This is a genomic window from Stenotrophomonas sp. (assembly GCF_036662295.1).
Taxonomy (GTDB): Bacteria; Pseudomonadota; Gammaproteobacteria; order Xanthomonadales; family Xanthomonadaceae; genus Stenotrophomonas.
Map to the genome: position 1 here is coordinate 19,897 of NZ_JAVWXA010000007.1, position 46,229 is coordinate 66,125.

Below are 46,229 nucleotides of genomic sequence, written 5' to 3' on the forward strand. Positions count from 1 at the left end.
GCCCACCCACGGCCGGGACACCCCGCGTGCAGTCGTCTGGCGAGCGACCCTACCATTGGTCGGTTTCCAATCGGCTGCCGACAACACTGACCGGCACGGCAAAACACCGCTGCGGCAAAGGTCATGCCCACCCACGGCCGGCTCCCCCACGTGCACCCGTCTGGGAAACGACGCCGGTAGGGTCGGTTCCCAAACGACCGCAGATACCGCTCATCGGCACGACGAACGCATGACCTCGGCCGACGCAAGCCGCGGCCACACACAACGGCAACGCACCCCTTCGGCAAAGGTCATGCCCACCCACGGCCGGGACACCCCGCGTGCAGTCGTCTGGCGAGCGACCCTACCATTGGTCGGTTTCCAATCGGCTGCCGACAACACTGACCGGCACGGCAAAGCACCCCTGCGGCAAAGGTCATGCCCACCCACGGCCGGTACACCTCGCGTGCAGTCGTCTGGCGAGCGACCCTACCAATGGATCGGCTCCCAATCGGCTGCCAATCCCACTGACTGGCACGGCAAAACACCCCCGCGCCAAAGATCATGCCCACCCACGCCCGGGCCCCCTCGGCCACATCCACCCGATACGACCATCAGCCCCACTCGGCCAGCACGCTCACCGGTACGCCCATCCGCGTGCAGGCGCGCGTGGCCAGGCCGTCCTGCAGCGCGCGGCGGAACAACGGCGTCATCGCGTGCAGCACCCGGGCCGAGGTGCGCGCCTGCGTCCGCTGCAGCGCCGTGCGCGCCAGCATCGCCTCGGCCCACGCCGGCAGCAGCGCCGCGCCCGCGCCCAGGAACAGCTCGCGCGACAGCCCGGCCATCGGCACCGGCAGCTGGATCCCCGACAGCACCCCCAGCACCTCGCGCGAACGCGCGTCGAATGCCAACTGCGGTACCTGCCGGGCAAAGTACGCCGCGACCTCCGCCTCCGATGCCGGCACGGACGTCGCGCCCAGCGCCTCGGCCACCCGCTTGTACTCGCGGTAGTACTGGTCGGCCACCGCCGGCGGCACCGGGCGGCAGTAGCGCCGGCACCCCTGCAGGAAGCCGTAGGCCTCGGTCACGTGCACCCAGGTCAGCAGCGCCGGATCGTCGGCCGCATAGGGCCGGCCATCGGCGGCGTGGCCCCGCACCTGTGCATGAATGCGCGTCACCTTCGCCACCAGCGCCTCCACTTCCGCCTGCGGGGCGTAGGTGGTGCCAGCCACGAACGCGGTCGTCCGGCGCAACCGCCCCACCAGGTCCCCGCGGAAGTTGGAATGGTCGTAGACCCCGGCCAGCGCCAGCGGGTGCAGGGTCTGCAGCATCAGCGCGCACAGCCCCCCGGCCAGCATCCCGGGAAATTCCGAATGGACCCGCCAGGTCACGCTGTGCAGGCCGAACCAGCCCGGATCGCCCAACGGCTGGTCGTAATCGATCCCGCTCTGCCCACGCGGGAAGGCGCCCAGCACCCAGCGCCGGAGGGGCGCGGTCATCGGGCGGGAAAGACGGTGCAGCAACGGCGGCATCACAACAGTCCAATCGGGGGAGGAAACGACCGTCGGCTGCGCGGTCGGCCCCGATTCTGGCCGATCACGGCCCGTCCAGCGAGCGTGGCGTTTCAGCCCGGTTTCATGTGCGGCCGCAGCACGATTTTCCCTGCGACATCTTGTCGCAGGCCATCATCGCGATGACGCACCGCACCACGCTTCCCGCATTCAGAAAAAGACCCAGCCTGGCTTCGCACTGCCCCCATTGCACGGCTCGCTGGAAGTGCTAGAACTGAATCCGCCTCAAGTTCGTCCAAATGCGCTGCCGCACGTTCCAGAAGGAGCACGTCATGATCGCTTTGTTCAAGGGTTTGGGTTTGCTGTTGCAGGACAACGAGCTCTACGGGAGTCCGTTCGAAAAACAGGTCGCGCATTGGCGTAACAAGAGCGAGCAGCAGATCCGCGAGGAAGTGGAGGTGCTGGCCAAGGCCAAGGGCCAGTGGCTGATGGCCTCCATCGTCGGCTGGCAGGCCTCCTCGCTGCTCATCCTCGGGTTGATCAGCAACTACCTGTGGCGCGATGACTTCCATATCACCTTCACCCGCGTGGTGATCGTGTTCGGCTCGTGGATCTCGATCCTGTTCGTGATCTGGTTCATGGCCAACATGTTCGACCATACCGCCGGTTTCGAGCGCTGGATGAAGGCCTTCAACAGCCGCGCGCGCATCACCTCCGACGCCGACAGCGTGGAATGCGTGGCCGAAGCGCTGGACATGGCCCAGCATTACCCCGAAGTGCTCGACTACAAGCAGGCCGTCACCGCCCGCCGCGAACTGCGCCATGAGGACATCCGCATCATGCGCGAGATCGGCCGGATGAAGCAGCACTCCGAACTGGTCGGCCAGCTCAACCACGTCGGCGATCAGGACACCCCGGGCAACCTGCACCTGCAGCCGGCGTTCTGACCGGCCCGAAAAGCGGGGGGAGCCACAATGCCATCGTGATCACTCACGGTGGCATTGTTCTTTGGGCTGTTCGGCCACGCACTGGTCGAAGCCAGCCGGCAGCCCGGTCACCTGCTCGGTCTTGCCCACCGCCACCGACAGCCGGCGCAGGGGCGGCTGCACGCAGGCCTTGTCGGCCTTGCAGCCCCGCGCCAGCACCAGGTAGTGGCACTGCCCGCTGCTGCTGGCGATGCACTGGAAGTGCGCCACTCCGTCCACCACCGTGGACTTGCTGTACAGCGTATCCACGCCATTGGCGCGCGTGCGCGTGACCGAGGTATTGCTGGACCCGCTGCAGGCGGCCAGGCCGAGCACGGCGGCACACAGGATCAGGACATGGCGCATGGTGGCTCCCAAGGGGGGGTGAAAGGGGCGGCTTACATGCCGCGGAACAGGCTCATGAACGGCTGGCTGACGCTCAGCACCTCGGCGCGATGCTTCAGCCGCAGCTGGCCACGACCGCTGTCATCGCGGCTCACCGCCGCCACTGCCTTCATGTTGACGATGGTGGAGCGATGCACCTGGCGGAAGCGCTGCGGGTCCAGCACCTCCAACAGTTCGCGCAGCGGGGTGCGCAGCAGGCTTTCGCCCTGTTCGGTCACCACCGTGGTGTATTTGCTGTCCGCGCGGAAGTAAAGCACGTCCTCCAGCATGATCAGCTGCGTGTCGCGGCCATTGCTGGCGGTGATCCACGCCAACGGCGGCGTGTTGGCGCTTGTCGTGTTGCCCTGGCCGAGCCGCTGCAGCAGCTGTTCGAGCATGGCGCTGTCCGGCCGCCCCGCCTGCAGGCGCGCCAGGATCCGCTCGCGCGTGGCCAGCAGGCGCTCGTCGCTCACCGGCTTGAGCAGGTAGTCCATCGCGCCCTGTTCGAACGCATCGATGGCGTACTGGTCGTAGGCGGTCACGAACACCACGTGGGTGCGCGGGCTGATCTCCGGCAGCGCGCGGGCCACGTCGATGCCGGTGATGCCCGGCATGCGGATATCCAGGAAGGCCAGGTCCGGCTTGAGTTCGGCGATGCGCTCCAGCGCGCAGGCGCCGTCCTCGCACTCGCCCACCAGCCGCAGCTCCGGCCACAGCCGCTGCAACTGGTCCACCAGCGACTGGCGCAGCAGGTCTTCGTCTTCGGCAACAAGCGCATCAAGCTGCATGGATGGCCTCGCGCGCGTCACGCGGCAGGGTGATGGTGGCGGCCACGCCGCTGGGGAAGTTGGAGACGATGGCCACCCCGGCGCGTTCGCCGCAGGTCAGGCGCAGGCGTTCGCGCAGGTTCTTCAGGCCGATGCCGGTGCCGCTGCTGCCCTGGCCGAAGCCCAGGCCATCATCGGCCACGGTCAGGGTGACATGGTCCTCGAAGGCGCGGGCGATGATCCACACCGTGCCGCCACCGGGCTTGGGCTCCAGGCCGTGCTTGATCGCATTCTCCACCAGCGTCTGCAGCGCCATCGATGGCAGCGGCAAGGTCAGCAGCGCCGGCGGCACGTCCACCTGCAGCGCCAGCCGCGCGCCCATGCGGATCTTGAGGATTTCCAGGTAGGCCTGGGTGCGCTCCAGCTCCACGCCCAGGGTGGACATCGACTCGTCCACGCTCGGCAGCGAGCTGCGCAGGTACTGGATGAGATGCCCGAGCATCTGGTCGGCGCGCGGCGGATCGGTGCGGGTCAGCACCTGCGCGTTGGCCAGCGTGTTGTAGAGGAAGTGCGGCTCGACCTGGGCGTGCAGGAGGTTGAGCTTGGCCACCGACAGCTCCTTCTCCGTTGCGGTCTGCTCGGCGGCGGCCTGCTCGTCGCGGCGCTGCTCGGACACCCGGCGGGTGATGGCGCGGGTGACGGCCTCGGCGTTTTCGTAGTTGCTGCCTTCGTCCACGGCCAACAGGTCGGCCCAGACCCCGGCGTCCGGCTCGAACAGGAGCGTAACGCTGCTGGTGCCCTGCCCCGGGGTCACCGTGGCCAGCACGCCATTGCGGCGGATCGCCAGGCGCGCCGGCAGGTTCCAGCGCGAGGTCGGCCGGCCGTTGTAGGGGTCCACCCGGCGCACGTAGGCGCGCACCTGCAGGCTGCCGGCGGCGCTTTCGATGTCTTCCACGCGCGGCAGTTCGGCGATGGCTTTTTCCACCAGGGCGAAGGCCGGGCCGGCATCCATCGGCAGCTCGATCTGGCGCCGCTGGCGGCTGGACAGGGTGGTGCCGTCCAGGCGCCCGGCCACCAGCCACACCCGGCGGATGTGGGTGATGCAGCTGCCGATCGCGGTCACCACCAGGAACATCGCCAGCAGCCCGAAGACCCACCCGGGGCCGTCGTCCATGCCGCTGAAGATGCCACTCCAGACGAAGCCGGCCACGACGATGGCGGCGGCCCAGGCCAACAGGATGCGGAGAATCAGAGCGAGGCTGGCGAACACGGCGGCGTCTTCACATAGGGAGTGAGGCGAGCATAGCCCCGCCACCGGCGGGAACAAGCGGCATGCGACGAAGGCGGGGAAAGGGGGGATGAAGGTGGCCTGCGGCCGGCTGCGTGGTAATGGCGGCCGCTGGCCGGGTAGCTGGTAACGCCGGCCGCTCGCCGGGTACCTGGTAACGCCGGCTGCTCGCGGGGTACCTGGTACGCCGCCCGCTCGCCGCGTACCTGGTAGTGCCGGCCGCTGGCCGGCTGCCTTTGTGCCGTGGGGAGGCCGGCCTGCCTGCTTCGATCATTGAACCGAGGAGCCGGCCAGCGGCCGGCACTACCCACGTTCGGTTGGAGCCGGCCAGCGGCCGGCACTACCTACGGTCGGTGGAGCCGGCCAGCGGCCGGCGCTACCCACGTTCGGTGGAGCCGGCCAGCGGCCGGCACTACCTACGCTCGGTTGCCTGGTTACCGGCGCTCGGCGGCGCTGGCCTCGCGCGGGGCGCGGAACTGGGAGTCATCGCTCCAGTTCGGCCAGGCGCGCGAGTTGGCCAGCTGGTTGCCCAGCGTGTACAGCACTTCCAGGTCGCGCGAGGCGCCAGCGAAGGTCCAGTCCGGCTGCCACTGGTCGCCCTGCTGGTGGTAACGCTTGGCGGTGTAGTCATCCGAGGCCGCCTTGCCCGCGGCCACGCCGCCGTCCACCCAGTCCTGCCCGGCCGAATAGGACACCGCCGGCACGCCGCGCTTGGCGAACGGGAAGTGATCCGAGCGGAAGAACAGGCCCGCTTCGGGCTTGGGATCGGGGGTATAGCGGATATCCCAGCCCTTGGCCACGTCCTTGAGCTGGTCCAGCAGTTCCAGCTTGGCCGAGCCGTAGATGCCGAAATCACGCGACGGACCGAACGGCGCCATGCCGTCCATGTTGATCACCGCCACGGTCTTGGCCAGCGGGTACAGCGGGTGGCTGGCGTAGTACTCCGAGCCCAGCAGGCCCTTCTCCTCGGCGGTCACCGCCAGGAACAGCACCGACCGCGCCGGACGCTTGGCCTTGGCGAAACCGCGCGCCAGCTCCAGCAGCGAAGCGGTGCCGCTGGCGTTGTCCAGCGCGCCGTTGAAGATGGTGTCACCGTTGGCATCCGGCTTGCCCACGCCGATGTGGTCCCAGTGCGCGCTGTACACCACGGTCTCGTCCGGATGGGTGGCCCCTTCCAGGCGCGCGGCCACGTTGTGCGAGGTGATCACCTCGGTCTTGACCGCATACCTGGCCGAGAAGGTCTCGCCCTTGAGTTCCACCGGCTTGAAGTCGCGGCGCTGCGCCTGCTGCTTGAGCGCCTCGAAATCCAGCCCGGCGCGCTTGAACAGGTCCACGGCCAGATCGCGCTGGATCCAGCCTTCCAGCAGCGGGTGCGCCTCCGCCGGCTTGTCGCGCACCACGTCGAACATGGTGTTGGTGTTGGAGCCGGCCACCGTCGCCCAGCCGTAGGAGGCCGGCGCGGTTTCGTGCACGATCAGCACGCCGAGGGCGCCCTGGCGCGCGCCTTCCTCGTACTTGTAGGTCCAACGGCCGTAGTAGGTCATGCCCTTGCCGTCGAAATCGCCCTGCCCGCTTTCGAAGTCCGGGTCGTTGATCAGCACCACCGCGATCTTGCCCTTGAGGTCCACGCCCTTGAAGTCGTCCCAGTTGCGCTCGGCCGCCTTGACGCCGTAGCCGAGGAACACCAGCGGCGCATTGCGGATGTCCACCTCGCTGGCACCGTTCATGGCCGCGCGCACGGCGATTTCCTTGCCCTGGCTGAGCGTCTGCGGGGCGCCCTTGCTGCTCAGCGTCAGGCTCGGCGCGCCGACGATATCGCCCTTGAGCAGCGGCACGGCCTGGGTCCACAGGCGCTTGCCGTCCTTGAGGTCGCCACCGGGCTGCAGGCCGGCTGCGGCGAACTGGCGGCTCAGGTAGGCCACCGTTTTTTCTTCACCGGCGGTGGCCGGCGAGCGGCCCTCGTAGGCATCCGACGCCAGTTCCTCGACGTCGGCGGAGATCCGCGCCCCGTCGAACTTGGGGGTGGCGGCCATCAGGGCCGAGGACACCGACAACGCCAACAGGCTGATTACCACACGCTTCACGCTGCACCTCATCACGGACGACAATCGCCCGAGTGTAGGCCAGCCTCGGCGCCCGGTGCAGTGCCGGTTTACACAGCCGCCGCGCGTGCCAGCAGCAGCGCCTTCTCCGGCTCGTTGGCGGTCAGCGCCGCGGCGCGCTCGAACGCGGCCCGTGCCAGTGCGTGCTGCCCCAGCTGGGCCAGCAGGTCGCCCTGCACCGCCGCCAGCGGCGCGTAATCGCGCAGGCGGGCGTCATTGCCCAACTGCGCCACCAGCGGCCAGGCCGCCGCCGCGCCCTGCGCACGCGACACCGCCACGGCGCGGTTGAGCTCGACCACCGGCGAGGGCTGCAGGCGTGCCAGCTGCGCGTACAACGCGGCGATCCGCGCCCAGTCGGTGTCCTCGCTGCGGCGTGCCCGCGCGTGGCAGTCGGCAATCGCCGCCTGCAGCACGTAGGGGTGCGCGTCACCGCCCAGGCCGAGGGCCTGCTGCAACGCGGCCTGCCCCCGCCCGATCTGCAACCAGTCCCAGCGCGCGCGGTCCTGGTCGGGCAGCAGGATCGGCAGGCCCGCCGCATCGGTGCGCGCGGCCATGCGCGAGGCCTGCAGTTCCATCAACGCCAGCAGGCCCTGCACCTGCGGCCAGGTGGGCAGGCGATGGGCCAGCACGCGGCCAAGCCGCAGCGCTTCCTCGCACAGCGCCGGGCGCATCCAGTCAGTGCCGGCACTGGCGGCATAGCCTTCGTTGAAGACCAGGTAGACCACCTCCAGCACCGAGGCCAGGCGCTCGGGCAGCGCGGCCTGGCGCGGCACGTCGAACGGCACCTGCTTCTGTGCCAGCGTGCGCTTGGCGCGCACGATGCGCTGGGCGATGGTGGCCTCGGGCACCAGGAAGGCGCGCGCGATCTCCTCGGTGGTCAGCCCGCCCAGCAGGCGCAGGGTAAGTGCCACGCGCGCGTCCGGCGGCAGCACCGGGTGGCAGGCCACGAACATCAGCCGCAGCAGGTCATCGCCGATGTCGTCCTGCAGGCCATCGCTGTCGTCCGGCGCGCGCAGCGGCAGCGGCTCCAGCGCACTGGCGTGCAGCGCATGCTGCCCGGCCACGCGCTGGTGCTGGCGCAGCACGTCGATGGCACGATTGCGCGCGGTGGTCATCAGCCACGCTCCGGGGTTGTCCGGGACGCCCTGTTCGGGCCAGCGCTCCAGCGCCGCCAGCCAGGTGTCCTGGGCCAGTTCTTCGGCACGCCCCACATCGCCGCCCAGCATCCGCGCCAGGCGTGCGATCAGGCCAGGCGACTCCATCCGCCAGAGCGTGTCCATGCGTTGGGAAAGGGCGGTCTCCATGCGCGGATCAGAGCATCGGCGGCGGCCCGGCACAAGCCCGCCGCCGCGCCCGCTTACGCCTGCCCCGGCTCGCCGTCCATGTGCGCGATCTCCCACAGGTGGCCGTCCAGGTCCTGGAAGCCGCGCTGGTACATGAAGCCGTAATCGCGGGCCGGCATCGGCTCGCTCGCGCCGGCCCCCAGCGCCTTGTCCACCAGCGTGTCCACCGCCGCGCGGCTGGCGGCGGACAGGCAGGTGATCACCTCGGTGGCGGTGCGCGCGTCGCTGATCGGCCGGGGCGTGAAGCCGGCAAAGAACGGCTCCACCAGCAGCATCACGAAGATGCTGTCGCTGATGATCATGCACGCGGCATTCTCATCGGTGAAGGTGGGGTTGAAGGTGTAGCCCAGTGCGGCGAAGAAGGCCTTGGACGCGGCCAGGTCGCGCACGGGCAGGTTGACGAAGATCATCTGCGGAGGCGTGGTCATGGTCATTCCTTGGCCGGGATCAGGGTTGCTTCATGCAGTTGACCATCCACGGCTTGCCGTAGCGGTCGATCAGGAAGCCCCAACGATGGGCCCAGAAGGTTTCGCCGATCAGCATCTTCACCTCGCCACCCTCGGCCAGGGCCTTGAACACGCGCTCGGCCTCCTCCACGGTGTCCACGTCGATGTTGATGGTGGTGCTGTTCTCGCCACCGCTGGAGGGGCCGTCGGCCGCCATGAGGATCGCGCCGGCCACTTCCAGCTGGCTGTGGGCGACGTGGTCCAGGGTCTCCGGCGGCATCTCGCCACACCCTTCGGGGGCGCCCTCCATGGGCGGCATGTCGCGGTACCGCATCTCGGAGGTGACCTGGCCACCGAGCACCTGCGCGTAGAAGGCCATGGCCTCATGGGTCTTGCCGTTGAAGCCCAGGAAAGGAATCAGTTTCATGCACGTTCTCCTTGGTTGTCGTTGTCGAGGCGGTCGCGCAGACGCTGTTCCTGCGCGCGTAATTCGGGAGTGAAGGTATCGCCGAGGTCCTCTTCGCTGAAGACGGGGCGGATCTCCACCACGTCCTGCGGGCCGAACGGGGCGCGTTTGAGCCACTCGGTGGCCTCGTCCAGCGAACGTACCTGCCACAGCCAGAAGCCGGCCACCAGCTCGGTGGTTGCCGTGAACGGCCCCTCGATCACCTGCGGCCGTTCCCCGCCGAAGACCACCCGGCGCCCCCGCGAGGTGGGATGCAGGCCCTCGCCGGCCAGCATGATGCCGGCCTCCACGAGCTGGGCATTGAACGCGCCCATGGCCTGGAACTCCGCCTCGGTGGGCATCTGCCCGGCCTCGGTGGCCGCGGTGGCCTTGACCAGCACCATGACTTTCATCGGATCGCTCCTGGTAGACAGCCCGCGCATCGGGCCTTCACTACCTCCGACGCCGGCAGGCGGCGGGAATCGACAATCCGATCCACTTTTTTTGACCAGCGGCAACGGCCGATGCAAAAGCGGCCCAGGCGGCGTGCCGGCCGTTGCTGGTTTGGTCGGGCACCACCGGTAGTGCCGGCCGCTGGCCGGCATCCCACAGCCACCATTACTCCCAACGACCACCGACCAACCGCCAGTGCGGCGGCTGTTGCTCTCCTGCGGGCCACACCCCCACCCGCGCGACCAGGCCGGCACTCGCAAGCAGTTTTCTCCCCCATCCACCCAACCCAACTGAACAGGCAACACGTGCGGCGCTGCAACACGCCGGTCGCGCCGGCTGCGGCATCATGACCGCCCCGTCCCGGAGCGCCCGGACATGCAATTCCTGCTGCTCATCTACATCGACGAAGGCCTGATCCAGGCCCTGCCCGAGGCCGAGTACGACCGCCTGATGCGCGACTGCCTGCACCATGCCGACGCCCTCCAGGCCAGCGGCACCCTCGTGCTGGCCCAGCAGCTGCAACCGGTGGCGCAGGCGCGCACCCTGCGCACCCGCCAGGACCAGCCGCGCATCACCGACGGTCCCTTCGCCGAAACCCACGAACTGCTGGCCGGCTTCAACCTCATCAATGCCCGCGACGCGGCCGAGGCAATGACCATCGCCCAGCAGTTCCCCTGGTCCCGGTTTGGCAGTATCGAAGTACGACCGGTGGCCGACATGGACGCCGAGCGCGCACGCGTCGGCGCCTGAGCCGGCCGGTCAGGGCAGCAGCGTGATCTTCAGCTCGCGCGCGCCCACGCCGTCATTGCCGCTGTAGTCGCGCGCACTGGCGCGGATCACATAGTCGCCGGCCGGTAACGCGTCCGGCTGCCAGCGCCCCGTCTCCACCAGGCCATCGCGCACGGTGTTGGTCACCAGGTAGCGGAAACGGGTGACCGCGCTGCCATGCACCGTGATGCCGCTGTCCGGCGCATAGGCCACCACGGTCGCGCTGTTTTCCGGCGGCATGCGGTTGAACACGATGTTGAACCGCGGCTGCTCATAGCCGGGCAACGGCTGGCCCTGCGCATCCAGGATCTGGTAACCCACCTGGTAGGCGCCCAGGCGCCGCCGCGGCAGGTTGCGATCCACCTGGTCCCATGCTTCCACCACGATCTGCACGCCCGGGCCCTGCCGCGGCACAGGCACGCGGCCGTTGGCGGCGGCCTTGAGCGGCTGGTCCAGGTCATCCAGCAGCGCCACCTCGGTGATGCGCGGCGCAAAGGCGTCGGCGTACCCCACAAAGCCCAGCGCCACCGCATTGCGCTCGAAGCCGCTGGCGCCCACGCTCAGGTGCACGTGCGCCATGCGGTTGATGCTGCCCAGCGGCTCGCCCACGTGGAAGCGCGTACCACGGCGCACCCGGATGCGCTCCAGCGTGCCCTCCTCGTCGCGCACCTGCTGCCAGCGTGCATCGAACGCCTGCCCGCGCGGGTCACGGCCCACCTGCATGTGGATGTACTTCAGGCGGCCCAGCGCCAGGCCCTCGCCCTGCCCGCCTACCGACCAGGCGGCAAACGCGCTGTCCACCTTGCCATCGGCGATGGCCAGCACGCGCTGGCCGACATCGCCGCGGATGTCGAAGCCGCCGTGCAGGTGGTGGCGGCTCTCGCCGGTGAAGTTGCCGCGCACCTCGCCCAGCGTCCCCACCACCTCGTGCCAGCCGTCCTGCGGGGCCAGCGGCCAGCGCCCGGCGGTCGCCGGCAGCGGCGCGTCGGGTGCCGGCCCGGTCAGCGCCGGCAGCGGCGCGGCGCCGGCGGGGGCCGCGCGCAGGCGATGCACGCGGTACGCGGCGGCATCGGCCAGGTACAGGCCTCCGTCGGCGTCCAGCGCCAGGCCACTGGGCCGGGCGAAGCGCGGCTGCGGCGCCACGCCGGCCAAGGCCACCTGGTGGCCCTGCGCGGACACCTGCACCACCTTGCCGTTGATGTCGCCCACGTACAGCACGTCGTCGTGGGTGACGGCCACCGACAGCGGGCCACTGACCAGTCCACCGCCCACCACCTGGGTGCGCAGCATGCCGTCCGGCGACAACCGCCGGATCGCATCGTTGTACAGATCGGCGATCAACAGGTTGCCGTGCGAATCCAGCGCCAGCGCCACCGGCGTATCCAGGCGCGCCTGCTCGCCAAACCCGTCCACGTTGCCCGGCGCGGCGCCGCCGGCCAGCGTGCGTACGCGGCCATCGGGTTCGATCACGCGGATGCGGTCGTTGTAGGTATCGGCCACGAACACCCGGCCGCTGCCATCCACGGCCACGCCCATCGGCGCATCGAAACGCGCCTGCGCGGCCGGGCCATCCACAAAGCCGGCCTGGCCGTCGCCGGCCACCGTGCTGACCCTCCCATCCGGCCCGATCCGGCGGATGCGGTGGTTACCCGTATCGGCCACGTACACCGCACCGGCCGCGTCCACGGCCACGCCCGAGGGCGTGTGGAACTGCGCCTGCAACGCCGGCCCATCGCGCCAGCCCTCATCGCTGCCGGCCAGCGTGTCCACGCGCCCATCCGGATACACGCGGCGGATGCGGTTGCTGTCACCGCCGTCGGCGACATAGGCCACGCCCTGCGCATCGAGCGCCAGCGCATACGGATCGGCGAAACGCGCCTGCGCGCCGGCGCCCTCGCGCAGGCCGCCCACGCCATCACCGGCGAGGGTCTCGATGCGCGCCTGCCAGCCGAGCGCGGTCGGCGTCGGGCCCTGCTCGACCGGCACCTGCGCAATCGGGGAGCGGAACGTCCACGCCAGCCCTGCCGCGGTGATCGCCACCACCACCGCCACCATCCAGTGCCAACGTTTCATCGCCTTCCCTGCCTTCGTTTGGGCCCCGACCTTAAACGTTGCCCGCGCGCGTGCAAAGCCCGCGCGCTTGTGTCCCCGGCGCGTTCCGGGTTCAATCGATGTTCTCTCCACGGAAGGAAGGCCCATGTCGAGCGTGCGACACCGTCTCACCGGTTGCCTGCTGCTGGCGCTGTTCACCACGCCGGCCATGGCCGGGAACGACCGCGATACGCCCGCCACGATCACCGTGCCGGACCACGCGCTGGCCACCCGCCTGGCGGACAGCATCGCACTGGCCGAAAGCGGTGACAGCGTGGGCGCGCTGCTGGGCTTCGAACGCGTCTTCGCCGACCCGGCCTTTGCCAACCTTCCCGATGCGCAGCGCGTGGACGGCTGGGTCACTGCCGGCCGCACCGCCTTCAACGCCCGCCAGGGCGCGCAGGCGCGCACCTACCTGACCGCCGCGCTTGGGCTGGCCCCGGACGATCCACGCGCGCTCTACGTGATGGGCCGCCTGCTGCTGTGGCAGGACGATATCGGCCAGGGCGCCGATTACATCACCCGTTCGCTGCGCGCCTCCGACACGTTCCTGGCCGACCTTGACGTGCAGATGGCCTACTCGCTGATCGACCGGCTGCAGGACCAGCCAGCACGGCGGCGTGCGCTGCTGCAGGTGATGTTCGACCGCGACTGGACCGACGATGGCATCGAGCCGGCCGGGCTGTGGCTGCAGTTGGCCACGCTGCAGGCCGACGCGGGCGACACCGCGCGCGTGGCGGCCACCGTGGCCCGCATCGACAAGCCGATGGAAGTGGTCAACCTGCGCAGCGACAAGCGCTTCGATGCGCTGGTGGATCGCCGGGGGCCGCGCTTCGATGCGCTGCAGTCCGCGCAACGCCATGCCGATGCGCTGCGCGTGCAGGGCCTGCTGCGGCCCGAACGGAGCGATCGCCTGGTCGAATTCACCGATACGCTGCTGCTGCTCGGCGAACACGAACAGGTGCTGTCCACCACCGACCGGCTATATGAGCGCCTGTCGCCACCGGACGCACCGCGCGCCTTCGCCGGTGGCCACTACGCAGCGTGGCTGCTGGCCCACCGCGCCACCGCCGAGCACCGCCTCGGCCGCGACGCGCAGGCCGAGAAGACCCTGTTGCTGGCCGCCTCGATCCGCGAAGAGGCGGCCACCGACAACCCGGTCACCGCGTTGTACCTGGCCAGCTGGTACCTGGCCCGGCAGCAGCCCGCGCTGGCGCTGCAGGCCATTGCCGGCCTGGACCCGTCGCCAATGGACGAAGAGTTCCTGCGCCAGTGGGTGTATTTCAGTGCCTACCGCACGCTGGGCGATGCCGAGCGCAGCGGGCAGGCCCGGCAGTGGTTGCAGACCAACGAAGGCGTTGGTCGCATCGCCTTTGCCGAGGTGCTGCTCACCGAGGGCCGCCTGGACGAGGCGGCGCAGCGGCTGATCGCCGACCTGCAGGCACCGGCGCACCGCCAGGACGCCCTGCAGGTGCTGCAGGATTTCCGCATGGCCGCGCCGATGCGCGGCGACGAGGCCAATGACAAGGCGTGGCAGCAACTGCTGCAGCGCGCCGACCTCCAGGCCGCAGCGCGCGCGGTCGGCCGCATCGAACGCCAGCCCATCTACAGCCGCAGCGCCTGGCGCTGACGCAGGGGCGGCTGGCCCGCGCGCCGGCCTACTTTGCCGGCGTTTCCACCTTGAATCCCATCGCCTCGCGGTAGCGCACGTACAACGCGCTCACCTTCTCCACATAGGCCAGGGTCTCGGCGTAGGGCGGCACGCCCTTGTAGCGGGTCACCGCGCCGATGCCCGCGTTGTAGGCGGCCGCGGCCAGCGTGCGGTCGCCCTTGTAGCGCTTCAGCAACGCCTGCATGTAGCGCGCCCCGCCATTGATCGACTGCTCGGCCGACAGCGGATCGGCCACGCCGAGCTCGGTGGCCGTGTCCGGCATCAGCTGCATCACCCCCTGCGCGCCCTTGGGCGAAATCGCCCCGGCATCGAAGCCGCTCTCGGCATGGGCGATCGCGCGCAGCCACGCATCGTCCACCCCGGTGGCGCGCGCGGCCGCCTTGAACTGTTTGGCATGTCGATTCAGCTGTGGCGTGCCCACCTTGCCCAGCCCTTCGTGCGCCGGTTCGCCCGGCGGGGTGGCCACGGTGAACTTGAGGAACACCCGCGAGCCGGGCAGGTTGCGCGTGGAGTACACCGGCTTGCCGTCCTGCTCGCGCTCGTACAGCGTGCCGCTGAACACCCCCATGTTGCCCCACAGGTTGGGGGTCTGCACCGCGTTGTCCTCCACCTCGCGGGCGGTGCAGCGCGAGCCCGGCTCCGGCGCGGTGGCCAGGCTCACCGTGTTGTCCTGCACGCAGCGGTACACCGTGCGCGCCGACGCCGCCCACGGCAGCAGCAGCGACAGCAGGACCAACGCGGCGGGCAGGCTCGGTTTCATCGGCTCGGTTCAGGGCACGCGGCTCGTGCGGCGCGATCATCGGGCCGGCGCCGCGAACCGAAGGTGAATACCGGGCCTGCCCCCTGCCGGGGCCGGTCCCGTTTCAGCGGCCCCGGCTGGCCAGCCGCTTGCCGGCGTAGCCCAGGCCCAGCAGCAGGAACCACAGCGGGCTGATCGCCAGCGCGTACAGGGTGTCCGGCTGCAGGGTCAGCAGCACCAGCACGAACACGAAGAACAGCAGGCACACCACGCACATCGCCACGCCGCCGGGCATCTTGAACGCCGACGCCGCATGCAGGTGCGGGCGCCGGCGGCGGTACACGATGTAGGAGCACAGGATCAGCGACCACACGAACATGAACAGCACCGCCGCCAGCGTGGTGACCAGCGTGAAGGCGGTCACCAGGTTGGGGATCAGGTAGATCAGCATCGCGCCCAGCAGCAGGCAGATGCAGGAGAACAGCAGCCCGCGCGCGGGCACCGCCGCCCGCGACAGCCGCGCGAACATGCCCGGCGCGTGCCCTTCCTCGGCCAGGCCGTACATCATCCGGCTGGTGGAGAAGATGCCGCTGTTGGCCGAGGAGGTGGCCGAGGTGAGCACCACGAAGTTGATCAGGCTCGCCGCCGCCGGGATGCCGGCCAGCACGAACAGCTCCACGAACGGGCTCTTGCCCGGCACCACCTCGCGCCACGGCGTCACCGCCATGATCGCCACCAGCGCCAGCACGTAGAACACGATGATGCGGATCGGGATGGAGTTGATCGCCTTGGGCAGGTTGCGCTCGGGGTCGGCGGTTTCGGCGGCGGTGGTGCCCACCAGCTCGATGCCGACGAAGGCGAACACCGCGATCTGGAACCCGGCGAAGAACCCGGCCAGCCCCATCGGGAACATCCCGCCATCGTTGTAGAGGTTGGCGAAGGAGGCCACGTGGCCCGACGGCGAGGTGAAACCCCACGCCACCAGCCCGAAGCCGGTGATGATCAGCGCGCAGATGGCGATGATCTTGATGAGGGCGAACCAGAATTCCATTTCGCCGAACAGCTTCACCGTCACCAGGTTCAGGCTCAGCAGCAGGATCACGCACAGCAGCGCCGGTATCCACGGCGCCAGCTCGGGGAACCAGAACTGCGCGTAGGCCGCGATCGCGATCACATCGGCGATGGCGGTGATGATCCAGCAGAACCAGTAGGTCCAGCCACAGAAGAACCCGGCCCAGGGCCCGAGCAGGTCGGTGGAGAAATCGATGAAGGATTTGTAGGACAGGTTGGACAGCAGCAGCTCGCCCATGGCGCGCATGACGAAGAACAGCATCGCGCCGATGATCAGGTAGACCAGGATGATCGAGGGGCCGGCCAGGCTGATGGTCTTGCCCGAGCCCATGAACAGGCCGGTCCCGATGGCGCCGCCAATGGCAATCAGCTGCAGGTGCCGGTTGGAGAGGCTGCGCCGGAGGTGATCGGGCGCGACGGCGGGAGCGGTCATGGGCAGGGCCAGCGGGATGACGGCCTGATCATGGAAGACCGCCGCCGGTTTGCCTACTGCCGGGCGGCCGGCCGCGTCGGCGTCGGTGTCGGCTTCACCCTGCCCGGGCCACCGCGATTCGGGCCGCAGGGACTGTCCGTACGGCAGATCCGGGTCTTCCCGGTTCCAATCCACCCCGCCAGGTGGTGAGATAGCGCGCAGGGCAATGGATGGGCCAGCCCTGCGCTCGTCATTGGCCACTCCCCACGCCCCCCGGGCATCGAGGTCCGTTTGAACCGCGCCAGGATCATCGCCGCCACCGTGCTGTTTGCCCTGCTGGGGGCCTTCGTGCCGATCGCCGCCCTGGGCTACTTCACCTGGAGCCGGGCCACCGACACCGAACAGGAGCGCCTGCAGCTCACCGCCGAACGCACCCTGCTGCGCGCCCACCGCGCCTACGAGGCCGGGATGCTGGCGCTGCGCCGGCTCAACCAGAGTTCGCTGACGCCCTGCTCGCCCGAGCACCTGCAGTTGATGCGGGCGCTGGTGTTGAGCACCCATTCGGCCGAACAGGTGGGCTACTTCCAGGACGGGCGCCTGCGCTGCACCTCCTGGGGCATGATGGAGCATCTGGTGCCCACCCCCACCCCGGACCATGTCACCGCCGACGGCGCCGGCATCACCCTGGGGGTGCGCCCGATGGCCGGCAACGGCACCCCGCTGCTGTCCCTGCAGCTCGGCGACTACGACATCCTGATGGACCCGGAGCGGTTCGTGGACGTCATCGCCGACCCGCACGTGCGCCTGGCCGTGGCCACTCCCGACGGGCGCCTGCTGGCCCAGCAGGCCATGCCCGACCAGCAGCTGCTGCAGCGCCTGCTGCGCGACCCGCGCAGCGGCATGGACGACACCACCCTGTATGCCACCGCGCAGGACCAGGAGTGGCTGGCCATCGCCACCGCCCCGCGCACCGACCTGGTGGTCAGCTTCCGGCAGCAGTTCCGCCAGTTCATTCCGCTGGGCGTGCTGGGCGCGCTGGGCGCCATCGCGCTGGTGGTGTGGCTGTCGCGGCGCCGCCTGTCGCTGCGCGGCGAGCTGGCCACCGCGGTGCGCCGGCGCGAGTTCCACATGCACTACCAGCCCATCATCGAGCTGGACACCGGCATCTGCGTGGGCGCCGAATCGCTGGTGCGCTGGACCCGGCCCGACGGCAGCCACGTGCGCCCGGACCTGTTCATCCCGCTGGCCGAGGAACACGGCCTGATCGAGGCCATCACCGACCAGGTGATCGAGCGGGTGATCGAGGACATGCGCGAGCTGCTGGTGCAGGACCGCAGCGCCCACATCGCCATCAACCTGTCCGCCGGCGATGTCAGCAGCGGGCGCGCGCTCAAGGTGGTGACGGCCAAGCTGGCCGGCACCGGCATCCACCCGCAGCAGATCTGGCTGGAGGCCACCGAGCGCGGCTTCATCGACATCGAACGGGCGCGCGGTGCCGTGGCGATGGCGCGCCGCGCCGGGCACAGCGTGGCCATCGATGATTTCGGCGTGGGCTACTCCAGCCTGCAGTACCTGCAGCAGCTGCCGCTGGACGCGCTGAAGATCGACAAGTCCTTCATCGATGCCATTGGCACCGACAGCGCCATCAGCCCGGTCACCTCGCACATCATCGACATGGCCAAGACGCTGGGCCTGTTCACCGTGGCCGAGGGCATCGAGACCCCCGCCCAGCTGGCCTACCTGCAGGCACGCCAGGTGGAATTCGGTCAGGGCTGGCTGTTCTCGCGGGCGCTGCCGCCGGAGGCCTTCATCGCCTTCCACCACCAGCGCCTGCGCCAGTACGGCAAGGCGCAGGAGAACATGCAGAACCCCAACAGCGCGGTGGAAGACTGACCCGGCACGGCCGGCCTACTCGTCGGCGATGCCGGCCTCGTCCAGCACCCAGCGCGGCACCTTCGGCTCACCGGCATAGAAGCGGCGCGGCTTGCCCTCGGCCATCGCCCAGCGGTGGATCCAGCTGATGCCGCCGGCCCCGTTGTAACCGTCGGCATGGGCATACGCCGGGTCCTGCAGGGCCTGCTCCAGGGAGATGAAGGTGTAGCCGCGGCGCCGGGTGGCGGCGATCAGCTCGCCGAGGGTGTCCGCGTTCAAGGCATTGGCGTGCATCAGCCACACCTGCGCGGGCAGCCGCCCGAACAACTGCTGCGACTGGGCCTGGAAGTAATCCAGCTTGTTGAGCATGTACGGCACATAGCCACGGCGCAGCTGGCGCAGGCGCTGCTCGCGCCGGGCCGGGTCGGTGTCGGTATCGCGCACGTGGTCATAGGCGAATGCCCAGATCCACTCGCTGTTGTCCACGGTGACCGGCGCGATCCGGTAGCCGTGCGCGTCCAGGAACGCGGCCAGCGCGGCGCGTTCCTGCGGGGTCTGCCCGGCGCGCAGGTAAGGGTGGCGGAACCAGCGCAGCGGCTGGCCCGTTTCGGCCAGCAGCGGGCGCAGCGTCTGCTCGCCGCGCAGGATGTCCTGCTGGTACGCCGGCAGCCCCACCACATGCAGGTCCACGTGGCCCCAGGTGTGGTTGCCCAGCTCGAACCCGGCATCGCGCCAGTCGCGCAGCAGTTGCACCCGCGCCGGCTGCACCTGGCCGTCGCGCACCAGCTTGCCCGCGTTGACGAAGCCCACCACCGGCACCTGCGCAGCGGTCAGCGCGGCCAGCAGCTGCGCGTGACGCTGCGCCAGTTCCGGGTCGGCGCGCTCGTCCAGCCGCTGCCACGGCAGGTCGTCGATGGTCAGCGCGATGCGCTGGTCCGGTGCGGCCTGCACCGCCGCGGCCAGGCAAAGCAGGCCCAGTCCCATCCACCGCAACACGGTCGCACGCATGCCTTGAACCTCAAAAAAGCGGCCTCCAGCATACCCAAGCCACTGCGCGCGATGCCCCGCAACCGCGTCGGCTCACACCCGCGCCATCGCCCACGCCGCCGGTCGCCGCCACACCAGCACCAGCGCGGCCGCCAGCAGCGCCAGCAACACCGCCGGCAACCAGCGCTCGCCCAGCGTCTCCAGCATCACCCCGCCGGCCACCCCGCCCAGCGCGATGGCCAGGTTCCAGCCGGTCACCACGAACGACTGGGCGATGTCGCCAGCCGCTCCCGCGCGGCGCGCCACCGCCGTCTGGAACTGGGTGGGTGCCCCGCCAAAGGCCAGGCCCCACATCACCGTGGCGGCCACCAGCACCACCGGGCTGCCCGGCCACAGCGCGAAGGCCAGCGCCGCCAGCACGAAGGCCAGCGTGCTGGCCACCACCAGCTGCCACAGCCGCCGGTCCACCCACAGCCCGGTGATCCAGATGCCCAGCAGCGAGGCCAGCCCGAACACCAGCAGCAGCCGGTCCAGCCAGGCCACCGCGCCGGCCAGCGCCGCGAACGGTTCGATGTAGGTGTAGAGCACGTTGTGGGCCAGCACGAACAGGAACATCGTCAGCAACGCCACGCGCATGCCCGGCAGCCGCCACACCGTGGCCAGCCGCTGCCGCGCGCCGATGCCCGCCGCCGGCAGCGCGGGCAGCACCAGCCGCGCCCAGACCAGCAGCCCCACGCACAGCAGCGACATCGACCCGAACGCCCAGCGCCAGCCGATGCTCTGGCCCAGCAGCGTGCCGGCCGGAATGCCCAGCGACAGCGCCAGCGGCGTGCCCACCATCGCCACCGCGATCGCGCGGCCCTGCAGCGCCGGCGCCACCATGCGGCTGGCATACCCGGCCACCAGCGACCACAGCAGGCCGGCGCTGATGCCGGCAAAGAAGCGCGCCACCAACATCACCGGGTAGTGGTGGGTGATCGCCGTCGCCGTGTTGACCAGCATGAAGCCGGCGATGGCGGCCAGCAGCAGCGGGCGGCGCGGCAGGCGCTGGGTCAGTGCGGTCATCGGCAACGCCGCCACCAGCGAACCGATCGCATACACCGTGACCAGCTGCCCCACCATCGCCCGGCTCACGCCCAGGTCGGCGCTCATCGGCGACAACAAGCCGGCCGGCAATGCCTCGGTGAGGATGGTCACAAACCCGGCGCAGGCCAGCGCCAGCAGCCCGCCAAACGGCAGGCGCTGCGCGCCGGTCGGCGTGGCCGGGCTCGGTTCGGCAAGCGGTGGGGCGGCAAGCTCGGAGGACATGGGGGCACCAGCGGGAAAAGGGAGCGCCATGCTCGGCCTTCGTGGCCGCGACAAACACCCGGTGCGCGCTCCGCACATTGCGGACCGCCACGTCGGCAATCGGCGCACACCGCGTCCCGGCAAGGCCGGCCCCCACGCCCGGGGCCGGCGCACCACTGCATCCCATCCATGGCCGCGCGCGCCATCGGCGTGCCGGTAGAGTGGGCCTTCCCTCACCCCCGGTTCGGCCATGTCGGCACTGCACAACCTGGGCAACCTGCAGACCTTCGTGCACGTTGCCGACACCCGCAGCTTCGTGGAGACCGGGCGCCTGCTGGGCGTGTCGGCCTCGGCCACCGGCAAGACCATCACCCGCCTGGAGCAGGCGCTGGGCGTGCGCCTGTTCCATCGCAGCACCCGCAGCGTCACCCTCACCGCCGAGGGCGAACGCTTCCTGCTGCGCTGCCGCCGCATCCTCGACGAACTCGACGCCGGCCGCACCGAGCTGGCCCAGCAGTCCGCCGCGCCCTGCGGCGTGCTGCGCCTGAGCCTGCCGCTGGTGGGCGACCTGTCGCTGCCGATCCTGGCCGCGTTCATGGCCGCCTACCCGGGCATCCGGCTGGAGCTGGATTTCGATGACCGCCTGGTGGACGTGATCGAAGAAGGCTTCGATGCGGTGCTGCGCGTCGGTGAGCCCAGCGACTCGCGGCTCAGCGCGCGCCGCCTGGGCGTGTTCCCGCGCTACCTGGTGGCCGCGCCGGCCTACCTGGCCCGGCGCGGCACGCCGCAGTGCGCCGCCGACCTGCTCGATCACGACTGCCTGCATTACCGCTTCCCCAGCAGCGGCAAGCTGGAGCCCTGGCCGCTGCCGCGCGCGCCCGGCGAAGCACCGCTGGCGCTGCCGGTGGCGATGGTCTCCAACACCATCGAGGCGCGGCTGGCACTGGCCGTGGCCGCGCGCGGCATCGCCTACCTGCCCGAGCACTCGGTGCGCCAGGCGTTGGCCGAGGGCACCCTGGTGCGCGTGATGGCCGACCAGATCCATGCCTGCGGCACCTTCCACCTGCTGTGGCCGTCCGGCCGCCACGTACTGCCCAAGCTGCGGGTCTTCATCGATTTCGTCAGCGCCCGGCTCACCGGGGTGGCCGCCTGACACAGCGGCGGTTCACCGCCGCCCGGGCGCTTGAACCTATACTGCGCGGGCGACAGCCAGTCGCCTGTGTCATGAGGTAGGCCCACATGCGCCATTGATGCCCCGCCGTCACCCGACGGCCAGTGTTCTTCCCGCCTGCACGGTGGGGAGCTGCCACGGCATCCATGGAGGTCGCATGACCGCATTCGCTCTCACGCTCGACCGCGTGACCTGCACCCTGCCCGACGGGCGGGTGCTGTTTCCCGAAACCAGCATCGCCTTCGATGCCACCCCGACCGGCCTGGTGGGCCGCAACGGCGTGGGCAAGAGCGTGCTGGCCCACGTCCTGGCCGGCCAGCGCGCGCCCTCCGGCGGACAGGTGCTGCGCCAAGGCCAGGTGCACCTGCTGGCCCAGCACAGCCGCATCCCCCAGGGCAGCATCGCTGCGCTGGCCGGCGCGGCCCAGTGGCTGGATGCGCTGGCCCGCATCGAGGCCGGCAGCGTCGACCCGGCCGATTTCGCCACGCTCGGCGAGCGCTGGAACATCCGCGAACAACTGCAGGGGCAGTGGCGGCAACTGGGCCTGCCGGCGCTGGATCCGGCCGCACCGGCTGCCTCGCTCAGCGGCGGCCAGGCCATGCAGGTGGCGCTGGCAGGCGCGCTGCTGTCCGATGCCGACGCGCTGATCCTCGATGAGCCCAGCAACCATCTGGACAGCGGCCATCGCGCCCGCCTGCTGGATGCCTTGGCCGGCTGGCGTGGCGGGTTGATCGTGATCAGCCACGACCGCCACGTGCTGGGCGCGATGCAGCGCATCGTGGAGCTGTCACCGGCCGGGTTGCGCAGCTACGGCGGCAACTACGCCCATTACGCTGCCCGCCGGCAGGACGAGCGGGCCAACGCCGAAGCGGAGCTGGCCCTGCGCAGGCGCGAGCGTCGCCAGCACCAGGACGACCAGCGCGAACAACGCGAGCGCCTGGCGCACCGCCAGTCGCGGGCGCAGCGCGCGGCGCGCACCGCCAACCAGGCCCCGATCCTGCTGGGCGGCATGAAAAACCGCAGCGAGCACAGCGCCGGCCGTTGGCAGGCGCAGCAGCTCGAGCGCAGTGCCAACGTCGAGGCGCGCGTGCGCGAGGCCGCCGGGCAGGTGGAGGCGCAGGCCGCCATAACGCTGCTGCCGCCGCAGGTTGTGGCACCCGGCCCGGAGCGCGTGGCTGAGCTGCGGGGCGTGCAGCTGCCGTGGGTGGCCGCGCCGTGGCAACGCCTGGACCTGTGCGTGCAGCGCGGGCAGCGCATCGGCGTGCGTGGGCCCAATGGCAGTGGCAAGTCCACGCTGCTGCGGCTGCTGGCCGGCCAGGTGGCCGCGGTGGCCGGGCACTGCCAGGTGGCCGCGCAGGTGGCGTTGCTGGACCAGTCGCTGGCGTCGCTGCCGGGCCAGGCCACCGCGTTGTCGCTGCTGCAGGCCGCGCACCCGGGGGAAGTGGAAGGAGCATTGCGTACCCGCCTGGCCCTGCTTGGCCTGGATGCCGGGCGCAGCCTGCAGCCGCTGGACACGCTCAGCGGCGGGGAGCGGCTCAAGGCGGCGCTGGCCGCGGTACTTTATGCGCAGGCGCCCCCGCAGTGCCTGCTGCTGGACGAGCCGGGCAACCACCTCGACCTGCCGTCGCTGGCCGCGCTGGAGCAGATGCTCAACGCCTACACCGGCACGTTGCTGATCGTCTCCCACGACCCGGCCCTGCTGGCCGCCGTGCAGCTCACCCACCACCTCGATGCCAGCGCCGACGGCTGGCACCTCACGGCGGTGTAAACGCGCGGCTGCATCGCACCGCGGCCGCTCAACCGGCCGCGGTGCGCGACCAGGCCGGGAAGGGATCGGGTAGCACCTGCCACAGCATCGGCCCGGCCTGCATTTCCGCATCGCTGAGCAGGCAGGCATCGAAGGCGTCCCGTACCGCGCGCTCATCCATCGCCACGCCGATCACCGCCAGCTCCTGGCGGCGGTCGCCCCACCAGCGGTGCCACAGCCGGCGCATCGCCTGGTACTCGCCCGCATCGCCCACCTCGTCCGGGGCGGGCAGCGGCGCGGTCCAGCAGGCCGCGTGCTGGCGCACCCAGCCTACGTCGGTATAAGGCACCTGCGGCACCGGCAGCAGCGGCACGGTATCTTCCAGGCCCGCCTCCACCCGCGCGCGCGCCGCATACCAGAAGCCGGCCGCCTCGGTCCTGGTCGAGGCACCCACGCTGGACAGCTCACCCACCCAATCCATGCGGTTGGCCAGCCAGAAGAATCCCTTGCTGCGGATCACCGGCCCCAGCCCGTGCGCCAGCAGGTGCGCAAAGCGCTGCGGGTGGAACGGCCGCTGCGCGCGGTACACAAAGCTGCTGATGCCGTATTCCTCGGTTTCCGGCGTATGCACGCCGCGCAGCGCCTGCATCCAGCCCGGTGCCAGTTGCGCCTTCACGAAATCGAAGCGCCGCGTGTCCAGCACCTCGTGCAGTGGCACGTTGCCGTGCTCGGCCAGCACCAGCCGCGCATCGCGGTTCATCGCGCGCAGCACCGCCAGCGTGGACTGCAGCACCTCGTCGTCGATCTGGTCGCACTTGCTCACCACGATCACATCGGCAAACTCGACCTGCTCGGCCAGCAGGTCCACCACCCCGCGCACGTCCCCGGCGCCGGCCTGCAGGTGGCGGTCGGCCAGCCGGTCGGTGCTGCTGAAGTCGGCCAGGAAATGCTGGCCGTCCACCACCGTCACCAGCGTGTCCAGCCGCGCGATGTCGTTGAGGCAGAAGCCGTCCTCCCCGCGCACCGAGAAGGTGGCCGCCACCGGCATCGGCTCGGCGATGCCGGTCGATTCGATCAGCAGGTAGTCATAGCGCCCGCTTGCCGCCAGCCGCCGCACCTCCTGCAACAGGTCATCGCGCAGGGTGCAGCAGATGCAGCCGTTGCTGAATTCCACCAGCGTTTCCTCGGTGCGGCTCAGGGCCGCGCCGCCCTCGCGCACCAGCTGCGCATCGATGTTGATCTCGCTCATGTCGTTGACGATCACCGCCACGCGCCTGCCATTGCGGTTGCGCAGCAGCTGGTTGAGCAGGGTGGTCTTGCCTGCGCCCAGGAAACCGGACAACACGGTCACCGGCAGGCGGGCGTCGAGGGGAGCGGCAATGGCAGTCATGGCGGGGCAGGGTCGTGGCGGGGTTGAAATGTTACTATATAACATACACATCCCCGGGGACCCCCACCCATGAAACGTGCTTCCACCCTGCTCGATGCCGGTGCCATCGCCTTGTCCAGCCTGTGCCTGCTGCACTGCCTGGCCCTGCCGGTGCTTGCCGCGGCGCTGCCGCTGCTGGGCGTCTGGGCCGAGGCCGAGTGGGTCCACGCCCTGTTCGTGGCCATCGCCGCGCCGCTGACCGGCTTTGCGTTATGGCGGGCGCACCGCCAGCATCCCCTGCCGCCCGCCGCGATGATGAGCGCCGCGTTGGGGCTGCTCCTGCTGTTGGCCGGCGCCGCCGAGTGGCCCAGCCACGACACCGAAACGCCGATGACCGTGGCCGGCAGCCTGCTGCTGGCCGCCACCCACGTCTGGAACGCGTGGCGGCGGCACCGCGGCAGCGCTCACTTTCCGTAAGCGCGCAGCAGCTTGACCAGCACCTGGGCCTCGGCGGCGCGCTCGGCCGGATCGGTCGGGCCCACCACGTGTTCCTGCAGGTGCTCATCCAGCAGCGCCATCAGCAACGCGTGCGCGGCACCGCGCACGGCCGAGGCCTGCATCAGCACATCGGTGCAGTCTGCCTCGGTGGACTGGAGCGAGGTTTCCAGGGCAGCGACCTGGCCGGCCATGCGGCGGACCCGGGCCAGCAGCGCTTTTCGTTGGTGATGGACGTGCGACATGGGGCCAGAGCATATACCCTATGGGGGTATATTCCAATGACCGCCGCCCATGACCCTCGCCGCCGCCACCCGCGCCCGTACCCACACCCATCATTTCGATGATGGCAACCCGCTGGCCGAGCGCAACACCCGCCGCGCGCTGTGGCTGACCACGGCCATGATGGGCGTGGAGATCGTCGGCGGCTGGTGGTTCAACTCCATGGCCGTGCTCGCCGATGGCTGGCACATGAGTTCGCACGCCCTGGCGCTTGGCCTGGCCGCGTTCGCCTATGCCTGTGCCCGGCGCTACGCGCACGACGGTCGCTTCGCCTTCGGCACCTGGAAGATCGAGATCCTGGCCGGCTACACCAGCGCCATCGCCCTGCTCGGCGTGGCCCTGCTGATGGCCGTGCAATCGGCGCAGCGCCTGTTCGCGCCCAGCGCCATCCACTACGACCAGGCCATCGCGATCGCGGTGACCGGGCTGGCGGTGAACCTGCTGTGCGCCTGGTGGCTGCGCGATGGACATGGGCATGGGCATTCGCACCATGGGCACGGACACAGTCATGGTCATGGTCACGCCCATCACGACCACGCCCCTGCCGCCGGGCAGGCGCACGATCCCGCGCACCCGGCCCAGGATCTCAACCTGCGCTCGGCCTACCTGCACGTCCTGGCCGACGCAGCCACCTCGGTGCTGGCGATCGTGGCGTTGATGGCCGGCAAGCTGTGGGGCGCGGCCTGGCTGGACCCGGTGATGGGCCTGGTGGGCGCGGTGCTGGTCACCGCCTGGGCGGTCGGCCTGCTGCGCGATACCAGCCGCGTGCTGCTGGATGCGCAGATGGACGCGCCGGTGGTGGCCGAGGTGCGCGAGGTGATCGAGCAGGGCCCGTGGTCGGCGCAGCTGTCCGACCTGCACGTCTGGCAGGTGGGGCGTGGCAAGTACGCGGTGGTGGCCAGCGTGGTCACCGACGCGGCGGTGAGTGCCGACCAGTTGCGCCAGGCCCTGGCCATCCACGAGGAACTGGTCCACGTCACCGTGGAGGTGCACCGCGTGGCGCCGAACCTCAGCGGTGCAGCAGCATCGACACGATGAACAGGGCCAGCGGCGCGGCGCCGATCACCGTGCCCAGTACGCCCAGCCACGGCCAGCGTTCCTGGCGCACGCGTGAGCCCAGCGCCGCCAGCAGCCCCACCACGGCCGCCGCCAGCACGCCGATCGACACGCCGGTGGTGCTGGCGCCTGCCGCCACGCCGTGGTTGGCCCACTGCGCGGCATAGCCGGCCGCCGCCCCCAGCGGCAACGCGAACAGGCTCAGCATCCCCAGCAACGGCGCGCGCGCGCCGCCGCGCGTTGGCGCTGGCGTGGCCGCGGCTCCCTCGTGCTTGTCGGCGTGCATAGGCCTACCTCGGCGGGGACCATCCCCCACCCCCAAGCCTCCTGCACTTGGGCATCGAGTTCAAGGCCATCCCTGCACGCGCGCGTGCACGGCGCCGCCGTACACTGCGGCCAGCCCGCCAGGATGCCTGCCATGCGCCCGCGCCTCTGCCTGCTGTTGCTTGCCCCGTTGCTGTTCGGCGCCTGCCGCCAGGCCGATGACGGCGCCGGCGTGTTCTCCTCCGACCCCCTGCTGGGCTGCTACGCCACCCACCCGCGCAAACCGGCGGAGTTCCGCATCGAGCAGCAGCAGGGCCAGTACCACGTGGCCTTCAACCGCGATGAGCAATGGCAGCGCGACCCCACTGCACTGCAGGTGTCCACGCGCGCGGAGATCAGCCGGTACTTCAAGGACGATGCCGACCAGATCGACAAGGCCCTGGTCCGCCCCACTGGCGGCTTCGGTATCTTCCACTTCAACCCGGGCGCCACGCTCAAGGGCAAGGCCAACGACAGCGACTACATGGCGCTGGTGCTGATCGGTGCCGGGCCGGTGTTCAAGGTACGCTGCGGCTGATCACGCGGCCGCCCGCCACCCCACGTGCCACCCGCCCTGCGGGCCGCTCCCCAGCGCCCCGCCCTCTCCCCCTCCCGGCAATGCGGTGTGGTCCGGTGCCTGCCTGCGGGTACCCATAACCCACCCACCGGTGTCCGGCACCGGCGGTCAGTGCATCCCTGCTACCCGACCTGCCGTCGCACCACGCCGCATTGCCGGCCGCGTGAAACCCCAGCGCCGTTCCCACCCCAAGCCCCCATCCCCTGGACGTCCTCAACGCGCGTGCGTTCCCCGGCAGCGCGCGCCACTGCTCAACCTGCGCCGTCGTCCTCCGCGCCGATGCGATGGATCGAGCTGTACGGCCATTGCCTGGCCTCGCGCACGTGGCCGTGCCGGACCGGGTTGTGATGCACATACGCCACGTGCCGCTGGAAATCGTCGCCGTCCACGATGCGATGCTCGCGGAAACTGGCGTGCCACAGCGGGCGCGCCGTGCGATCGCGCCGCAGCACCGCACGTGGCGGCATGCCCGGCAGTTGCCGGTCGAAGATCGCCTGGATCTGCGTCCAGCGCCGGTGCCCGTCGTCGTCGTTTTCCGGCAGCGTCCACACCCCATGCAGGTGGTCGGGCAGCACCACGATGGCATCGATGCGGAACGGTCGCGCCTGCTGGGCCACCCGGAACGCCAGCCGCAAGCCCTGCGCCTGCTCCACCAGCAGCTGGCTGCGGGGATCGCGCAGGTGCGCACTGAAGAAGTACGCATTGCCGGGCTGCCAGGGGCGGTGGTCGCAGGACATGCCGCCAGTGTGTGTTCCACAGCCAACCGCTGCGATCAGTGGCCGCCTGACTGACGGCTCAGGCCAGGCCGCAGCCGCCTATCGGGAAGCGCCTCGTGCCGCCGCACGCCACGGCGCGTGTGCGCCCCTCAGCGCGTCTGCGCCGCGCACGCCTCACGCGCCCGGCGCACGATGCGCCCGGCCAGGTCACCGTCCTCGCGCGCTTCCAGTCGCGCTGCGGCCCTGGACGTGGGCGGCAGCAGCCGCCGCACGGCCTGGGTGACCGGCACCGCGTAGCTGGTGGTGGCCGGCGCCGGGGCAGGCCCACCCAGCGTCCACGGCAGCATCTGCAGCCGCTGCGATCGCGAGGCCAATCGCTGCGGCGGTGCATGGTCGTATTCGATGCGCACCTCCATGACCGGGTCGTCGTCCGTCCACGGCAGGCCCTGGTAGTACTGCAGCAGCTCACCGCGCAGCTCCGCCCCGCGCAGCAGCGGCTGCAGGTATCCCTGCAGGCGCGCGCCGCTGCAGGCCGAGGCATCGCTGCCGGCCTCCGGCAACGCCTGCTTCAGGAGCTGCGCCGGGCGCACCCGCCGCGCCACGTGGGCCACGGCGCGCTCGGGCGACCAGGCCGGGGCGGACATCGCCCACAGCAGCTCGCCGACGCGCTGTGCCGGCACGCTGCCGGTGTCCGCCGCGCTGTCAGCGTGCGCCTCGCCCTGCGAGCGCCGCACGAAGGTGCGCCGGCCAGGCCCGGGCTGCAGCCGGTGCACCTCATCCACGCGGTCCCAGCCGCTGTAGCGGTAATGGATCTCGATGGCGCGCACATCCTGCAGGGCCGTGCCGGGCGGGGGCGCATGGTTGCCCACGCAGGCCGCCGACAACGCGGCGACGAGAACGACCGGCACGATACGCAGGCCGCGCGCAAATCGCAGGGCGTGGCCCGGCAGGCGGGCAGCAGGACAGCAAGGGTTGGCGAGCGGCACGCAGGTATCCCGGGCAGACGGTTGGGGGCGCCAACAGCGCCGGCCCCACTATAGCGAGCGGCGGTGACAACCGGCCTGCCCTCAGGCGCCGTTGCCACCTTCTCGGGTACGATGCCCACCCCTTGGCCATGCCGCCGCCAGGCTGCCCGCCAGCCCCGGCGCCCCCTCCCGTGACCCACTACACCGGCCCCCTGCTCACCCGCCCGCTTGCCGAAGCCCTCGTCCGCGCCCGCGACAGTGGCGCCGACACCTGGACCGGCTCGCTCGACCTTGCCCGCTCCACCGGCACCGCCACCCTGGCGGCCGATCACTGGACGTGGAAAGGCCAGCCCTACGCCTACCCCGGCAAGACCAAGGACCGCACGCTGTACTACTGGGACGGCGAGGAGTTCCTGGCCGTGTCGCGGTTCGGCTCGGCGCTGATCAAGCTGGTGCCCACCGAGTGGGATGCGCCCACCTTCGAGATCGATGGCATCAAGATGCTGCCCAGCGCGCAGGTCTCGCCCTTCGAGGATGCGCGGCGCAAGGTGGCGCTGATCGCGCCGGCCGGCAAGACCGTGCTGGATACCTGCGGCGGCCTGGGCTACTTCGCCGCGTGCTGCCTGGAAGGCGGGGTCACCCGCATCCAGTCCTTCGAGAAGAACCCGGACGTCCTCTGGCTGCGCACCCTCAACCCGTGGTCGCCCGACCCCGACGCACCCGGCAGTGGCGGCCGGCTGTCGCTCACCCAGGGCGATGTGTCCCTCACCATCCAGGCGCTGGAAGACAGCTCGGTGGATGCGATCCTGCATGACCCGCCGCGCTTCGGCATCGCCGGCGAGCTGTATTCGCAGGTGTTCTACGACCAGCTGGCGCGGGTGATGCGCAAGGGCGGGCGCATGTTCCATTACACCGGCGCGCCCAACAAGCTCACCAGCGGCCGCGACGTGCCGCGCGAGGTAGCCAAGCGCCTGGAAAAGGCGGGTTTCAAGGCCGAGCTGGCGCTCGACGGCGTGCTCGCAGTCAAGCGCTGACCGCGCGGGCTCAGTCCCCGCGCGGCAGCTTCTTGGCCCACATGTTGTCCACCAGGTTGGGGTAGGCCCGGCCGTTTTCCTCGGCCCGCTGCCGCGCCGCCTCCTTCTGCGCCGGCGACAACGGGCGCGACGGGCCCTCGTTCGGCGAGGGTTTTTTCCAGGGAGGGGTGCGCGGCTGGGCCATGGTCGTTACTTCGCCAGGAACGCGACCAAGGCCGCGTTGAACTGTTCGGGATGGCTGGCATTGCAGCCATGCGGCGCGTCCTTGAGCACCACCGCTTCGCTGCCGGCGATGGCGGCATGCGTGCGCGCACCGGAGCCTTCATACGGCACCGTGCCATCGCTGTCGCCGTGCAGCACCAGCGTGGGCACGCGCACCTGCTTCAGATCCTGGCGGAAATCGGTGGTGGCGAAGGCCTTCATGCAGCCCAGCGCGGCGGTCTGGTCGGCCTGCTGGCACAGCGCGATCGCCGCCTGGCGCTCGTGTTCGCTCACCTTCAACGTGCCGTTGGCACTGAAGAAGCCCGTGGTGAAACTGTCGAAGAACGTGTCGCGGTCACGCGCCAGATCCTGGTGCATCTGCTCGGCCGCCGACGGGGTGAGCGGACCTTCGGGGTTGTCATCCGTCTTCAGCAGGTACGGCGGCACCGCCGCGGCGAACACCACGCTGCGCAGGCGCTGCTCGCCATGGCGGGCGATGTAGCGCGCCACTTCGCCACCGCCCATCGAGAAGCCCACCAGCGTGACATCCTGCAGGCCGAGCTCGTCGATCACCGCGGCCAGGTCATCGGCCAGCGTGTCGTACTCATAGCCGTCGGCCGGCTTTTCCGAGCGCCCGAAGCCGCGCCGGTCATAGGCCACCACGCGGTAGCCAGCATGCTTCAACGCCGGCACCTGCGCCTTCCACGACTCGGCCGACAGCGGCCAGCCATGGATCAGCACCACCGGCCGCCCGGTGCCACCGGTATCTTCCACATGCAGTTTCACGCGTGATGCCATGGGGTGCTCCTGATCATCGAGGGGGAGCTTGATGCTAGGCGGCGGTGGCGACAGGTGCCGTGAAAGAAATGGGCGGGGTGATGACGTGGTGTTTACGTCTGCAAAAAAGCGCCGCGCCATGGCGGGTCTCACGTTGTGAGACGGCATGCGCGCAGGATGCCAGTCGGCTCCACTCCCACCACGCCGGCTCAGATGGACCTACGCCCGCTCTACCCGCACGTCGTCTCCCCGGCCGTGCTCGCCCTGCCCCGCCTTGGCTGTTTCGGCCTGGCCCGCACCCTGCTGCTGCATGGGGTGGGCGCGCATCCGGCGTCGCGCGCGGCCCTGCGCGATGCGCTGCGCCATGCCGGGCGGATCAGCCCGTGCACGTGTTGCCGTGGTCAAGGCCGCCTGGACGCCTGCGCGGCCGGCCTGCCCGCAACGCCACCTCGCGCCCAGCGCACGGCTCAGCGCGACGTACCTGCCCGCCGCGCCGATGAAGGCGGCAACGCAAGCCGGTGGGTACCCAGCACCGCGTAAGCAAATTCCCTCGTCGCTGGCATGCCATCGGGCTCGATTCGATGCCAGCGCCCGCCCACCCGGACGAACGCCGCATGCTCGGCGCCCTGGCGGCTGGCGCGTTGCGTCGCCTGCATCGTTTCCTGCACCGGCCCCGTTATCGTCACCCGCCTCACCTGCCCGCGCCGCCCCCACATGCGCAGGTACGGCAGGCATTGCCACAGTGCCCACAGCGCCGTCACCCATACCGCCGTGCCCAGCCAGGAAGTGAAGCCACGGCTCACCGCCGGCAGGAACGCCAACACCGCCATGCCCAGCAGCAACCCCCCACATATCCACCCCGCTGCACGTATCACCGCACGGGGCCGTGCCATCAGGCGTACCCAGTCGCTGGACTGCATCGGTGCGTCGGCCGGTGGTGGCGCGAAAAGCGCGGGGTAGTCCACCTGCAACAGGTGCGCCGGCCGTACCGCGCTGAAGCACAACCGCACCCGCGTGCCCGCCGCCGGCCCCTGCACCTGGCGCGTCACGAAGCCCAGCCGCTCCTCACAGCAGGGCGATTCCTCCACCACCGGGTAGGCCGCGCCGCCCACGCGGTAGGTGGGCAACTGCGACCCCGGCGCGTCGACAGCCGGCAGGATCTCCGCCGTGTCCAGCACCCCCTCCACCACCACCATCTGCCCATCGGCCAGCACCGCGCGCACGGCGGCGGTGTGCCCCCTGCCCAACACAAGCGCCCAGAGCACCGCCACCGCACCCAACGCCGCGGCGATGCACATCGGCACCACCGTCGGTATCGCGTTCGCGGAATACAGGCCCAACCAGCCCATGTAGACCGTGGCGGCAAGGCCTATAGAGACGGCCAGGCCCAGCCATGCCCGGCCGGTCTCACGGCGGAAGGCCAGGTCGGATTCGAGGCAGGTACGAAGTTCAGGCGACAGCGGTTGCGGCTGGCGCGGGAGAGTGGTGGACATCCTTGATCTCATGCAGCGGTGTACGCATCAGTATGACCGGATTGCGCGCGTCGCTCGCGGTGGGCTGTGGTGCGATTGCTATAGTGGCACCCCACTTTCATGGACCGAAATGATGCAGACGCTACCCGGCCGTTCCTACGCCCGCCACGAAGTCACCTTGGACGAGCTGCGCACGCTCACCGCCGGCTTCGCGTACGCCGACACCCTACTTGACGAAGGCCTGATCAGCGCCGACTACGACGCGGTGGTGGTGGATGGCGACCTGCACCTGCCCTCGCTGCAGCTGGGCAATGGCACCGTGTTCCTGGTGGTCACCGGCAACCTGACCATCGACGGCAGCTGCGAGGACTGCGACGACCCGGCCACCGGGCTGTACGTGCTGGGCAACCTGCAGGCCGGCTCGGTGTTCACCGCGGGCATGCTCGGCGTGCAGGGCGACCTCACCGTCACGCGCACCCTGGCCGGGTACTACAACGATTACAGCGCCATCGTGAAAGGCCGCACGCAGGCAGCGGTGTTCTTCCCGGAGAACCATTTCTTCGAGTTCGGCGGCGAGCCCACGTTCGGCCACGTGCTGGGCGAGAGTGCCTCCCACCGCGTGCCCGGGCAGTGGGCCGGGTTGATGAAGGAAACCCTGCTCGGGCGCGCGCTGATGGATCGCTTTCCCGGCGAGGACAACGAGGAGGTGGCGGCCTTCACCGAGGAAGAGATCGCCACCTATGGCGCCAGCACGCTGCTGGACGCCCCGTCGCTCTATGCCCTGGTGATCGCGGACAAGCCGGTGTTGACCGACTGACCCCGGCAAACCACCGCGCGCCCCGCCACACAGGCGGCAGGGCGCGCGGCAGGTGCATCAATCCAGCGCGATGCGGGCCACGGACTCTTCGCTGCCCTTGGCATCCTTGTCGCCGTTCTTGACCGTCACGTACAGCACGTTGCGCGTGGTATCCAGCGCCAGGCTGTTGGGGTGGGTCGGCACGGCGTAGGTGGCCACCTGCTTGTAGGTGTCGCTGTTGTAGGCGGTCACGCTGCCGCCATCGCGGTTGGTCACGTACAGGCGCTTACGCGGTGCATCCAGCAGGATGCCCAGCGGACCGGCGTCGGTGGCGATGCTGGCCAGCTCCTTGCCGGTGCCACGGTCCAGCACCAGCACGCGCTGGCCCGGGTGGGAGGAGGTGAAGCCCGAGCTGCTGGCCTGGTACTTGCGGATCATCTCCGAGCCCTGGTCGGTCACGAACAGGCGCTTGCCGGCCGGGTCCAGCGCGATGTTCATCGGCTGCTCGGCACCCACCTTGAAGCGCTGCTCCACCTTGCCGCTGTCGGTGCCCACGGTGACCACTTCGGCCAGCAGGTTGGAGGTGTACACGCGCTTGCCCTTGGCATCCAGCGCCAGGCCCGGCGCCTTGGCATTGCCCAGGCCGGGAATGGTGTTGATGACCTTCAGCGTGCGGGTGTCCACCACGAACAGCACGCTGCCCTCGCCGGAGTGGCCGGTCACGTACAGGCGGTGGCTGGGCGCATCCACCACCAGCTCGCGCAGGTCGTGGGTGTAGGCGGCCTTGCCATCCTTGCCGACCACCTTCTCCATCAGCTGCACGGTGCCCACGGCCTTGTTGGCGGCGGTGTCCACCACGGTGACCGAGGTATCCACGGTGTTGCCGACGTACAGGCGGTCACCTTGGTCATCGAGCACCACGCCGAAGCCCTTGCGCTCGAGGGGAATGCGCGCTTCAACGGCCAGCGTATCCGGGTTCAGGCGCAGCACCTGGGCCGGGCCGGCAGCATCGCCGAAGCCACCGGAGGACGCCACGAACACGGCGTGCTGCTTGGGGCTATAGGCGAGCTCGTACAGGCCCTGGGCAACGGGGGCGCGCTGGATGGCGGCTTCGGTGGTGGCGGCGGGGGTGGTGTTGCCGAGCGCGAAGGCCGACGGGGCGCCGAGGGTGAGGCTGACGGCGAGGGCCAGGGTGGCCGAACGGAGGAGGGAACGTGGGTGCATGCGAGCGTCCTTAGGAGGGCACGGGGGTGTCCTGGCTCGCGGGGCCGTTAAAAAACGGCCAGCCCCTTGTTTCTGACGCAGGGCAGGCTGGCTGGTTCTGGTCTGGGCATGTTAACAGGCTGGGGACGACACGGTTGATTTCGGAGTGGTCGCACGAGGCATTGGGAGCACGCCCGCCCGCTCGATTGCACCTGTGAAGCGACAGTTGAAATGGGCCACACAGGAGTATCTACCGCAATCGGCTGGGGCGCCCGCGCATCACCGCCTATAGTGGCTGGCCCACCCGTATCGGAGCGACCCTTGAGCGTTACCTCACTTGGGCGGTATATCGTGCTTGCGGCCGCCGTTGCATTGAGCGCGACCGCCTGCGCACCTACGCCACCGCAGGACAACGGAAGGCGCTCGGACGTGACCGAACAAACGCGTCACGGGCGGGTTGTTGACGGGTATACGTACACGAGTACACCTGTAGAGGTCGCGCTGGGGCCAAGCCGCTTCAAGATTCCAGCCAACTACTTCGACAACCAGATCGGCCCCTTCGGCGAAGGCCTGAGCCTCAAACTCGAATGGCCCGGGATGGAACCGACCCAGCCAGGCGCACGCGCCGCACCGCGTACGAATGACTTCCGGCGCGAGATATCCGTCTCGGTCGACTTCATCGACAGGCTGCCCATTGCCGGCGCCATGGCCAGGCGGGTCACCAATGACGCGGTCACCCCGGAAGGCTCACTGGAGCGCCGTGACCCAACCGAAAGGCTGGAACTGCGCGTTCCCAAGCCGGATCGGATGGGGCTGACGCCGTATGACATCGACCAGAACCTGCTGGTGGCCTATGCCAAGGCGTATGAGGTCAAGTTTGGTCGCCCCCACCACCGCAACCCGGCATTTGAACCTGACTGGTACGTGGCACGTGCCGACGACGGCGAAATCTCCACCTTCATCAAGTGCGACAACGCCCATCATCGTGGAGATGGCGTCACGCTGGAAGGCGACCGTGTGATCTCAGAGGATCGCGTCGTAGCCGCTGGATGTACGCACTATTTCGTGGATCTCCAGAACAACCTCTCCATCAGCCTCAGCTACAAGCGCGTGTTCCTGAAGGACTGGAAGCGCATGGAGGAGGCGGTAAGGCGCGTGCTGAAGCAGTACAGAGTCGCGTGACCTATGGTGCACACTCAGACTCCAACCCTGCAGACCTGGCCCGGCACTTTGCCTGCCGGTAGTGGAAGCCCCGTGCCACACGCGGATGTCGCCGTACCTGGTGCTGTTCGCGAGAAATTTTAAAAAGTGAAATCAGGCATGAAATCGTTCCTTAAGCCTTGTGAGCAGGAACAAAAACACTGGCCAATTCGATCGTGCCATCAGGCAATGGATACACCTCGTCCGGAACAGCAACACCATTACGCACAAGCGCCTCAACAGTGGTCAACACGACATTTCGATGAGCATTCCTGTTGCCTTTCTGCCCTGCGAAGACATTCACCAATCCACGCGCGACATCGCGTATGAAGTCAAAATCCCTGTCTGTGTTGCCAATGGCCTTTTTGAAGCGGAACAACCGTACGAATGCCGAGTCCTGGCCAAGGTCAATTGTATAGAGCCATACGCGGCGGCCTGACTCCTCAAGTGCAGCTTGGTAGCCAAATAGACCCAATCCGCCGATTCTTTCGCCATTGCGGCGAAATGTGTACTGATATTCGATGCCATCCCGGCCGTCTGGCAGCGTGGCTGGCAGCATTCGAGGCTGAGGAATCGAGATGTCACTTTCCTCATCGAAGGCAGAGCTCACCATAGGCTTGAAGTCGATAGGCATCGCGTGTCCCTTGAATTCCTTCGATTGCGCGGCAGACGGCGCTCCCGCGTTTTTACCAAAGATGCTGCATCAAAAGCGAATCACGACGCCTGTCGAGCGTAGACACTCGTTCACGCCCGCCTTCAGCCTCGATCATCGCATCAGTTCCAGGAAATCCCAACCTGCCTAAGGAACTACGCATGGAGACGCCAAGGCGGCACTCAGGCGTTAGAGTGTTGCCCATAGTGATGCTTATCGTGCGCAAGGGAATGATCATGAGAAAGGCTACTTACCGTAGATGCCTGGCGCTATCGCTCGGCGTGGTAGTCAGCGTTGGCGCCTGCGCAAGGCCAACGGACAGTCATGGCGAAGGAACGCAGGTCCGCATGCCAGATGGAAAAATCATCAAGAACCTCGTGAATGGCCGCACCTACACCAATGAGCCGGTGGAGGCCCGTCTTGGTCCTCATCGATTCATGATTCCTGCCAACTACTACAACGATCAAGTTGGCCCATCGCCAGGGATAGGGCTGGAGCTGACCTTGTTCTGGCCAACGCTGGAGGCAGCTCCGCCAGGCAACCACCCTGCGCGGACGATCAATGAACAGTATCGCCAGGCCAGTGCGACGGTTGTGCCGGTGGACAGGGTCCCGATTGACTCAGTGCTCGATCGACTGGTTACCACCGATTGGACGGCGGAAGTCGGGTCGCTGCGACGCCGGGATCCGCGTGCGCGCCTTGACCTACGCACGCAGCAGTCGGAGATGTTCGGCTTGACCCCCTACATCATCGACGAAGATCGCATGGCCCGGTTCGCGAAGGCGTTCGAGGCCATCAACGGGCACGAACCCCTTCGCAACCCTGCCACTGAAAAGGACTGGTATATCGCGCGTTCGCCAGATGGCGCGCTGGTGACGTTCATTGCGTGCAGCAGCAAGCGACTGAGCGAGGATGGCTTGGTGGTCAGCGAGGATGAGATCACCTCCGACGGCAGCGCGCAAGCGGCGATGTGCAGCCATCATTTTGTGGATTCCGACAAGCGCATCGCCTTCAACATGAGCTATCCCCGCGTCCTGCTTCTCGATTGGAAGCGGATGGAGGAGGCCATGCGTGATGTGATGGACAGGTATCAGATCAGCTGATCGCCGTTCATTCAATGCCGGTGTACGAATGCCCAAGACATCCTTTCTTCTGTCTGCCATCCGCTAGTGACTATCGTGCGCACTCCTCTCTAACAATCGCGAGCTGGTCACGCTCACGCGACGGAACAACGCGCGTCAGTTCGTCGTGCAGCGCGATGAGTTGGATGTCTGCATTGTCGGGAACACCAACCTGCTCCACCATGCGCCAGCGCATATTGCTGCCTTCTCTATCCAGCCGCACAAGGTACGAGCCGTCGCTTCGACCGCTGGTGACCACAACAACGGCCGATCCCTTGACAACGACACCCCGTATTGAACGAGGCTCTCCCTCGTCAATCTGGGTCAGCCCAGGCCGTGCCGCGCCGAATCGTCCACAGACTCTTTCGCCATCCTGGACAAGGAGGGCAGTGAAACCACCACAGTCGCTATCCGGATGATCTCTGTCGCACCAGTTCACCGACCAAATGCCTTCGAATGACGCTTGGGCGGGAGACGTCGATGCAGGTGCTTGCGGTGAGCCACAGAGACACAGCAGGCTGGCAAACGGGGCAATTGCAGCTTTCAGCGCCATGGTCACATCCATTCCACGCAGGCATCCAGAACGTTTGAGGATAGCAACAACCTTTAGCTGACGGCGCACATACCTCGCCAGGTCTTGGGTCGTGTGAGATTCTTGCCGTGCGTTTCCAGCAGTAGATCGACGCGTGCGTCGGCGAACCGAAGGCTGTGTACTGAAGGTGACACGGGCCGTCGCATACTCTCCGGGGTCGCGCCTCGCCGTTGACCCACCCTACCTCAGGCGTCTCCAGCAGTTCGCCGTCTCGGCGCGTCTACTGCTCGACAGGGTGGTGAGCTCAAAGAAATGGGATCTTCCCTGAGATGCACTTCATCTCCTTGAAATCCGGCAGTGTCAGATGTCGGCCGCGTCCTTGAAGCGCAATCCGCGCGTGACCTTTGCGCCGCCTATACCTGCATCCCACACCGCATCACGCAACGTGCGATCGCAGTAGACCAGACCTCCGGAGTAAGGCATGCGGAAGATGTGCGCTTCACCAATAGCGTCCGCTCGAAAGGCTAGACTCGCTCCACCTGCCAGATCGTAGAACTTGCTTCCTGGATAGTCGTCACTAACGATGATGTTCAGCTTCGACGACACCTCATCCAATGCATCGAGCTCACGAGCCACCTCACAAAGAAAGTACTTTGGTCCTTTTGTTCCGTCCGCGAGTCGATAGTCGCACTCCACGAACTCGCAGCCCTCTGGATCAACCGCTGCGAGCACCTGTTTCAGCCGATCCGATATCAGTAGATACCCGCTCATTCCGCCTTCCAAGTCCTCAGGCAGGTCTCCCTTCTTCGGCGCGTGGACCAGACGTGGAACTTCCGCAAGTATTGGGAACCCTCCACTCTCAGGGCGAAGAATGAGTCGGGGCGGGGTTCTCAACGCCTTCACGTTCTCAAAGACCAGGCCATGCCCCCTTCCGCCACGAGTGGTATCCGGCATCAGCAGGAAGAACTGCCCCGGCGAAGGTTCATTCCTCGTTGAGCTTTCCATGCGTTGATCCTGTATCGATTGGATGAAGCCTTGAGACCAAACCAGCGTAACGCATGCCTGGCATCTCACTGTACTGCCGCGGCGAGCGCGTCGTGCCTAGTGCCCACCTCGGCTTCTCTGTCACATTGACCGAGGCGCTGATAGCCCGCCTTCATGAGTCGTGAGACGGCCTTCAGTAGTCTGCAGCGTCTTCGAACCAAACGCCTCCCGAGCTGCCTTCAATCCCAATCCCAGCCGTCATTACCGCGTGGTGCAGCAGTCGATCACATATGACGTATCTACCTGAGTATGGGGTGCGGAAAACGTGCGCGCCATCGACGATCTCCGGACGAAAGGAAAGGCTCACCCCACCGGCGAAGTTGTAGTACTTCCCGCGCACGAAGTCATTGCTGACCTCGATTCTCAAGGTTGAAGCGGCCTCATCCAGAGCGTCCAACGTACGCACCACGTCACATAGGAAGTAGCGTGGCCCTTCGCTTCCGTCTTGCAGGGTGTACACGCACTCCACGAAGGCGAATCCCTCAGGGTCTACGCACTCAAAGACCCGCTTGAGACGATCAGACACAAGCCAGTAGCCACTCATGCCGCCCTCGAGATCCTCTGGAGGATCACCGACAGCCGGATCATGGATCATTGAGGGGGACTGTCGAAGCAGCGGAAAACCTCCGCCAGGGGGCCTCAGAATTCGCCTGGGTGGGTCCAGAAGCGCATCGATGTTCGCGAAGACGACACCGTGACCCCGCCCTCCACGCCGGATATCGGGCTCAAGGATGAAGAATTCGCCGCTCCTGGCTTGTTTGTCTTTACTCATGCCCCGCCCAGTTGATAAGTACACGATTCCATGGAGCCAAAGCCCGCTTGAGCCTCCGGTGGTGACGATGCCCGCGTCTTCCTCCAACCACTCCATCGACCATGTCCACCGTAGTGACGCCACGTTCTTTGCCCGGGGCGTCACTCTCCTCAGATGTCAGCTGCATCAACGAACCAGATGCCACTTCTGCCGGGATCGATCGGCACACCTGCCGCACGGACCGCATCCCTGAACGATGCATCGCAGAATGCGAAGGGGTTGAACGGCGTCAGGAACACGTGGGCGCAGCCTAGAACACCTGGCCTGAAAGCCAGCCTTGCGCCACCGCCGAGGGAGTAGAACTTGCCGCGCGCATAGTCTTCACTGACCTTGATCCGCAGCCGAGACGTGTCCTCGTTCAGCGCGTCCAGCTCCCGGACCACGTCACACAGAAAGTGCACCGGGCCTTTCGAGCCATCTGCCCAGCGCGTGTCACATTCCACGAACTCGAAGGCGTCGCCATCCACTGCCAGCATTACCTGGCGGAGGCGATCTGACACCAGCCAGTAGCCACTAAACTCGCCTTCCAGGTCTCGAGGCAGGGGGCCTTTGCACTCGTTGAACGTCAGACGGGGGCTTTCCGGCAATGGGGGAAATCCACCTGTTTCGGGCCGAAGGATGTGTCGTGATGGTGGCAACAGTTGTTGGATGTTCTCGAAGGTTGCAGCATAGGAACGAGCGCCACTGACCATCTCTGGTCCAAACAAGAAGAACTGACCTCGCTTGGGCAGGCTAAGGGCTGCGTGCGACCTCTGTGTGGTGGACAGAGACATTGGCCCGGACGATTGCATCAGCCGCGGCGGGCAGGAATGGCGACTTCTGCCAGGATGATTTTGCCGTCCAGCTTCAGCGTCTCGTCGTCCAGATACGAGACGCCAGCTTGAACGAGCGCTTCGGGCGTAGTGACAGCTACATACCGCACGTCAGTCCTGTTATCCGTTCGCCCCGCGTAGGCCAGGACCAGTCCCTGTGCCAGGGCGTGCAGGAAGTCGTAGTCGTCAGCCTGAAGACCCAGCGTCTGCTTGAAATCAAGCATGGACGTCATCACCCAAGCATGCCCAAGATCCAGTGTGAAGACCCTTTCCCTATGCCCGGCTGTCTCGACAACGGCATCTGGCCCGGAGAAGCCCAAACCATCGATCACCTTCCCATCCCGAATGAAGGCGTACTGATATTCCGTCCCCGGTTGGCCGTCAGGGAGAGTCGTGGGAAGAATTCGGGGTTGCGGAATGGATACACCCGTGTTCGGATCGAACGACGAGGCGGGCCTAGGCTCGAAACAGAGAGGCATAGCTGATCCTTGTGTTTACATGGGACGCGGGGCGGGGATTGGCGTCCCATTGTGCGGTAGACGCAGGTTGGTCGTTGGAGGTGGAAAGAAGTCGTCGCTGCGCTGACACTGTATTCCCGTGAGAGCGCCCGTTGCGCCACTGGCGTCCGGTGGACGGCAACGGAGTTGTTTTCGATTCAAGCACACTTAAGTACCAGTACCAAGGCGGCAGATGGGTCTACGGAATGCAGCTTCCATTGGCCATCGGGCGCTTCCTAGTAGTCGGAAGCGTCATCAAGGCACATGCCGCTTCCATTTTCCCAAGTACCGATCCCTTGCTCTATCAAGGCATCTCGCATGATCCGATCAATGACGATGAGCTGGCCGTTGAATGGAGACCTGAATACATGCGCTCCCTCCAGGATATCCTTCTTGAAAGCCAGCCGCGCCCCAGCCACCCCGTAATACTTTCCTGCAGGGTACCCGTCTCGGAAAATTTCCAGCGTGGAGGCATCTTCGTCGATGGCATCCAGCACTCTTGCTACGTCACAAAGATAGTAGGCCCCGCCTGCCACTCCATCGAATCGAATGAACTCGCAAAGGCGAAATTCGAAACCGCACGGATCCACGGACTCGAATACTGTTTTCAGCCGATCGGAGACCAGCCAGTAGCCCTCGAATGCGTTCTGATAGTCCGTCAACGTGTGGTCCGGGCTCGTTTCACGTAACCGCGGGAGCTCGCCAAAATCAGGAAAACCGCCGTCCGCCGGCCTGATGATTCCGCCCGGGTTAGGGCGCAGCTTCTGCACATTCTCGAATGAGACCTCATGCGGGGGAGTGTCGAAATCTGGACGAACCACATAGAACTCTCCCGGCCGAGGAGCGTTGGTAGCTTCACCCTTTGGCCTGTCTTCCTTTCTATCCACTTACGTCAGCTCCAGCCATCGTTGGATCAGGTGCTGCCGGGGCTTTCAGCGGTGCTCTTACAGCGCCAACGTCACGCCACAGCTCAGTTCGACAAGCCCTTATGCTGCTGGTAGCTACTCTCCTCCGCCCCCACCATCACCGCTCATGGTCATGATGCGTGCGTCTGCCTCCATCTGAACCTGCTGCGCTACCCGACCCGGGAGACGATCAAATGGGGCATGAACGTAGCCCTCATTCTTCATGCGCAGGAACAAAGGCTTCGGCCAAGACGATCCTGCCGCCAGCCGCGACCTCGATACCCACGGGCGGCATCACTCCATTGCGTACCAGCGCATCCACATTCGTGTAAATGACATTGCGCTGTGCTTCTGAATGAATTTCCTCCTCCGCGAACACCTTCATCAGACCTTGCGCCATGCTCTGGATGAAGACGAAGATATCATCGGAACTGCCAATGTCCCGCTTGAAACGGAGCAACGCCTGGAGTGCAGGATCGTCTGCAAGGTCGAATTTATACAGCCACACGCGGCGCCCTGCTTCTTCCAACGCAGTTTCGGCTCCAAATATCGCCAGCGCGCCAATTCGCTGATCATCACGTCGAAACGAATACTGATACTCAATGCCGTCATCCCCACCGGGTAGCTTAGCGGGAAGAGCCCGCGGGTGGGAAATGGAGATGCCGCTGGCCTCGTCAAATGCAAAACTGTGTCTCGACTTGAAATCCATTGATGTCGCGCTCCTAAGAAATATCAAGGAAAGACCTCGTCCGTCATCCAAACCCGTTCTAGACGAGCCTGCGACATCAGACTGAACTTCGCTTCCGTGGCTGCGATCAAACAAGGCTCGCCGCTCACCACTGCTTGATCGAGTTGAGGTCTGGCCTGGACCATCGACGGATCAATCCTACCGTGTAGCTTGTCCTTGGCGCGTCCCAATCTGGATGTGAGCGATGGTGGCGTCTCGGTCACGACTTTTCGGACCTCTTGCAGACGCTCTGTAAGCTCGGAGTAGTCTTTGAGCATCTCCAGCAACTTCGCACCTGCGCGTCGGCAGTTGACCCAGACGACGCTGGGGTGACACGGGCGCCCGGCTGGGACATACAAATGCATTGATGTCATTGCAAGCGGATGGAGTCAACTGGGCACCAACGTCGTCGTCAATGATGACGCCCTGCGACGCTATCAAAGGACGGGAGTCGACAATTGCACTGGACTACCTTTCCCGCGCGGTGACCTCCATCTGCGACTGTTGACCCAGAACCTGCAACTCCATCCGCTGCGCCTGATCGCGGTGATGGTCCTGGCTCTGCGCCGCGAACTGTTGCATGGCCTGTTCAACCGAGGTCTCCACCGCTTGTTGGGTGTGCATCGAAGCGCGTCGACCCGCCGGGTCGCCGATGCTTCCCTCCACCACGAACACGAACTCTGCCTCCGGCCTGCCCGCCGATGCACTGCTCATCACCACGTGGTCCGCTCGGTTCAGGCCCTGCCCCTTGGCCAGAACGAACAGGTTCGCCGACATCCGCTCGCTGGTCGCATCGAACGTTCTGCCGTACTCGGCGTCCACTGCCGCCACGCCGCCACGTATTTGTTGCAGGAGCGGGTAGTCCCGGTGGTCTGGATTGGTTGGCCACGCTTGAGAGTATCCGGTCGTTTCGACACTGGCGGCCGGTTCTTCATGTGTCTGGACAGTCGCAGCGGGCCTTTTGGTTGGCTGCGCTTGGTCAGGCGTCGGGTCGTATCCGGGAACCGATGTGCCTTGCTGAGGCTTCTGCTCGTGCGACGAGAACGGTGCGACACCCACCCCAACGGAATCTGAGAGCGACACCGTATTCTCATGGTCCGCACGATCCCGCCCATCCAACGACGGTTCATGCGGCGTCACCGTCACCGTCTCCAACGTGGCTACGTTGCCATGCCCACCGACAACCGCAGCGGGAGCTACCTCTTGGTGCAGCGACTGTATCTTCGCCACGTCTTCCATTGTGATGCTCGCGGTGAGCACCATCCGGCCGCCGCCTGCATCGCTGAAGGCGGCAATCGCACTCTCCGCCCCCGGAGCATGCGTGCGGGGGTCTGCCATCAACTCCAAGACAAGATCCTGCGGCGAACCGTTGCTGGCAAGGCCCTGCTCCACCGCCGCAGTGGTTGCGCTCAACTGTTCCTCAGTCCGCTCAATCCCATGGCGCTCATACAGCGCGGCTACCTGACCATGGATTCCCTCGCGTGCCGGTTGCATGCTGGCCCTGAGCTGTTCGCCCATGGCATTCAATCCGGCGATGCCTTCCTGTTGGCTTTGCCAGGTGCCATTGAGCTCTTCACTCAGGTTGGGGCTGGCGGTGCTGTCGTACAGCACGCCATTGTTGCGCCACTGCCCATCGTCCTGGCGAGTGTAGCGATCGCCATCACTTGCCTTGAGCGTATTGGCGTCACTGCGTGCGTCCTGAATAGCACTGGGGATGGACGGGTTGTCTTTGTCACCGAAATCGCTCCAGCGCCCTTGCTCATGCGCCACCATATAGCGTGCAGCCATGGCCGCTGGCGTGTTCGCCGCGTTCTGCGCGATGACTGTGCGCGACTGCTCGTCCAGGACTTGCGCTTGCTCAGGAGAGACTGGCTCATGGCGGGTGATCGACGTGCGGCTGTCCAAGACCGTCTTGATCTCCAGCTCCCACTGCCGCGACATCGGATCGCGGACGAAGGCACGCTCGGTCTCAAACGGAACGCGCGGCGCCCCCGGCTCGTCCTTGACCGCCAGCCTGTATGGGTCGTGCGCCGGTGGCGGATTGGCCAAGCCCAGCTCGTAGGAGGCCTTGGCGGCCTTCCAGTCCAAGTAACGCTCCAACGTGCCGCTTGCCACATAGCTGGCACGATAGGTGACGTCGTCTCCCAAGGCGGTCTGTACTGGTCGTACTTCAACTCCGTTGCCCAGATCACTGCTCTGGACCTGCTGCTGCTCTGCGCCGCGAAGCCAGCGGCCCTCGGGATCGCCCGGGCGCTGGGTCCAGGTGCGGCCCAAGGTGTCTTCCTGGATATAGACCCGATCGATGTCCCGCTGATCGGCCCAGCGTTCGCCGAGGTAGGCGCCCAGTGCACCACCGCCGATACCGGTAACCAGCGCACCTGGTCCTGTCCAGGAACCGGTCGTCATGCCCACGCCTGCGCCAGCGATAAAGCCGCCCAGTGCACCGCCCGCGTTTCGGCCAATGAAGTGCGCCGCAGTGGAGTCTGCGCCGGCGGAATTACCGCTACTGCTCAACTCCACCCATTTGTGGCCGGAGGTAGCGAAGTCGTGCGCCAGCAGCGCCATACCAGCAACGCCCGCGACCTTCATGCCCGGGCTCACGCCCGCCCCTGCGACCGCTTCAGCAGCAAGTGCGCCGGGCGGGCCGCGTGGCCGGCCCGACTCGGTGGGCCGCTGCGACAGGTGTTCGGGAGCATCCGGGTAGGGGCGAGGACCTGACGACATGGCGACCCGGCTCGCGGTCCAATCTGCGCGCGTAGATTTCATGTCGTCCAATGTCAGGGTCTTGAAGTCATCCACTGGACGATCGAACAGTAGTTGGTTGACGGCGTCGTAGCCGTCGATTGGCTTTACTTCAAGACGTATCTTCGCAACGTCCACAGGATGAGGACCGTTATTCGTCGCGTGCTCTGCCAAGCTGCGTTCGAAAGCCTTGTACTCGGTGGCGGACTTGCTTACGAAACCGAGCGGATCTTGCCCGAATGCGCTTACCGGATAACCGTTGATCCTTGAGTCTGGGTGTTGGAGCGCGGTAGTGAGTTCAAAATTGCTGAAGCCGCGATTTGCTGGTGCGTTCTCTACGAATACGATGAGAGGCTTGCCCGTGGCGATCGCGTTCTCAAAGTACTGTGAATCGCCCAGGGTTTTGTAGACAGTCGTCAGCCGTTTAGTGCGTACTGCTT

Annotated in this window: 46 protein-coding genes; 13 read left to right on the forward strand and 33 right to left on the reverse strand. The window is 67.6% G+C overall.

Features of this window, described 5'->3' with window-relative positions; genetic code table 11:
* Window positions 1-593: 593 nt before the first annotated feature.
* Window positions 594-1,511 carry an oxygenase MpaB family protein gene (locus tag RSA25_RS02585; protein ID WP_332807362.1) on the reverse strand — a complete coding sequence of 306 codons (918 nt, stop codon included), beginning with the start codon at window positions 1,509-1,511 and terminating at the stop codon, window positions 594-596.
* 311 nt (window positions 1,512-1,822) lie between these two features.
* On the opposite strand from RSA25_RS02585, the gene RSA25_RS02590 reads away from it, so the two are divergent.
* Window positions 1,823-2,437 carry a hypothetical protein gene (locus tag RSA25_RS02590; RefSeq protein ID WP_332807363.1) on the forward strand — a complete coding sequence of 205 codons (615 nt, stop codon included), beginning with the start codon at window positions 1,823-1,825 and terminating at the stop codon, window positions 2,435-2,437.
* A 39-nt stretch (window positions 2,438-2,476) separates the two neighbouring features.
* Here RSA25_RS02590 and RSA25_RS02595 read toward each other — a convergent pair whose 3' ends face one another.
* From RSA25_RS02595 to RSA25_RS02630, 8 genes are all read right to left on the reverse strand, one after another.
* The gene (locus RSA25_RS02595) at window positions 2,477-2,821 is read right to left on the reverse strand and encodes a hypothetical protein (RefSeq protein ID WP_332807364.1); all 345 of its coding nucleotides are present in this window, start codon (window positions 2,819-2,821) and stop codon (window positions 2,477-2,479) included.
* Window positions 2,822-2,853: 32 nt separating this feature from the next.
* Entirely contained in the window at window positions 2,854-3,627 is a 774-nt protein-coding gene (locus tag RSA25_RS02600) for a LytTR family DNA-binding domain-containing protein (RefSeq protein ID WP_332807365.1), read from the reverse strand.
* Window positions 3,617-4,876 (reverse strand): histidine kinase, encoded by a 1,260-nt coding sequence (locus RSA25_RS02605; RefSeq protein ID WP_332807366.1) that lies wholly within the window; start codon window positions 4,874-4,876, stop codon window positions 3,617-3,619. The genes RSA25_RS02600 and RSA25_RS02605 overlap by 11 nt, the downstream gene beginning before the upstream one ends.
* Before the next feature lie 452 nt (window positions 4,877-5,328).
* Window positions 5,329-6,978: a M28 family metallopeptidase gene (locus RSA25_RS02610; RefSeq protein WP_332807367.1), complete on the reverse strand. Its 1,650-nt coding sequence runs from the start codon at window positions 6,976-6,978 to the stop codon at window positions 5,329-5,331.
* A 68-nt stretch (window positions 6,979-7,046) separates the two neighbouring features.
* On the reverse strand, window positions 7,047-8,300 hold the full coding sequence (locus RSA25_RS02615) for a sigma-70 family RNA polymerase sigma factor (RefSeq protein WP_332807368.1): 1,254 nt from the start codon (window positions 8,298-8,300) through the stop codon (window positions 7,047-7,049).
* A 53-nt stretch (window positions 8,301-8,353) separates the two neighbouring features.
* Window positions 8,354-8,767, reverse strand: coding sequence for a VOC family protein (locus RSA25_RS02620; RefSeq protein ID WP_332807369.1), 414 nt, complete (start codon window positions 8,765-8,767; stop codon window positions 8,354-8,356).
* 19 nt (window positions 8,768-8,786) lie between these two features.
* Entirely contained in the window at window positions 8,787-9,212 is a 426-nt protein-coding gene (locus tag RSA25_RS02625; protein ID WP_332807370.1) for a VOC family protein, read from the reverse strand.
* Window positions 9,209-9,643: a YciI family protein gene (locus tag RSA25_RS02630; RefSeq protein WP_332807371.1), complete on the reverse strand. Its 435-nt coding sequence runs from the start codon at window positions 9,641-9,643 to the stop codon at window positions 9,209-9,211. Before RSA25_RS02630 ends, RSA25_RS02625 begins: the two co-directional genes overlap by 4 nt.
* A gap of 415 nt (window positions 9,644-10,058) precedes the next feature.
* Here RSA25_RS02630 and RSA25_RS02635 point away from each other — a divergent pair, with 415 nt between their 5' ends.
* Complete coding sequence (locus tag RSA25_RS02635; protein ID WP_332807372.1) at window positions 10,059-10,433, forward strand: YciI family protein; 375 nt, start codon at window positions 10,059-10,061, stop codon at window positions 10,431-10,433.
* Between the two features lie 9 nt (window positions 10,434-10,442).
* Here RSA25_RS02635 and RSA25_RS02640 read toward each other — a convergent pair whose 3' ends face one another.
* The gene (locus RSA25_RS02640) at window positions 10,443-12,524 is read right to left on the reverse strand and encodes an NHL repeat-containing protein (RefSeq protein WP_332807373.1); all 2,082 of its coding nucleotides are present in this window, start codon (window positions 12,522-12,524) and stop codon (window positions 10,443-10,445) included.
* 124 nt (window positions 12,525-12,648) lie between these two features.
* On the opposite strand from RSA25_RS02640, the gene RSA25_RS02645 reads away from it, so the two are divergent.
* Window positions 12,649-14,172 carry a hypothetical protein gene (locus RSA25_RS02645; RefSeq protein ID WP_332807374.1) on the forward strand — a complete coding sequence of 508 codons (1,524 nt, stop codon included), beginning with the start codon at window positions 12,649-12,651 and terminating at the stop codon, window positions 14,170-14,172.
* A gap of 28 nt (window positions 14,173-14,200) precedes the next feature.
* Here RSA25_RS02645 and RSA25_RS02650 read toward each other — a convergent pair whose 3' ends face one another.
* The gene (locus RSA25_RS02650) at window positions 14,201-14,974 is read right to left on the reverse strand and encodes a lytic transglycosylase domain-containing protein (RefSeq protein WP_332807375.1); all 774 of its coding nucleotides are present in this window, start codon (window positions 14,972-14,974) and stop codon (window positions 14,201-14,203) included.
* Between the two features lie 103 nt (window positions 14,975-15,077).
* Window positions 15,078-16,457 (reverse strand): D-serine/D-alanine/glycine transporter, encoded by a 1,380-nt coding sequence (gene cycA, locus RSA25_RS02655; protein WP_332807376.1) that lies wholly within the window; start codon window positions 16,455-16,457, stop codon window positions 15,078-15,080.
* A gap of 270 nt (window positions 16,458-16,727) precedes the next feature.
* Between cycA and RSA25_RS02660 the strand changes: the two genes are divergently transcribed.
* Complete coding sequence (locus tag RSA25_RS02660) at window positions 16,728-18,329, forward strand: EAL domain-containing protein (RefSeq protein ID WP_332807377.1); 1,602 nt, start codon at window positions 16,728-16,730, stop codon at window positions 18,327-18,329.
* Between the two features lie 15 nt (window positions 18,330-18,344).
* Here the strand turns inward: RSA25_RS02660 and RSA25_RS02665 are convergent, their stop codons facing one another.
* Complete coding sequence (locus tag RSA25_RS02665) at window positions 18,345-19,316, reverse strand: polysaccharide deacetylase family protein (protein ID WP_332807378.1); 972 nt, start codon at window positions 19,314-19,316, stop codon at window positions 18,345-18,347.
* Between the two features lie 72 nt (window positions 19,317-19,388).
* Complete coding sequence (locus RSA25_RS02670; RefSeq protein ID WP_332807379.1) at window positions 19,389-20,603, reverse strand: MFS transporter; 1,215 nt, start codon at window positions 20,601-20,603, stop codon at window positions 19,389-19,391.
* A gap of 229 nt (window positions 20,604-20,832) precedes the next feature.
* Between RSA25_RS02670 and RSA25_RS02675 the strand changes: the two genes are divergently transcribed.
* Together RSA25_RS02675 and RSA25_RS02680 are read left to right on the forward strand one after the other, a co-directional pair.
* Complete coding sequence (locus RSA25_RS02675) at window positions 20,833-21,735, forward strand: LysR family transcriptional regulator (protein ID WP_332807380.1); 903 nt, start codon at window positions 20,833-20,835, stop codon at window positions 21,733-21,735.
* A gap of 175 nt (window positions 21,736-21,910) precedes the next feature.
* The gene (locus RSA25_RS02680; RefSeq protein WP_332807381.1) at window positions 21,911-23,521 is read left to right on the forward strand and encodes an ATP-binding cassette domain-containing protein; all 1,611 of its coding nucleotides are present in this window, start codon (window positions 21,911-21,913) and stop codon (window positions 23,519-23,521) included.
* A 28-nt stretch (window positions 23,522-23,549) separates the two neighbouring features.
* Here the strand turns inward: RSA25_RS02680 and RSA25_RS02685 are convergent, their stop codons facing one another.
* A complete protein-coding gene (locus RSA25_RS02685; RefSeq protein ID WP_332807382.1) occupies window positions 23,550-24,890 on the reverse strand; it encodes a GTP-binding protein in 1,341 nt (446 codons plus the stop codon).
* Between the two features lie 69 nt (window positions 24,891-24,959).
* Between RSA25_RS02685 and RSA25_RS02690 the strand changes: the two genes are divergently transcribed.
* Entirely contained in the window at window positions 24,960-25,346 is a 387-nt protein-coding gene (locus tag RSA25_RS02690; RefSeq protein WP_332807383.1) for a MerC domain-containing protein, read from the forward strand.
* Here RSA25_RS02690 and RSA25_RS02695 read toward each other — a convergent pair.
* Window positions 25,334-25,609 carry a metal-sensing transcriptional repressor gene (locus RSA25_RS02695; protein WP_332807384.1) on the reverse strand — a complete coding sequence of 92 codons (276 nt, stop codon included), beginning with the start codon at window positions 25,607-25,609 and terminating at the stop codon, window positions 25,334-25,336. The genes RSA25_RS02690 and RSA25_RS02695 overlap by 13 nt on opposite strands.
* A gap of 49 nt (window positions 25,610-25,658) precedes the next feature.
* On the opposite strand from RSA25_RS02695, the gene dmeF reads away from it, so the two are divergent.
* Window positions 25,659-26,684 (forward strand): CDF family Co(II)/Ni(II) efflux transporter DmeF, encoded by a 1,026-nt coding sequence (gene dmeF, locus RSA25_RS02700; RefSeq protein WP_332807385.1) that lies wholly within the window; start codon window positions 25,659-25,661, stop codon window positions 26,682-26,684.
* Here the strand turns inward: dmeF and RSA25_RS02705 are convergent.
* Window positions 26,656-26,988 (reverse strand): hypothetical protein, encoded by a 333-nt coding sequence (locus RSA25_RS02705; RefSeq protein WP_332807386.1) that lies wholly within the window; start codon window positions 26,986-26,988, stop codon window positions 26,656-26,658. The genes dmeF and RSA25_RS02705 overlap by 29 nt on opposite strands.
* A 132-nt stretch (window positions 26,989-27,120) precedes the next feature.
* Here RSA25_RS02705 and RSA25_RS02710 point away from each other — a divergent pair, with 132 nt between their 5' ends.
* The gene (locus RSA25_RS02710; protein WP_332807387.1) at window positions 27,121-27,543 is read left to right on the forward strand and encodes a hypothetical protein; all 423 of its coding nucleotides are present in this window, start codon (window positions 27,121-27,123) and stop codon (window positions 27,541-27,543) included.
* Window positions 27,544-27,833: 290 nt separating this feature from the next.
* Here RSA25_RS02710 and RSA25_RS02715 read toward each other — a convergent pair whose 3' ends face one another.
* Together RSA25_RS02715 and RSA25_RS02720 are read right to left on the reverse strand one after the other, a co-directional pair.
* Entirely contained in the window at window positions 27,834-28,319 is a 486-nt protein-coding gene (locus tag RSA25_RS02715; RefSeq protein WP_332807388.1) for a transposase, read from the reverse strand.
* Between the two features lie 128 nt (window positions 28,320-28,447).
* On the reverse strand, window positions 28,448-29,206 hold the full coding sequence (locus tag RSA25_RS02720; RefSeq protein WP_332807389.1) for a hypothetical protein: 759 nt from the start codon (window positions 29,204-29,206) through the stop codon (window positions 28,448-28,450).
* A 206-nt stretch (window positions 29,207-29,412) separates the two neighbouring features.
* On the opposite strand from RSA25_RS02720, the gene RSA25_RS02725 reads away from it, so the two are divergent.
* Window positions 29,413-30,297: an MnmC family methyltransferase gene (locus RSA25_RS02725; protein ID WP_332807390.1), complete on the forward strand. Its 885-nt coding sequence runs from the start codon at window positions 29,413-29,415 to the stop codon at window positions 30,295-30,297.
* A 10-nt stretch (window positions 30,298-30,307) separates the two neighbouring features.
* Here RSA25_RS02725 and RSA25_RS02730 read toward each other — a convergent pair whose 3' ends face one another.
* The 3 genes from RSA25_RS02730 to RSA25_RS02740 all read right to left on the reverse strand — a co-directional run bounded on the left by RSA25_RS02730 (window position 30,308) and on the right by RSA25_RS02740 (window position 32,768).
* Entirely contained in the window at window positions 30,308-30,481 is a 174-nt protein-coding gene (locus RSA25_RS02730; protein ID WP_332807391.1) for a hypothetical protein, read from the reverse strand.
* Between the two features lie 5 nt (window positions 30,482-30,486).
* The gene (locus RSA25_RS02735; RefSeq protein ID WP_332807392.1) at window positions 30,487-31,296 is read right to left on the reverse strand and encodes an alpha/beta hydrolase; all 810 of its coding nucleotides are present in this window, start codon (window positions 31,294-31,296) and stop codon (window positions 30,487-30,489) included.
* Window positions 31,297-31,742: 446 nt separating this feature from the next.
* Window positions 31,743-32,768 carry a hypothetical protein gene (locus RSA25_RS02740; RefSeq protein WP_332807393.1) on the reverse strand — a complete coding sequence of 342 codons (1,026 nt, stop codon included), beginning with the start codon at window positions 32,766-32,768 and terminating at the stop codon, window positions 31,743-31,745.
* A 112-nt stretch (window positions 32,769-32,880) separates the two neighbouring features.
* Between RSA25_RS02740 and RSA25_RS02745 the strand changes: the two genes are divergently transcribed.
* On the forward strand, window positions 32,881-33,564 hold the full coding sequence (locus RSA25_RS02745) for a hypothetical protein (protein ID WP_332807394.1): 684 nt from the start codon (window positions 32,881-32,883) through the stop codon (window positions 33,562-33,564).
* A gap of 57 nt (window positions 33,565-33,621) precedes the next feature.
* Here RSA25_RS02745 and RSA25_RS02750 read toward each other — a convergent pair whose 3' ends face one another.
* Window positions 33,622-34,767 carry a YncE family protein gene (locus tag RSA25_RS02750; protein ID WP_332807395.1) on the reverse strand — a complete coding sequence of 382 codons (1,146 nt, stop codon included), beginning with the start codon at window positions 34,765-34,767 and terminating at the stop codon, window positions 33,622-33,624.
* A gap of 408 nt (window positions 34,768-35,175) precedes the next feature.
* Between RSA25_RS02750 and RSA25_RS02755 the strand changes: the two genes are divergently transcribed.
* Window positions 35,176-35,928: a hypothetical protein gene (locus RSA25_RS02755; protein ID WP_332503696.1), complete on the forward strand. Its 753-nt coding sequence runs from the start codon at window positions 35,176-35,178 to the stop codon at window positions 35,926-35,928.
* 151 nt (window positions 35,929-36,079) lie between these two features.
* On the opposite strand, the gene RSA25_RS02760 is transcribed toward RSA25_RS02755, so the two are convergent.
* On the reverse strand, window positions 36,080-36,580 hold the full coding sequence (locus RSA25_RS02760) for a hypothetical protein (protein WP_332503694.1): 501 nt from the start codon (window positions 36,578-36,580) through the stop codon (window positions 36,080-36,082).
* Between the two features lie 365 nt (window positions 36,581-36,945).
* On the opposite strand from RSA25_RS02760, the gene RSA25_RS02765 reads away from it, so the two are divergent.
* Window positions 36,946-37,701 (forward strand): hypothetical protein, encoded by a 756-nt coding sequence (locus RSA25_RS02765; protein WP_332807396.1) that lies wholly within the window; start codon window positions 36,946-36,948, stop codon window positions 37,699-37,701.
* Window positions 37,702-37,771: 70 nt separating this feature from the next.
* Here RSA25_RS02765 and RSA25_RS02770 read toward each other — a convergent pair whose 3' ends face one another.
* From RSA25_RS02770 to RSA25_RS02810, 9 genes are all read right to left on the reverse strand, one after another.
* Complete coding sequence (locus RSA25_RS02770) at window positions 37,772-38,272, reverse strand: hypothetical protein (RefSeq protein WP_332503691.1); 501 nt, start codon at window positions 38,270-38,272, stop codon at window positions 37,772-37,774.
* A gap of 339 nt (window positions 38,273-38,611) precedes the next feature.
* Window positions 38,612-39,256 carry a DUF1629 domain-containing protein gene (locus tag RSA25_RS02775; RefSeq protein WP_332503690.1) on the reverse strand — a complete coding sequence of 215 codons (645 nt, stop codon included), beginning with the start codon at window positions 39,254-39,256 and terminating at the stop codon, window positions 38,612-38,614.
* Between the two features lie 172 nt (window positions 39,257-39,428).
* Window positions 39,429-40,067 carry a DUF1629 domain-containing protein gene (locus tag RSA25_RS02780; protein WP_332807398.1) on the reverse strand — a complete coding sequence of 213 codons (639 nt, stop codon included), beginning with the start codon at window positions 40,065-40,067 and terminating at the stop codon, window positions 39,429-39,431.
* A gap of 149 nt (window positions 40,068-40,216) precedes the next feature.
* The gene (locus tag RSA25_RS02785) at window positions 40,217-40,879 is read right to left on the reverse strand and encodes a DUF1629 domain-containing protein (RefSeq protein WP_332503686.1); all 663 of its coding nucleotides are present in this window, start codon (window positions 40,877-40,879) and stop codon (window positions 40,217-40,219) included.
* A gap of 17 nt (window positions 40,880-40,896) precedes the next feature.
* Window positions 40,897-41,250, reverse strand: a complete 354-nt coding sequence (locus tag RSA25_RS02790) for a hypothetical protein (protein ID WP_332503684.1) — start codon at window positions 41,248-41,250, stop codon at window positions 40,897-40,899.
* A 401-nt stretch (window positions 41,251-41,651) separates the two neighbouring features.
* On the reverse strand, window positions 41,652-42,302 hold the full coding sequence (locus tag RSA25_RS02795) for a DUF1629 domain-containing protein (RefSeq protein WP_332503682.1): 651 nt from the start codon (window positions 42,300-42,302) through the stop codon (window positions 41,652-41,654).
* Between the two features lie 232 nt (window positions 42,303-42,534).
* Window positions 42,535-43,029, reverse strand: coding sequence for a hypothetical protein (locus RSA25_RS02800; protein ID WP_332503680.1), 495 nt, complete (start codon window positions 43,027-43,029; stop codon window positions 42,535-42,537).
* Window positions 43,030-43,052: 23 nt separating this feature from the next.
* On the reverse strand, window positions 43,053-43,334 hold the full coding sequence (locus RSA25_RS02805) for a hypothetical protein (protein ID WP_332807397.1): 282 nt from the start codon (window positions 43,332-43,334) through the stop codon (window positions 43,053-43,055).
* Window positions 43,335-43,515: 181 nt separating this feature from the next.
* On the reverse strand, window positions 43,516-46,229 hold a 2,714-nt coding region (locus RSA25_RS02810), incomplete at its 5' end, for an XVIPCD domain-containing protein (RefSeq protein ID WP_332503678.1).

Coding starts and splice junctions, on each gene's coding strand:
- RSA25_RS02750 (WP_332807395.1), bottom strand. CDS start 34,767: ATGCACCCACGTTCCCTCCTCCGTTCGGCCACCCTGGCCCTCGCCGTC.
- RSA25_RS02650 (WP_332807375.1), bottom strand. CDS start 14,974: ATGAAACCGAGCCTGCCCGCCGCGTTGGTCCTGCTGTCGCTGCTGCTG.
- RSA25_RS02730 (WP_332807391.1), bottom strand. CDS start 30,481: ATGGCCCAGCCGCGCACCCCTCCCTGGAAAAAACCCTCGCCGAACGAG.
- dmeF (WP_332807385.1), top strand. CDS start 25,659: ATGACCCTCGCCGCCGCCACCCGCGCCCGTACCCACACCCATCATTTC.
- RSA25_RS02775 (WP_332503690.1), bottom strand. CDS start 39,256: ATGGAAAGCTCAACGAGGAATGAACCTTCGCCGGGGCAGTTCTTCCTG.
- RSA25_RS02600 (WP_332807365.1), bottom strand. CDS start 3,627: ATGCAGCTTGATGCGCTTGTTGCCGAAGACGAAGACCTGCTGCGCCAG.
- cycA (WP_332807376.1), bottom strand. CDS start 16,457: ATGACCGCTCCCGCCGTCGCGCCCGATCACCTCCGGCGCAGCCTCTCC.
- RSA25_RS02715 (WP_332807388.1), bottom strand. CDS start 28,319: ATGTCCTGCGACCACCGCCCCTGGCAGCCCGGCAATGCGTACTTCTTC.
- RSA25_RS02710 (WP_332807387.1), top strand. CDS start 27,121: ATGCGCCCGCGCCTCTGCCTGCTGTTGCTTGCCCCGTTGCTGTTCGGC.
- RSA25_RS02725 (WP_332807390.1), top strand. CDS start 29,413: ATGCCGCCGCCAGGCTGCCCGCCAGCCCCGGCGCCCCCTCCCGTGACC.
- RSA25_RS02785 (WP_332503686.1), bottom strand. CDS start 40,879: ATGTCTCTGTCCACCACACAGAGGTCGCACGCAGCCCTTAGCCTGCCC.
- RSA25_RS02735 (WP_332807392.1), bottom strand. CDS start 31,296: ATGGCATCACGCGTGAAACTGCATGTGGAAGATACCGGTGGCACCGGG.
- RSA25_RS02665 (WP_332807378.1), bottom strand. CDS start 19,316: ATGCGTGCGACCGTGTTGCGGTGGATGGGACTGGGCCTGCTTTGCCTG.
- RSA25_RS02705 (WP_332807386.1), bottom strand. CDS start 26,988: ATGCACGCCGACAAGCACGAGGGAGCCGCGGCCACGCCAGCGCCAACG.
- RSA25_RS02745 (WP_332807394.1), top strand. CDS start 32,881: ATGCAGACGCTACCCGGCCGTTCCTACGCCCGCCACGAAGTCACCTTG.
- RSA25_RS02615 (WP_332807368.1), bottom strand. CDS start 8,300: ATGGAGACCGCCCTTTCCCAACGCATGGACACGCTCTGGCGGATGGAG.
- RSA25_RS02680 (WP_332807381.1), top strand. CDS start 21,911: ATGACCGCATTCGCTCTCACGCTCGACCGCGTGACCTGCACCCTGCCC.
- RSA25_RS02625 (WP_332807370.1), bottom strand. CDS start 9,212: ATGAAACTGATTCCTTTCCTGGGCTTCAACGGCAAGACCCATGAGGCC.
- RSA25_RS02690 (WP_332807383.1), top strand. CDS start 24,960: ATGAAACGTGCTTCCACCCTGCTCGATGCCGGTGCCATCGCCTTGTCC.
- RSA25_RS02620 (WP_332807369.1), bottom strand. CDS start 8,767: ATGACCACGCCTCCGCAGATGATCTTCGTCAACCTGCCCGTGCGCGAC.
- RSA25_RS02800 (WP_332503680.1), bottom strand. CDS start 43,029: ATGGATTTCAAGTCGAGACACAGTTTTGCATTTGACGAGGCCAGCGGC.
- RSA25_RS02630 (WP_332807371.1), bottom strand. CDS start 9,643: ATGAAAGTCATGGTGCTGGTCAAGGCCACCGCGGCCACCGAGGCCGGG.
- RSA25_RS02740 (WP_332807393.1), bottom strand. CDS start 32,768: ATGTCCACCACTCTCCCGCGCCAGCCGCAACCGCTGTCGCCTGAACTT.
- RSA25_RS02780 (WP_332807398.1), bottom strand. CDS start 40,067: ATGAGTAAAGACAAACAAGCCAGGAGCGGCGAATTCTTCATCCTTGAG.
- RSA25_RS02585 (WP_332807362.1), bottom strand. CDS start 1,511: ATGCCGCCGTTGCTGCACCGTCTTTCCCGCCCGATGACCGCGCCCCTC.
- RSA25_RS02670 (WP_332807379.1), bottom strand. CDS start 20,603: ATGTCCTCCGAGCTTGCCGCCCCACCGCTTGCCGAACCGAGCCCGGCC.
- RSA25_RS02635 (WP_332807372.1), top strand. CDS start 10,059: ATGCAATTCCTGCTGCTCATCTACATCGACGAAGGCCTGATCCAGGCC.
- RSA25_RS02695 (WP_332807384.1), bottom strand. CDS start 25,609: ATGTCGCACGTCCATCACCAACGAAAAGCGCTGCTGGCCCGGGTCCGC.
- RSA25_RS02645 (WP_332807374.1), top strand. CDS start 12,649: ATGTCGAGCGTGCGACACCGTCTCACCGGTTGCCTGCTGCTGGCGCTG.
- RSA25_RS02595 (WP_332807364.1), bottom strand. CDS start 2,821: ATGCGCCATGTCCTGATCCTGTGTGCCGCCGTGCTCGGCCTGGCCGCC.
- RSA25_RS02590 (WP_332807363.1), top strand. CDS start 1,823: ATGATCGCTTTGTTCAAGGGTTTGGGTTTGCTGTTGCAGGACAACGAG.
- RSA25_RS02685 (WP_332807382.1), bottom strand. CDS start 24,890: ATGACTGCCATTGCCGCTCCCCTCGACGCCCGCCTGCCGGTGACCGTG.
- RSA25_RS02760 (WP_332503694.1), bottom strand. CDS start 36,580: ATGCCTATCGACTTCAAGCCTATGGTGAGCTCTGCCTTCGATGAGGAA.
- RSA25_RS02765 (WP_332807396.1), top strand. CDS start 36,946: ATGCCAGATGGAAAAATCATCAAGAACCTCGTGAATGGCCGCACCTAC.
- RSA25_RS02640 (WP_332807373.1), bottom strand. CDS start 12,524: ATGAAACGTTGGCACTGGATGGTGGCGGTGGTGGTGGCGATCACCGCG.
- RSA25_RS02770 (WP_332503691.1), bottom strand. CDS start 38,272: ATGGCGCTGAAAGCTGCAATTGCCCCGTTTGCCAGCCTGCTGTGTCTC.
- RSA25_RS02675 (WP_332807380.1), top strand. CDS start 20,833: ATGTCGGCACTGCACAACCTGGGCAACCTGCAGACCTTCGTGCACGTT.